Source organism: Qipengyuania sp. 902 (assembly GCF_051195295.1).
Taxonomy (GTDB): Bacteria; Pseudomonadota; Alphaproteobacteria; order Sphingomonadales; family Sphingomonadaceae; genus Qipengyuania.
Genome location: NZ_JBNJLJ010000002.1, coordinates 1 through 57058 on the forward strand (window position 1 = coordinate 1; position 57058 = coordinate 57058).

Genomic DNA, 57058 nt, shown 5'->3' on the forward strand with positions numbered 1-57058 from the left:
TCTCGGACCAGACGCTACGCCCGTCGTTCTACATCACCCTCACCACAAGCAACCATCCCGCGAAGCGGGTTCGTGCAGCGCCCCGGTTCCGGACGTTTCTGAGCGCGGTAAGTTAGAGGCGTGACCGGAATAGAAACAGCTCTGCTGATCGGCGCGCTTGTAGGTGCGGTGGTTGGCTTGGTGCCTCGGGCCAAAATCGGCTGCGGGGCCCTTGTCATTATCCCGCTTGCGATGCTCGTCTACACCGCCATCCAGTTAAACGACGCAAACCGCCGTCCAGACGCCCTTGATGCGCTCCTTTACGTGTTCAATCCCCTCTGGCCGAGCCTCGGAGCGCTCTTGGGTTTCGGACTTGTGAGGCTTCTGCGAACGCTGGCCCTCCGCAAAGATCGGAACGGCAGCTAACCACCCAATTTCAGACGAAGAGTTGAAAGGTGTACTGCGAGAAAGCTGACCTCCAGTCCGTCACAATGCTAACTTGAAAGGTTGGACATCGCAGTCCGGGATGCGGCGGGAAAACGTAGGCTGTCGGGGCAGGTTGGACAGCGGCAAGTGCCTGTTTCTAAGGGAACAGGGCATTCCGGCCAGGGGTACCAAGCTTTCCGCGCGCTGCGGTGTAACCTTTCACATCCTTTCGGTGAACATCGGGCAAAGCGATATTGAGCCGCGAAATCCAAAAGGGCTCACTCCACAGTCGACCGTTCGCGCACCAATTCGGCCGCTGGGCATTGCTCTGCTCCCCAAAATTGCCAGTCGGTTGTTCGGGGACACCGTTGTGCGCAACGCCGGGCCCGGTCTTCGCGCCATCCTCCTGCGTCTCGCCGAAAACATGTCGGGCGTTGACGAGGCAAACGTCTGACTTCGCGAAAATCCTTGTCATCCGAGCTTAGGGGTGGGATTGCCTCGGCCGGATGATCGGGATGCCTTCATACCATGCGATCGCGGCCATGGTCGTCACGCTCTGGATGTTCGTCGCTTTCGCCCGCGGGCGGATGTCGGTCGAGATCATCTCGCTCCTGACCATCGCGGTGATCGCGGTCGGCCTGTACTTCTTCCCCCTTCCCGAGACCCAGCCGACCGACGGCCTGGCGCTCGCGTTTTCGGGCTTTGGTCACTACGCACTGATCACGATCTGCGCCCTGATGATCATGGGGCGCGGGCTGGTGGTGACCGGCGCCCTGGAGCCCGCCGCGCGCTTCCTCGAGCGATTGTTCAAGGTCAATCTCCAGCTCGGCCTGCTGTTTTCGCTGGTCGTGACATTCCTGCTGTCGATGGGCGTCAACAACACACCGGTCCTTGTCTTGCTGATGCCGATCTTCGTGCAATTGGCCATGCGCGGCGCAATGGCGGCATCGAAGACCCTGATCCCGCTCAACGCCGCGTCGCTCATGGGGGGCATGGCGACCACGATCGGGACCTCGACCAACATTCTCGTGGTGTCGATCGCAGTCGATCTTGGCATGCCGGAGATGGGCGTTTTTCACTTCACGCCGATCGTGCTGATAGCCTCACTGGTCGCGCTGCCCTTCGTGTGGATCGTGATGCCTCGCTTGCTGGGTGACAACCGCGTTGAGTCGGTCCATTCGCATCGCTTGTTCGAGACCCGGTTGCGGGTGACCGAGGACTCCGTCCTGAATGGCCGCGAACTGTCCGAAGTGTCCTCGCGCCTACCTGCCGGCATCGAGTTTCACGATGTCCCGGTAGGCTTGCTTCGCCCACAGCACCGCTTGCGGATGACCGGCACGCATGAGGCGATCGAGGAAGCGATGGCTACCTTGCGCGGCGATGCGGCCCCCAGCTGGGTGATCGACCGCATCCGCCGCCGTTCGAACGAAACCGGGATCGACATCGCAGTTGTCGAAATGATCGTCACAGCGGATTCGCGCCTGATCGGCCGAACCTTGCCGAGTTCCGGCATTGCCGATCTTTACGGGGTTGCCGTTATCGGCACCCACCGGCCGGACCGCATCGTCGGCGAGAAGGAACAGTTTTCCGAGGGTGGCGATCATCGCTTCGCTGAAGGCGACGTGCTGCTGGTCATGGGTCTGCCCGACGACATGGAACACTTCGCCCGGTCGGACAGCCTGCTGCAGCTCGAGGGCATGCGCGAGTTGCCGCGGCGTTCGAAGGCGACCCTCGCCGCAGCGATCATGGGCGGCTCGCTGGCGCTGGCGTCGGTCGGCCTCATTCCAATTGCGATCGCTGCGCTGGCCGGGGCGATCTTGATGTTCGTCACCGGCTGCGTGAAGTTCGACCGCGTCGGGCGGGGCCTGTCGGGCAGCGTAATCGTGCTGATCGCCGCCAGTATCGCCTTGGGCCGGATCATCCTCGACAGCGGGGCCGCCGACTGGATCGGCACGGTCATGGCCGTAGGGCTCGACTACCTCTCGTCCGCTGCGGCGCTGGCGGCAATCATGCTGGCGATGACCTTCCTCACGAACTTCGCGTCCAATGCCACGGCCGCCACGGTCGGCACACCCATTGCCTTTGCCATCGCGACTAAGCTGGGTCTTCCAGCAGAGCCGCTGGTTCTGGCCGTGCTGTTCGGCTGCAACCTGTGTTACGCGACGCCGATCGCCTACCAGACCAACATGCTCATCATGGCCGAGGGATCTTACGAGTTTAAGGACTACGTCCGCACAGGCGTCCCGCTGGTCCTGATCATGGTCGCCGCCTTGTCGATACTACTGGTCATGACATACGGTCTGTAGGCTGACTGCGGCCGCTCAGGCCGGCTGCCGACATTTGAATTGAGGGAGAAAACCGTGCGCAAATTCACTCCAGTATCAATGGCGGCGTTGGCTATCGCCGTCGCAAGTCCGGCGCAGGCCGACGATCTTCGAGCCGATTTGCAGGCCGATATGCCGGAGCTGATGGAGCTTTACCGCGACTTGCACGCGAAACCCGAACTCAGCTTCGAGGAACATGAAACGGCGGCAAAGCTTGCCAGCCGAATGAAGGAGCTCGGTTTCGAAGTCACCGAAGGCGTCGGCCGGACCGGCGTGGTTTCAGTCATGCGGAACGGCGAGGGTCCGACCGTGATGCTGCGCGCCGATATGGACGGGTTGCCCGTGGTCGAACAGACCGGACTGCCCTACGCCAGCACCGTCACCGCGACTCCTGCAAGCGGCGTCACCACCGGCGTGATGCACGCCTGCGGTCACGACACGCACATGGCCGGCTTCATCGGCGCCGCGCAGTTGCTGGCAGAGCGGAAGGACGAGTGGCAGGGCACGCTGGTGATGATCCTGCAGCCGGCGGAAGAGCTGGGGCTGGGCGCGCTGGCGATGATCGAGGACGGGCTCTACACCCGTTTTCCCAAGCCGGACTACGCGCTTGCCTTCCACGATGCCGCCGCGCCCGCGCCTGCCGGGACGATCGGCTACACACCCGGCTTCGCTCTCGCCAATGTCGACAGCGTCGACATCACGGTGAAGGGCATCGGCGGCCACGGCGCTTACCCGCACACGACCGTCGATCCGGTCGTGCTCGCCAGCGCGATCGTGATGAAGTTGCAGACGGTGGTGAGCCGCAATTCCTCGCCGCTCGATCCAGCCGTCATCACCGTGGGCAGCTTCCACGCAGGCGCCAAGCACAACATCATTTCGGACGAGGCCAAGCTGCAGCTTACCGTGCGCAGCTATTCCGACGAGAGCCGCAAGCTGTTGCTCGACGGCATCCGCCGGGTGGCTCGCGGCGAGGCGATCACCGCCGGGCTGCCGGAAAACCTGATGCCGGAAATCGCAGTCGAGGAAACCTATACGCCCGCGACCTTCAACGATGTCGACTTCAGCAACGAGATGGCAGCTGCCTTCAAGGCGCGCTTCGGCGAGGAGCGGGTGATGGAATGGCCGCCGGTGATGGGCGGCGAGGATTTCAGCCAATTCCGCCGCGCCGATCCGGAGAATGTCGACAGCATGATCTTCTGGATCAGCGGCACCCCGCAGCCGATGCTCGATGCGCTGGAGCAGGACGGCACGCCGCTGCCTTCGCTGCATTCGCCCTTCTGGGCGCCCGATGCGGAGAAGGTGATCGCCACCGGCGCCGAAGCGTTGGCCAGTGCGGCGCTCGACCTGATGCCGCGTAACGGCGGTTGAACCGACAGCTTCGCAAAAAGTGTGGCCGCCGGAGCGTTTGGGGTCGCTCCGACGGCCGTATTCTCCTCCCCAGGAGAATCGATTGTCAGGTTAGTGGCTGTCAGCCATCCGACGGCACATAGGTGCCCAGCCGGTGATGCAGTGCGTTGATCTTCGCCAGTTCCTCGCGATCCTCGATCTGCCGGGCATAGGCCGTGAGCGCAGTGCGCAGCAGGCGGAAGTCGGCGGTCGAGAACAGGGCGCGGGCGCGGCCGGGTTCGGTTTTGGGGGTGTCTTCGGTCACGGTCGTCATCCTCTCACTCCTCAGGCAGCGGCAAACTGGTTCATCGTGTTGTCCTTGCCGCCGGCCTTCAGGGCTGCCTCGCCGGCAAAGTATTCCTTGTGGTCGTCCCCGATGTCGGATCCGGCCATGTTCTGGTGCTTGACGCAAGCGATGCCCTGGCGGATTTCCTCGCGCTGCACGTTCTTGACGTATCCGAGCATCGCCTGTTCCCCGAAGTATTCCTTCGCGAGGTTGTCGGTGCTCAGCGCCGCCGTGTGGTAGGTCGGCAGGGTGATGAGGTGGTGGAAGATGCCCGCGCGCTTCGCAGCATCGGCCTGGAAGGTGCGGATTTTTTCGTCGGCTTCGGCGGCCAGTTCGGTGCCGTCGTAATCGACGCTCATCAGCCTGTCGCGGTCGAACGCGCTTACGTCCTTTCCGGCTTCTGCCCATGCATCATAGACTTGCTGGCGGAAGTTCAGCGTCCAGTTGAAGCTAGGCGAGTTGTTGTAGACCAGCTTCGCGTTCGGGATCACCTCACGCACCCGGTCGACCATGCCGGCGATCTGCTCGACATGCGGCTTTTCGGTTTCGATCCACAGCAGGTCGGCGCCATGCTGAAGCGCGGTGATGCAGTCGAGAACGCAGCGATCCTCGCCGGTGCCCGGGCGGAACTGGTAGAGGTTGCTCGGCAGGCGCTTCGGAGCAAGCAGCTTGCCGTCACGGCTGATGAAGACCTGGCCGTTGGTGATGTCGGCCGGATCGACTTCGTCGCAATCGAGGAAGCTGTTGTACTGGTCACCCAGATCACCCGGCTCGGTCGAATAAGCGATCTGCTTGGTCAGGCCGGCGCCGAGCGAGTCGGTGCGCGCCACGATGATCCCGTCTTCGACGCCGAGTTCGAGGAAGGCGTAACGAATCGCGCGGATCTTCTGGAGGAAGTCCTCGTGCGGTACGGTGACCTTGCCGTCCTGGTGGCCGCACTGCTTTTCGTCCGATACCTGGTTTTCGATCTGCAGCGCGCAGGCACCGGCCTCGATCATCTTCTTGGCGAGCAGATAGGTCGCTTCGGCATTGCCGAAACCGGCGTCAATGTCGGCAATGATCGGCACGACATGGGTTTCGTGGTCGTCGATCGCCTTCTGCAGGCGCTGGGCTTCTACCTCGTCGCCGTTTTCCCGAGCCGTATCGAGATCGCGGAACATGCCGCCGAGTTCACGGGCATCGGCCTGCTTGAGGAAGGTGTAGAGTTCTTCGATCAGCGCGGGCACGCTGGTCTTCTCGTGCATCGACTGGTCGGGCAAGGGGCCGAAATCGCTGCGCAGCGCGGCAACCATCCAGCCCGAGAGATAGAGATAACGGCGCTTGGTGCTGCCGAAATGCTTCTTGATCGAGATCATCTTCTGCTGGGCGATGAAACCGTGCCAGGTGCCGAGCGACTGCGTGTAATTCGCCGGATCGCGGTCATAGGCTTCCATGTCTTCGCGCATGATCTTCGCGGTGTATTTCGCGATGTCGAGACCGGTACGGAAGCGGTTCTGCACGACCATGCGCGCAGCGCTCTCGGCGTCGATCGCGCCCCAGGGTGCACCGTTGGCAGCGATGGTTTCGTTCAGTTCCTTGATCCGGGCCTGGTAGGTCACGGGGGTCCTCCTAAAAATGCGTCTGGCGGGATCGCCTTGAGCACTAGGTGGAGGAGCGACGCGGCCAGCGATAGGGAAATTTACAAACTTTCTTGTCTAAATCGCTCCTCTAGGGCATTTCGCTGTGTAAACATGTAAAGAAAGTGACATGACATGGCCGACGAAGCACTTTTCGCAGGACCCGCCATTCGCCGCCTGCGCAAGCGCGAAGGCCTGACTCAGGCCGCCACGGCGGCCCGGCTCGACATCTCGCCAAGCTATCTGAACCTCATCGAGCGCAACCAGCGACCGGTCAGCGCGCGCGTGGTTATGCAGCTGGTGGATCAGTTCGATTTCGATCCGCGCAATTTGCGCGAGGACGAGACGATCGGTGGTCTCGAGGGCCTGTCGCGCCGCTTCGCGGACGAGCGATTTTCCGATCTCGGAATCGACCGTGACGAGTTGCAGGAGTTTCTCTCTGCTGCTCCGCACGCGGCGGCGGCATTCGCGCGGCTCTACGATAGTGCTGGATCGGCAATCGCCACCGACGATGGCCCCCTGGTGGCTTCGCGTCGCGAAATCGAGAAATGGCGCAATCATTTCGCCGATCTCGACCTCGCTGCGGAAGAGCTTGCGGACGAGATGCGCCTGTCGCGCGGCGATATCGGCCTCGCCCTGACCGAGCGGCTGCGGGAGCGGCACCAGCTGTCGGTGCGCATCCTGCCGCGCGATGTCATGCCCGACAGCCTTCGCAGGCTCGATCTCCATGCGCGGCAGGTTCAGCTGTCCGAGATGCTGAGCCATGCATCGCGCAATTTCCAGCTCGCGCTGCAGTTAGCCCGGCTCGAGTATTCGGAAAACATCGACTCCATCGCGAAGGGCGCCAAATTCGATGACGATGCGGCGCGTGCTTTTTTCTCGCGGCACCTGACCGGTTATTTCGCAGCCGCATTGTTGATGCCCTACAGCCGCTTCCTGCGGGCCTGCGAAGCAACCGGCTACGATCTGCCTGTCCTCGAACGGCGTTTTGGTGTCAGCTTCGAGCAACTTGCGCACCGCCTGACGACGTTACAGCGCGTCGGCCAGCGCGGCTTGCCCTTCTTCATGGTGCGGCTCGATCGGGCGGGGCAGTTCTCGAAAACCTTTACCGGAGCGAGCACCGCGCGGTTCATCAACTCCGACACGAGTTGTCCGTTGTGGCATGCCCACCGGGCTTTCGAACGCGCGGGCGAATTGCAGGTCCAGTTCGTGGCACTCGACGTAGCGGGCGAGCGGGAAGGGGGCTGGCTTACCTTTGCGCGCACTGTCGAAGGCAGCGGTGCACCGGGCGAAGCGCAATTTGTCGTCGCGCTGGGTGTCGAGGCCGTCCTCGCAGAGGAACTCGCACAGGCGCGCGCCATATCCCTTCGCTCGCAGGAAGCCCAGCGGATTGGGCCGGGATGTGCCGGCTGCCACCGGCGGCAATGCACGCAGCGCTCGCTGCCCCCCCGGGGCCGGGCGCTCTCCTTCGACACGGTCCGGCGCGGCGTCACCCCCTTCGAGTTTGCGAGCGATTAACCAACAAACTGTTCTCTACGCGGAACCGGATTTCGCGATGGAGCGTTCGGTCGCCAATAAAAGTCTATCAGGGAGCACAAGCTCATGACCGAAGAACGCATCACCGAAACGACAACCCCTTCGGGAAATACGCACACGACCCGCACAGTCGTCACCGACAACGAGCCTCGCAAAAGCGGCGGTGCCAGCTGGGGCCTGCTAATCCTGCTGGCTGTCGTGGCCATCGTAGGCGTGATCATCTTCACGCAGATGAGCGGTGCGGAAGTGGCGAAGGATAACGCAGTTGCGGATGCAGCCGGCGAGGTTGGCGAAGCTGCGGGCCAGGTGGGCGATGCAGCTCAAAATGCAGGCGACGCCGTTTCTGACGTCGTCCAGCAGTAACCGGTCGACGATATCCCAAAAGGCGGCGCGGATCGCTCGCGCCGCCTTTTTCGTGTGAGTTCGGGATTGTGTAAAGTTTACCGACGGTTCATTCCTCGCTGCTAGTCAAATATTCCGACACCAGCAATTTCGCGAGCGCGACCGGATGATCCGCGTCTTCAAGCATTACTTTCCCTACAACGTGGTGCTGCTGTGCCTCGTGGATCTGCTGCTGCTCGCGGCGGCGGGGGAAGCTGGCTGGCGCCTGCGTGTGAGCCAGATCGGATCGAGCAATGGTCCGCTGTGGGACAGGCTGCCGGAACTCGGAGGGTTCGCCCTCGTCGTCTGGCTCGCGATCATCGCCGTCGGCGGCTACAGCCCCGAAGCGCTGCGTTCCATCCGATTTGGCACCGCGCGTCTTTTGGTGGCGGTGAGCCTCGGCGTGCTGGGCATCTCGCTCATCAATTTCTTCCTGCCGGGCACCGCTATCTGGCGCTCGGTCCTGCTCTACGCGATGGCTATCGCAATGGTCGCGCTTGTAGCCAATCGGCTGCTCGCGACCCGCATGCTCGGCTCCGAAACCTTCCGCCGTCGGATATTGGTGCTTGGAGCGGGCGAAAGAGCTGCACGCCTTCAGCGGCTTGCGAAAGCTGAGGGTTCCGGCTTCACTCCCCTCAATTTCATCGACATGGGCGACTGCCCACCGGTCGTCCATGGGGCAGTAGAGCGTTCGGTCATCGGGGATCTAGGCCGTTTCGTCGAACGGATCGGGGCGGGGGAAGTGGTTCTCGCGCTGCAGGAGCGACGCAACGCACTCCCGCTCAAGGACCTGCTTCGAGTGAAGACCAAGGGCGTGCCGATCAACGATTTTTCCAGCTTCCTGGAACGCGAGACCGGCCGCGTCGATCTCGACACGCTTAACCCGAGCTGGCTCATCTTCTCTGACGGTTTTTCGGCGGGGCGCCGCATCTCCGCCGCAGGCAAACGCGTCTTCGATATAATAAGCAGCTTGCTGATCCTGATCGTCGGACTGCCGCTGATCGTGATTTTCGGTGCGGCGGTGAAGCTGGACAGCAAGGGTCCGATCTTCTTCCGCCAGCGCCGTGTAGGCCTTTACGGTCAGGAATTCCAGATCGTGAAGCTACGTTCGATGCGCACGGACGCAGAAGCGGGGGGCGCGAAATGGGCGGAAGAGGACGACCCGCGGATCACGCGCGTAGGCCGCCTAATCCGCAAGCTCAGGATCGACGAGCTGCCTCAGCTATGGTCGGTCCTGAAAGGCCACATGAGTTTCGTCGGGCCGCGCCCCGAAGTGCCGGCATTCGTAGCGCAGCTCGAACGCGAACTGCCATATTATGCAGAACGGCACGAGGTGAAGCCCGGCATCACGGGGTGGGCGCAGATCAACTTCCCTTATGGTGCAAGCATCGAGGATGCCCGGCAAAAGCTGGAATATGATCTGTATTACGCCAAGAATTACACACCCTTCCTCGACCTGCTGATCCTGTTGCAGACGGCGCGGGTGATCCTCTGGCCGCATGGCGCGCGCTGATGGCTTGGGCGAGCACCGCTTCTTACGTCACTTACACGATCGGTGCGATCGTGTGCGCGATCTGCGCCGTCTGGGTGGCTACCAAAGGCGACACGAGCCGCAACGACCGGACGCCGGCCATCGTGGCTTTGGCGTTGACGGCGAACTGGTGTTTCGCGGCAGCAAGTTTCGAGCCCGGGCGCGCGATCGTCGAACTGACCGAGATCGCGCGCAATTTCGCATGGCTCTTCGTATTGTTCCGCCATTTTGCAAACGACGGCCGCGACGAGACGCTGCGCATCGTCAGGCCGGCGCTGATTGCACTATGCTTCGTCGAGGCGTTACAACTCGTCCTTTTGCTGATCGCGCATCGCTATGCGGTGACGCCCCAGCTTGTCTCACTCACCTTCGAGACTGCCACGATGTTCCGCGTCCTCGTTGCGGTGGGCGCGTTGGTGCTGGTTCACAATCTCTACGTCGGCGCGGCCGCCGCGTCCCGCCAATTGCTGCGGTGGAATGCGGCCGCGCTAGCCGGGCTCTGGGCCTTCGATCTCAACTACTACACAATCGCCTATATTCTCGGGTCGGTGCCGGTCGAACTTTCCGCCTTGCGCGGCCTCGCGGCGGGGATTGTCGCCATACCGTTTGCTCTGGGCTTCGCCCGCGCCGCTTCCGGCTTGGAATTCCGCCCGTCGCGGGCAGTGGCGTTCCGCTTCCTCTCCTTGCTGGTCATCGGCGCATACCTGATGCTGATGCTCGGCCTTACCCGCTGGCTCGACATGCTGACAGGCGACCTCGCCCGGCTCGTTCAGGTTGGCGTTGTGATTGCGGCAGGCGCGCTGGCGCTGATCTGGCTACCCTCGGCACAGCTCAGGGGATGGCTACGCGTGACGGCAGTCAAGCACCTCTTCAAACATCGCTACGACTATCGCAACGAGTGGATCCGGTTCACGAACACTATCGGGCGCACGGGGTTCGACGAGACCAGCTTGCCGGAGCGGGCGATCAAGGCGCTGGCCGATATCACCGACAGCCCTTCCGGGATGCTGTTCCTGACCGATGACGACGGCGCTCTGGAACTGGCAGCGGACTGGCGCTGGCGCGAGGACGAAATGCCGCCACCGACGCTTCCTTCCGCGCTGGCAGGCTTGCTGGAGCAGAAGGAACTTATCGTCGATTTCGACGAGGTGCGCGCAGGCGTCGATCACTATGGAGAGTGCGATCTTATCCCGGACTGGCTGCGTGATGACCAGACGGCCTGGGCCGCGGTGCCACTGTTGCACTTCGATCGCCTGGTCGGGCTCGCCATTCTCGCGCGGCCCTTGGTCACCCGCAAGCTCGACTGGGAGGACTTCGATCTCCTGACCGTGGTGAGCCGTCAGTTGGCGAGCTATCTGGCGGAGCAGGCCGGGCAGGCGGCGTTGATCGAGGCGAGTCGGTTCGACGAATTCAACCGCCGCATGGCTTTCGTGATGCATGATATCAAGAACCTGTCGAGCCAGATGTCGCTGCTCCTCCGCAATGCAGAAAAGCACGCGGACAAGCCGGAATTCCGTGCCGACATGCTGGTCACGCTGCGCAACAGCGCGGACAAACTGAACACGCTGCTCGCGCGGCTCGGGCGTTACGGGACGAAAGACAAAGGCGCGCTTTCGCCGTTCGATCTTGCTTCCACCGCGCGCCGTGTCGTCGATCGCTTGTCGGCCATTCACTCCGTTTCCCTGCTGAGGTCCGAAAGCGCACTTGTGCTGGGTGACGAAGAGGGGCTCGAACAGGCACTCGTCCATCTCGTTCAGAACGCGATCGATGCCAGCGGCACCGAGAGTTCGGTCGTACTCGAAGTCTATACCGACGGGGTCAGCGGCAAGCTGCACGTAATCGACCACGGCCGCGGCATGTCTGCGACATTCCTTCGCAACGGCCTATTCAAGCCTTTCGTATCTTCCAAGGAGGGTGGTTTCGGCATCGGCGCGTTCGAGGCGCGCGAGACTATCCGCGGAATGGGCGGACGGCTCGATGCAGAATCCCGCGAAGGCATAGGCTCGCGTTTCACCGTCACACTGCCGTTGCAGGCGACCAAACATCTGGTCGGGCAAGCACCCGACAAACCGAAATACGAGGACGCATGATGTCAGGCTCCAAGCCCAAGCTGCTGATTGTCGAGGACGACGAGGGGCTGCAGGCCCAGCTCAAATGGGCCTATGACGATTACGAGGTCGTGATCGCCGGAACGCGCGAAGCCGCTCTGGCCGCCATGCGAGCGGAGGAGCCGGAAGTCGTCACGCTGGACCTGGGACTCCCGCCCGATCCGGACGGCACCACCGAAGGCTTCGCCGTGCTCGATGCGATCATGGCGATGAAGCCCGACACGAAGGTGATCGTCGCTTCCGGTCATGGCGCTCGGGAAAGCGCGCTTCAGGCAGTCGAGCGCGGGGCTTATGATTTCTACCAGAAGTCGGTCGATATCGATACGCTCGGCCTGATCGTCGATCGGGCGCTGCGCCTGCATCGGATCGAGCAGGAGAACCGGCGCCTGTCGGAGAAGGTCGGCGAGGACCGGACCGTGCTGGGCTCGCTGGTGACTGCTGCGCCGGAGATGGCCAAGGTCGCCCGTACGATCGAGCGCGTTGCTCCGACGAACGTCTCCGTCATGCTGCTCGGCGCTAGCGGCACGGGGAAAGAGCTACTGGCCAAGGGTGTGCACGAGACGAGCGATCGCAAGTCGCGCGCATTCATTGCCATCAACTGTGCGGCAATCCCCGAAAACCTGCTCGAAAGCGAATTGTTCGGTCACGAGAAAGGGGCCTTCACCGGGGCAGTCAAGACGACCGAGGGGAAGATCGAACTCGCCGATGGCGGGACGCTGTTCCTCGACGAGGTCGGCGATATTCCGCTGCCTCTGCAGGTAAAGTTGCTGCGCTTCCTGCAGGAACGCACGATCGAGCGCATTGGCGGTCGCAAACCGATCCCGGTCGATACGCGGATCGTGTGTGCAACCCATCAGGATCTCGAGGCGATGATCGGGGAGGGCACCTTTCGCGAGGATTTGTTCTATCGCCTTGCCGAAATCGTCGTCAAAGTTCCGACCTTGGCAGAGCGGCCGGGCGATGCCGTGCTGCTGGCGAAGACATTCCTTGCTCGGTTCGCTGCGGAAATGAACCCGCAGGTCAAGGGGTTTGCGCCAGATGCGCTGGCGGCGATCGACAGCTGGAATTGGCCGGGGAACGTCCGCGAACTGGAAAATCGTGTGAAACGCGCCGTCATCATGGCCGATGGCAAGCTGGTGGGCGCGGAAGATCTCGATCTCGGTAATATCGATGAAGGCGAGAGCGATCTCGCGCTGAACCTGAAATCGGCCCGCGAACAGGCCGATCGTCGGATGATTCGCCAGGCCTTGGCGCGCAGCGAGGGTAACATTTCAAATACGGCGAAATTGCTCGGCATCAGCCGGCCGACCTTGTACGACCTCCTGAAGCAGTATGATCTTCAGGCGTGACATCCTTCGGCCTGTTGCCGCCGTCTTCTTCTGTTCCCTCGGCTTGGCGGGATGCGAGAGTGGTCCGGACCGTCTAGACCCTGTCGAGCAGGCGAGATACGAGATATCGCGTGGCTTTCCCGAAGATGCGCGGATTATCCTCGAACGCCAGCTGGCGGAGGGAACGGAACGTGCCGATGCCGCCGCATTGCTCGGCGAAGCTGCGCTCCAGTCGGGAGACCTGGAAAGCGCGGCGCGGTGGCTAGAACCCGGATCGTTCTCTGACGATACGGCAGCGCTCGGGTGGCGAATGCTCGGCAGGCTGGAGATGGCACGCGGGGATCTAGCCGCGGCCGGGAAGGCGTTCGACCGATCCCATGCGGTCGCACCGGACAACCCGGAGCTCTGGGTAGACATCGGTCGCCTGCGCTTTCTGGGCGGCGAGCAGGTCGAGGCTGTGCAAGCTGCCGACAGGGCTCTGGCACTCGCACCTGAAAACAAGGCCGCCCTGCGGTTCCGCGGCCAGCTGATCCGCGAGGCATCGGGGATGGTGCCCGCGCTCGAATGGTTCGAGCGCGCTCTCGAGTTGCACCCGGACGACCTCGACCTGCGGCTCGAATATGCTGCTACTCTCGGCGATTCGGGGCGGGCGGCCGATGCGCTTGCTGTTCTGCGCGAAGGCGGCGAGGGGGCTGTCCTATCCGAAACCGGGCTCTACCTCCAGGCGGTGATCGCGGCGCGTGGCGGCAAGTTCCTCTTGGCGCGTGAATTGCTGCAACGCTCCGGCCTGGAAACCGAGGGTGTGCCTGCCGCGCTGATGCTGTCGGCGATCATCGATTTGCAAAACGCCAATCCGGCAAGCGCGGCACAGACCCTCGATCGCCTGTTGCTCGACCAGCCCAACAATGTCCGCGCGGTGGAATTGCTGGCGGCGGCGCTTTTGCAAAGTGGGAGCGAGCGGGAACTGGTCTATCGGTTTTCCGACCGCGCGCTGGGTCCTGCAGGCTCACCACACTTGCGCCTTTTGGTCGGACGGGCTCACGAGGCTCTCGAGCAGCGAGCAAAGGCGGCGCAGTTCATCGACCTTGCGGCACTCGGTCCGGACGGACTTGCGCCTCTCCCGAGCGACACGCCTACCGAAACGCTCACCGCTACCGGTGGCGGTGGCGCGCAGACGCGGGATTTCGTGCGCTCGGTATTGTTCGGTCAGGCGCGCAGATCGGCAGTGGGGATTGCAGAAGATTTCGTCAGGCGATTTCCGGGGTCGGCCGACGGCTATGCGATCCTCGGCGACGCCGAGCTTGCCAGCGGTGACCGCCGCGCGGCGAGAGACGCCTACGTGCGAGCCGCCGACATCAGGCAGCCCTGGCCGCTTACGCTGAGGCTGGCAGGAAGCCAGGCGACACCCGAGGCAGCTGCCGATCTGCTGGCGGAGTATCTGCAGGCCAATCCGATGAACGGACATGCGGCGGCGCTGCTGGCCGATGCCTATGCTGCGCAAGGCAAGTGGAAGCAGGCAGCGGCGCTGCTGGACCACGCCATCGCGCACGGCCAATCCCGCGTGCCGTGGGTGCTAGCATCCAGAGGGATCGCCGCCGGTCAGCTGGGCGATGCGGATACGGCGCTGGACTTTGCGTTTCGCGCCCACGAACTGCAACCGCTCAATCCGCGCGCGATTGCCGCGCTGATCGCGACCTTGCCGCCGGAGCAGAATGCAGCGCGTGCCGATCTGCAGGCGAAGCTGAACTCGCTCCTCGCGTCCTGAGGCCTCGACAAGGCGGAGCACGCGCGGCAGGGGCAGCGCATGGCGCTGCGCACGATCCTGGCCGACCCGATGCTGCGCATGCTAGCGCTCGCCACCGCGCTTGCGGCGATCGTGCCGGTGACCGGTGGCGGCAGGGACGTTGCGCAGATCTTCGCGAATTGCGCCGTATTCCTGCTGTTCCTGCTGAACGGCCTGCGCATCGCGCGAAGCGAGATCGTGCGCGGCATCGCCCACTGGCGCTATCAGGCGGTGCTGGTGGTGTGGGTGTTCGGCGCGATGGCACTGGGCGGACTGGCGCTGTCGCTTGTCGGGGAGGCTTACCTGCCTGCCTTGATCGCCCTCGGCTTCCTCTATCTCGGCGTGTTGCCGTCCACCGTGCAATCGGCGACGTCCTATACGGCGCTGGCGGGCGGAGCGGTGGCCTTGGCGGTGGTCAGCGCGGCTCTTCTGAACATTCTCGGCGTGTTCGTGTCCGTGCCGCTGTTCCTTGCTCTCGGCGGCAGCGGCGAGGGGGCGGTGGGCAGCGAGGTGTTGGTCAAAATCCTCGGCATCCTCGTCCTGCCTTTCGCCCTAGGGCAGATATTCCAGAAACCCGCGGCGCCGCTGATCGAGAGCATCAAAGGCAAGATCGCCTGGGTTGATCGCTTCGTGATCGCCATTGCCGTTTACGTCGCTTTCTCTGGCGCGGTCGAGCAGGGCATCTGGAGCCGTGTCGATGGCGCGGGCTGGCTCATCCTGCTGGCATTCGTGGCGCTTTTTCTCGTGTTTGCCCATAGCGGAGCATACTTGGTCGCCAAGCTGGCAGGCTTCGAGCGTGAGGATCGCATCGCGTTCCTGTTTTCCGGCGCGCAGAAAAGCGCCGCCGTCGGCGCGCCGCTCGCCACGATCCTGTTCCCGCCCGAGGCGGCGGGATTCATCGTCCTGCCCCTGCTGCTCTATCATCTGTTCCAGCTGGTGCTGGCAGCGCCGCTCGCTAGTCGGCTGAGTGCATCGCGTCTTCCGGATGGCGACGGTTGTAGCGCACAGACCACCAGAAGCTGACGCCGATCAGCAAAGCGCCGATCAGGCCAGTGATCGTTTCGGGAATGTGATAGCGTGCCGACAGCAGCATGATGATGCCGAGCACGATGATCGCCCAGAAGGCGCCGTGTTCGAGATAGCGATATTGCGCCAACGTGCCCTGCCGCACGAGGTGGATGGTCATCGAGCGGACGAACATCGCGCCCACCGACAAGCCCAGCGCGATGATGATCATGTTGTTCGAGAGCGCGAAGGCCCCGATTACGCCGTCGAAACTGAAGCTCGCATCGAGAACTTCGAGATAGAGGAACCCGCCAAGGCCCGAACGCACGATCTCACCCGCAGCCTTCTTGCGCGCCTCGCGCTGCTCGATGATCGCACCCAGCGCATGAACGGCGATATAGGTTACGAGACCGAGGATGGCGGCGGTGAGGAAGGTGATCTTGTCGGCATCGGGCAAGGCAGTCGAAACGAAATAGACGAGCGTCAGGACCAGGCCGATCTCCACCGCCGGCACATTCGAGAACTTGTTGATCGCCCGCTCCAGAACCCCGATCCAGTGCACATCCTTGTCGTGATCGAAGAAGAAGGCGAGGCCGACCATGGCGAGGAACGCGCCCCCGAAACCGGCGATACCGATATGGGCGCCCTCCACGATCCGCTCATATTCTTCCGGATCGTTCAGCGAGAGGCTGACCGCTTCGACCGGGCCGACATTCGCCGCAATCGCCACGATGGCGATGGGGAAGATGATGCGCATACCGAACACCGCGATGAGAATACCGATGGTCAGGAACCGCTGTTGCCACACCGGGTCCATCTCGCGCAGGACCGTGGCGTTCACCACGGCATTATCGAAACTGAGGGATACTTCGAGGATCGACAGGACGATCACGATCCACAGAACCGACAGCATACCGGTAATCGTGCCGGTGCTGGCATAGCCGTACCATGCCCCCAGTCCGAGGCAGACAGCCGTAAAGCCGAGCGAGAACGCGTAATAGCGAAGCAGGGTTTCCATCGAGGTTTCCGGTAATCAGCTCTTGGGCTGGTATGTCTGGTCGGGACCGGGGAAGCTGCGCTCGCGCACTTCCTCGGCATATTGCGCGACGGTCTTTTCGATCACGTCGGCGATGGCTTCGTATTTCTTCACGAAGCGGGGCACACGTTCGAACATGCCGAGCATGTCTTCGGTCACGAGCACCTGCCCGTCGCACTGGGCCGAAGCGCCGATGCCGATGGTGGGGCAGGAAACGGCCTTGGTGGCCTCGATCGCGATGGGTTCCACAACGCCTTCGATGACGATGGCGAAGGCACCTGCCTCGTCCAGCGCTTTCGCGTCGGTCACGATCTTGTCGGCTTCCGCATCGCTGCGCCCGCGCGCCATATAGCCGCCGAGCACGTTCACCGCCTGTGGGGTGAGGCCTACATGCCCCATCACCGGGATGCCGCGCTGGTTGAGGAAAGCGACGATCTCGGCCATCTGCTCTCCGCCCTCGAGCTTCACCGCGGCCGCGCCGGACTGCTTGAGGAGATAGGCCGCGCTTTCGAAGGCCTGCTCCTTCGACGCCTCGTACGAACCGAAAGGCATGTCGACCACGACCACCGCGTGATAGCTCCCACGCACGACGGCGGCCGCGTGGTTCGCCATCATGTCGAGCGTTACCGGGATCGTGGACGGCAGCCCATAAATCACCTGCGCCAGCGAGTCGCCTACCAGCAGGATATCGCAATGCGCATCGAGCAATTGCGCCTGGCGGGCGGTGTAGGCCGTCAGCATGACCAGCGGCTCCTCCACCTTGCCATCGCGCTTGTGCGCGCGGATCTTCGGCACGGTAAGGCGCTTCATCGGCTGGGGCGTCGGATTGGCGCGGCTAGTCGATGTGTCGAGCTGGAAAGTCGTGGACATGGTGCAGCCCCTAGCAAGCCGTGAAAGGAAGGCAAAGCGGCGCTTGGAATCGGCAGCGATTGCGTGTCTAAGGGCGCCGACGGGAAAGTGCGGCTGAGGGGCCGCTCTTCAGAGAGGAATTCGACGACAATGGTCGCCACCACCACTTCGACCGGCGAAGGCTGGTCTTCGCGTACAGCCTTCATCCTTGCCGCAGTCGGGGCCGCAGTCGGCCTCGGCAATATCTGGCGCTTCCCGACCCTTGCCGGGGAGAGCGGCGGCGGGGCCTTCGTGTTCTTCTACATCGCCTGCGTCTTCCTGCTCGGCCTGCCGCTGGTGCTGTCGGAAATCTTCATCGGGCGCGTGGGGCAGACCGATGCGGTCGGTTCGATCCGCAAGGTTGCTGCGCAATCGCAATCCTCACCCGGCTGGGCGGTGTTCGGGGCGATCGGCGCGATCGCCGCGTTCCTCATCGTCTCGTTCTACTCGGTCGTCGCCGGCTGGGTGCTGTATTATGCCGGCGTGATGGGCGGCGACCTCGTCGACGCCATCATGGCGGGCGAGCCGTTCCGCGGTGCGCTTGCCGGAGAGGATCAGGCACAGATCCAGCAGCGGCTGGGCGATATGTTCGCCAGCCCCGGGCTGCTGCTTGCCATGCACCTCGCGTTCATGGGCGTAACGCTGTTCATCGTCGCGCGCGGGGTCAGCTCGGGGATCGAGAAGGCAGCGACCTATCTGATGCCGATGTTCTTCGTCCTGCTCGTCGGGCTGGTTATCTATGGCGCGATCGAAGGCGATATTGCCGAGACTGCGGCGTTCCTGTTCACGCCCGACTGGTCGAAGCTGACGCCGCAAGTGATGAACTCGGCTCTCGGGCAGGCGCTGTTCTCGCTCTCGCTCGGTGTCGCGGGACTGATCACCTATGGCTCCTACATCAAGGAAGGCAGCGGCCTCGGCTCGACATCGGCCCTGATTGCAGTGGCCGATACCGCGGTTGCGCTGCTTGCCGGCTTCATGATCTTCCCGATCGTCTTTGCCGTCGGTCTCGACCCGGCAGCCGGCCCGACGCTGGTCTTCCAGACCTTGCCCTTCGCTTTCCAGACGATGCCTGCCGGGGCGCTGTTCGGCTTCCTGTTCTTCGTCCTGATCCTTGTCGCCGCAGTGACAAGCTCGATCTCTTTGCTCGAGGTGCCGACCGCTTGGGGCATTGGAGAGCGCGGCTGGAGCCGGCACAAGTCGGCGCTGATCTTCGGCGGCGGCGCGTTCCTGATCGGGATCGCCTGCCTGCTGGGCTACAACGTCTGGTCGGACGTCCGCCCGCTCGGCTTCTGGTCGCTGTTCGCGGAAACCGACATCCTCGACACGGTGGACGGGTTTACCGGCAAGGTCATGTTGCCGGTCGGTGCGCTGCTGACCTCGATCTTCATCGGCTGGAAAGCGGATACCAACCTGCTGCGGACGACGACGGGACTTTCGCCGATCGCATTCGGTATCTGGCGCTTCCTGATTGCCTGGCTGTGCCCGATCGCGGTGGCGATCATTCTGGTGACGGGGCTGTTCCCCAGCATTCTCGGCGCCTGATCACAATTGCGCTTTTCGGGCGCGATATTTACGAGTAATCGAGGCGTTCCGGCTGGCGGAGCGGGGGTGTCCCGCGGCGGGCCGGTGGAGCCAGCTGGCCACATATGATCCTCGACAGGGTGAAGCCGCTCGACGCGATACTCGCGGCGGCCGAGAAGAAGTCACTGCATCGATCGCTCGGTGCATGGCAATTGATGCTGTTCGGCATCGGATGCATCATCGGGACCGGAATATTCGTGCTCACCGCCGCCGGCGCGCAGAAGGCAGGGCCGGGCCTGATGCTGGCGTTCGTCATAGCCGGTGCCGTGTGCATCGTGGCCGCGCTTTGCTATGCGGAGATCGCCGCGATGATCCCGGTCGCAGGGTCGGCCTATACCTACAGTTATGCGACGATGGGTGAGCTGCTCGCCTGGACCGTGGGCTGGGCGCTGATCCTGGAATACGCCATCGCCGCATCGGCAGTGTCGGTCGGATGGTCGGGGTATTTCTCCGGCACCATCCTGAACGAGTTCCTCGGCATCACGCTTCCGCAATGGCTTTCCGCAGGTCCGCTCGCATTGGGCGGGGAACCGGGCGGCTTCATCAACCTGCCTGCTTTGGTAATTGCCCTGCTGGTAACGTGGCTTTTGATGATCGGTACGAGCGAGAGCGCCAAGGTGAATGCGGCACTGGTCGCGATCAAGGTCACCGCCCTCACCGCATTCATCGGCCTCACCCTGACGAGCGCCTATTTCGATCCGGACAAATTCAATCCGTTGTTGCCGGCCGGGGTGTTCGGCGGTTTCGGGACGGGTGTGGGCGCGGTCGGCGCAGCTGCGACGATCTTCTTCGCCTATGTCGGGTTCGACGCGGTTTCGACTGCTGCGGAAGAAACGAAGAACCCGCAGCGCAACGTACCGATCGGGCTGGTCGGTTCGCTGGTCTTCTGCACGATCTTCTACATTCTCGTCGCCGCCGGAGCGATCGGGACGATCGGCGGTCAACCGATCATGGGGCCCGGCGGCGTGCCGTTTCCCGCAGGCTCGGAAGAGCTGGCCCGGCAGTGCGCGCTTCCCGCTTATTCGGGTGCTCTCGTTTGCTCGGACGAGGCGCTGGCGCATGTGCTGCGGCAGATCGGATTTTCGGGTATCGGCAACTTGCTCGGCATTGCAGCCTTTCTCGCGCTCCCTTCGGTGATCCTCGTGCTGCTGTTCGCGCAGACGCGCATTTTCTTCGTGATGAGCCGCGACGGGCTTCTCCCGGCAGGCTTGTCGAAAGTGCATCCGCGCTGGAAGACGCCTTACGTCGTCACGCTCCTGACCGGTGCGATCGTGGCCGTTGGTGCCGCTTTCTTTCCGGTCGGGCAGCTGGCCGATATTGCCAATGCCGGAACGCTCTATGCCTTTGCGATGGTGGCGGTGGCAGTGATGGTTCTGCGGCGGACGGCTCCGGATCGGCCGCGCGACTTCCGGACACCCATGCTATGGTTCGTCGGCCCTGCCACTATCTTCGGTTGTGCGTTTCTCTTCCTCAACCTGCCGCTGGAAGCCATGCTCGTGCTGCCATTGTGGTCGGCGATAGGCCTGCTGGTCTATTTCGGATACAGCCGCAGGATGAGCCATCTGGCCCAAGGGATAGTAGAGGTTGTCGACGATATCGCGGGCGAGGAGACGATGATCCCGATCAATCCTGCGCCACGCAACGAATGAAAAACGGAAAAGGGCCGCTCCCGTAAGGAGCGGCCCTTTGCGACTCGTTTTTGTTATTATCGGCCGATCTTAAAGGTCGACCTTCTTGGCATGCTGTTCTTCGGCTTCGTCGTGGACGGTCATGCCGAGCGCCATCTTGGCAGTGTTGAGCATCCCGAGATCGCCGTTCCAGATTTCTGCGGTGCCGAGGTCCATACGCAGGAACAGGATGTCCGGATCGTCCTTGCCGCCGTCGTACCAGGCTTCGACGAAGTTGTTCCAGAAATGGTCGAAGCGCTCCTTGCTGGTTTCGACTGCAAGCGCACCGCCGAAGCGCGCAAACATTTCATGGCCCTTTCCGGTGAAGGTGGCGGTGGCGTTGCCGAGTTTGGCGAAATCGCTGTGCTTGTGCGTGAAGAACCACACCGAGCTGTTCGCATCCTTGTCGAGCTGCGCGGTCATCGGCACGGCAGTGTCGGGCTGTCCGTCGAGTTCGAGGAAGACGAAAGGCGAATCGGCCATCGCCTTCCAGAATTTGGTCTTGAGTTCGTCGGCATTGCCTTCGGCATATTTCATGTGGGGTCCTTTCGGTCGTTTGCCTGTGCAACGTGCGGCAAAGGCGATGCGTTCCGGGGCATGGCGGCAAGGCCGAACTAGCCGATTGCGAATCGGTCCGTGTTGGAACATATTAGGAACAAATGAGTCGTTCCGTCATGCCTTCCGCCACCACCTCCCTGCCGCTGGCCTCGCTCGTCGATGCCGGTACCATCGCGGCACGAAACAGTTCGCGTTGGCGGCCGGGCCTGGCGGCAGCGGGCAAGCCGGCGCTGCATAGCGAGGTATTCGCCTCGCCGAACGAAGCGGCCGGAGCGGGGGCGGCGCTGGCGCTGGCGCTCGACGATTGGCGGAACCTGCCTCGCGGCGAAGGTCGCGCCGGAGGTCGCGGCGATACTCACGCCGGGACACACGGCGAACCTGACGCCCGGCCTATCCTGTGGGTGCAGACGCGCGATGCGGCGCGGCTTTCCGGGCGTCCTTACCGGGCAGGCCTGCCGAAAGAGATGCGCGACCGGTTGATCCATGTGCTTGCCGATACCGCGCAGGGTGCACTCTTTGCGCTGGAAGAGGGCGTGCGCTGCCGGGACATCGCCTGGGTGATGGGCGAGATCGCGGGCAATCCGAAAGCGCTCGATTTCACAGCCTCCCGCCGCCTGACGCTGGCGAGCGAGAAATACGGCGTGCCGCTGTTCCTCGTCCGGCTCGATGCGGCGCGCGACCTGTCCTCCGCCCGGATGCGCTGGGATGTGAGCTCTGCCGCCTCCGACGCGCCCCGGTGGAACGCGCAAGCCCCCGGTACGCCGGTCTGGCGGGCCGAGCTGTTCCGGGCGCGCGGGCATGCGCCGGGCGAGTGGCTGCTGCACGAGCAGGGCGGGGCACTGAAAGCCCGGCGCGAACGGCAGGCGGACAATGACACCGGCGCGCTCAACTGGACTGCGGGGCTTCAGCGGCGGCGGCTGTCGCAGCAGGCATGAGCGCGCGTTCCGGCGACCTAGGGTCGTCCCGCCGCATTCTCGCGATCTGGCTACCCGCTTTCGCAATCGACCGCTGGCGGATCGTCACGCAGAAGGCCGGGGGCACGCTCGATAGCGGGCCGCTGGTGCTGATTGCCGACACGGCGCACGGCCCGCGGATCGAGGCTGCCAATCGCCTCGCGATGGATGCCGGTGCGCGCCGGGGCATGATGTTGGCCGATGCCCGCACGCTGTGCCCTGAGATCGCGACCGCCTCCAGCGATCCGGCGGGCGATCTGGCGTTCCTCGAACGGCTTGCCGTCCGGGCCCAGCGCTGGGGCCCGTGGTCGGCGATGGACGAACCCGACGGCCTGCTCGTGGACGTGACTGCCGTCGCGCACCTGTTCGGCGGGGAGGACGCACTGCTTGAAGATGTGCGTGCGGGGTTCGCCCGGCGCGATCTCGCCATCCGCACGGCCATTGCACCCACCGCAGGCGCGGCGTGGGCGCTGGCCCATTTCGGCCGGGCCGGAGCGATCGTGGACCGCGAGCTGGAGCAAATGCTGGCCGACCTGCCCGTCGCGGCGCTGCGGCTTGGCAGCGATGTACTCACCGTGCTGCGCCGCCTCGGCCTCAAACGGATCGGCGACATCACGACCATCGGGCGCGACGCGCTCCAGCGCCGGTTCCGCAAGCGCAAGGTGCCCGAGGCCAACCCGCTGCTGCGCCTCGACCAGCTGCTCGGGCGGATTCCGGAACCGCTCCTTCCGGTAATCGAGCAACACGCGCCGCTTACCCAGCGGCGCCTGATGGAGCCGATCCGTCACCGCACTCTGCTCGATCAGGTGGTGAACGATCTTGCCGATGACATGGCACAGCTTCTCGAGAGCAAGGGGCTGGGCGCGCGGCGATTGGAGCTGGGGCTGTGGCGGGTCGATGGAGAGGTTGCAGTGCGCAGGCTGGAGATGTCCGCCGCCACGCGCGATCCCGCCCATATCTGCCGCCTGTTCGCCGCGCGGCTCGACGATATCGAGGCGGGCTTCGGCATCGAGCTGCTGCGTCTGCGCGCCAGCTGGACGGAGCCGCTCGCGCTGGCGCAAGGTGATATCGAGGCGCAGACGGAAAGTCCCGGCACCTCGCTTGCCACTTGTATCGACCGGTTGACCGTGAGGCTTGGCCCCAAGGCGGTCAGTCGCCCGGTGCCCTTCGCCAGCCACATCCCGGAGCGCGCGCAGCGCTGGAAGCCGCCGCTGGAGCGCGAGCCACCGACGCAAGGGGTGCTGGAATTCCACGCTCGCCCGCTGAAGATGCTCGACACGCCGGAGCGGATCGCCGTGCTCTATGCTTCGCCCGACGGGTACCCTCAGCGCTTTCGCTGGCGCGGCGGGGTGCACGAAGTCGCGCGGGTCGAAGGGCCGGAGCGGATCGCACCCGAATGGTGGCGCGAGCGCGGTTCGGTCCGCCTACGCGATTACTACCGGATCGAGGACGAGCGAGGGCGGCGCTACTGGATCTATCGCCAAGGCATCGCCGGAGACGGGCGGGGCGGACCACCGGACTGGTTCCTGCAGGGGCTGTGCGCCTAACTCTCGGACACGAGAAACGCGCGGCGCGAGCGCTTCTGGCCGAGGGGTATGTTGCTGAAATTCGCCACCGGGCCGGTTTCGACTTCGACGGTCTGCGTTGTGGCGTCCACGGCTGCTTGCGGAATGCTGCGTTCGAACACCAGCCCGCAGCTACCGTCGCGGCTCCATACCACCTTGCACCAGTGTTCCTGATCGCCCCAGACAAGCAACCCCGAAACCCCGCTGGCAGGCAGGTCGTCAGCCTCAAAACATGCGCCGTCGAGCGACAGATCGCTGAGCCGACCATACCGTTCGCCGCCGAGCAGGCGAAGCGACGCCGGGCAATCGACGGCATGGCGCCGACTGATGCGTCGTTCGGATTGGCTTGCGACCTGTTTTTTCTGGAATAGCGCCACGCGGTGCCCCCTTACCGGACGTCATCGGGGGGCTCTGGTTACCGTGACCTTTTCTGACACGGTAAATAAACTTTAGGGATACCCGCCCGGCACCTTGCCGGACGGGTATCGCATTCAGGGGCGATCGAAGAAGTCCACACGCCCATCGTCGAGATCGTAATAAGCACCGACGACTTTCAGTGCCCCGACCCGCTGCGGCTCGAGCAGGATGGGGTCGGTATGCTGTCGAAGCTGCCGTACGACGCGGCTGACGTTGGCGCGCACCGAATTATCGAGCAGATCGCCGTCCTTATCGCGTACCGACAGGACCGCCGGGATAATCGGTTCGATCATCGGACCGATGGAACCTGGGAATGTCGCATTGTCCGTAACGACTTCGGTCGCTGCTTTCACGGCACCGCGGCTCTCATGTCCCATCACGACCACCAGGGGGACATTCAGCACCGCCACGGCATATTCGATCGACCCGAGCGCGACCGTATCTACGGTATTCCCGGCATTGCGAATGATAAAGAGTTCGCCCAGTCCGCGACCGAACAGGAGTTCAGGCGGCACCCGGCTATCCGAACACGTCACATAGGCGGCAAAAGGCTGTTGCCCAGCGGCGAGATCGAGCCGTCGTTGGGAACTGGTTAGGACGCTCGTACGACCGCCGGTCAGGAACTGTTCGTTGCCTCGTCGCAACAGTTCGAGTGCCTGATCGGGGGTGAGGTCGGAAGCGGGCGGCGCAGGTTCGGGCATTGCCGGATTATCCTGCGCTAAGGCCGAATTACCGCTCAGCAAGGCGGCGGCACTGGCAGCCCCCGTTGCACCAAGCATGGATCGACGAGATATCATAACCACTCTCCGTTGGCGCCCGAAGTCAGAGTGGGTCGGGCGCTGGTTTGCTTTATCGCCAAGGGCGATCGCTCAACGTCCGACATCACGAGCGCATATGCGCCCGCCAGAGGGGCCCGGTCCGTGCAATTTTTACGCTGTTCTGGCCTGGGGGTTCCCACGGTCGCAGCATTTTGCTGTTGGAAAAACCTGCGTAAGAACATATAAAGAACGAATGGCGTCGCAAACCATCCTTCAGAAGCTTGAGATTCTCGCCGATGCAGCGAAATACGATGCGTCCTGCGCGTCGTCCGGTACGGCGAAGAAGAACAGTCTGGGCGGCAAGGGGATCGGCTCGACGGAGGGGATGGGCATCTGCCACGCCTATGCGCCCGATGGCCGCTGCATCAGCCTGCTCAAGATCCTCCTGACCAATCACTGCGTGTTCGACTGCCATTACTGCGTCAATCGCAAGAGCTCGAACGTGGCGCGCGCGCGTTTCACGCCGCAGGAAGTGGTCGACCTGACGCTCGCCTTCTACCGGCGTAATTATATCGAAGGGTTGTTCCTGTCCTCAGGGATCGTGAAAAGCTCGAACCACACGATGGAGCAGATCGTGGAAGTCGCCCGCATCCTGCGGGAAGAACACGATTTTCGGGGCTACATCCACCTCAAGACCATTCCCGAAGCCGATGCCGAGATTGTCCATCAGGCGGGGCTCTATGCCGACCGTGTGTCGATCAATGTCGAACTGCCGACCGACGGTGGCCTCATCCGCCTCGCGCCCGACAAGGATGCGCGCCAGATCGAAGGCGCGATGGGCAAGGTGAAGGCCGACCTCGTCGAGGCAAAGGATGCCCGCAAACGCTTCCGCCACGCGCCGCGTTTCGCGCCTGCGGGCCAATCGACGCAGATGATCGTCGGCGCGGATGCCGCGAGTGATGCCGATATCGTGGGTAAGGCGAGTCGGCTCTACGACAATTTCCGCCTGCGCCGGGTCTATTACAGCGCTTTCTCGCCGATCCCCGATGCCAGCGCGGTGTTGCCACTGAAACGCCCGCCGCTGATCCGCGAGCATCGGCTTTATCAATCGGACTGGCTGATGCGTTTCTATGGCTACAAGCCGACCGAGGTGATGCAGGCGACCGAGGCGGACGGGAACTTGCCGCTCGACATCGATCCCAAGCTCGCGTGGGCGCTCAAGTTTCGCGAGCAGTTCCCGCTCGATGTGAACCGTGCCAGTCGCGAGCAATTGCTGCGCGTGCCCGGTCTCGGCGTGAAGGCGGTCAACAAGATCATCGCCAGTCGCCGCCATCGCAATCTGCGGCTCGACGATGTGGCGTTGCTGACGCAATCGATCACCAAGGTGCGGCCGTTCATCTGTACGGTAGACTGGCGCCCGATCACGCTGACCGACCGTGCGGACCTGCGCAGCCTGCTCGCGCCGAAGACCGAGCAGCTGGAGCTGTTCGCGGCATGAGGTCCTCGCGCAGCCTCTCGGGCGTGAAGCTCGGAACTTATTACGTGGTGCACATGCCGGAGCCGGACGATTTCGACTTCTGGCGCGAGCGGGCGCGCGGGCTGATCCAGTGCGATGTCCCGCCCGACCGAATCGCCTGGGTCGAGCTGGGCGGCAGCGGCGACCTGTTCGCGCATGGGAAGCGCCGCATGCCGGTGCCGCCGAAGGATGCCCCGCCGGTGCGCGCCAACCGCCGCTTCATCAGCCTGGCGCGCAATGCTACGCTTCATTCCGATCCCGAGCGCTTTGCGCTGCTCTACCGCCTGCTGTGGCGATTGCAGGCCAATCCGCGGATCATGGAGGACAAGGCGGACCTCGATGTCCGCAAGCTGGAAGAACTCGACAAGAATGTGCGCCGCGACAGCCACAAGATGCACGCTTTCGTCCGCTTTCGTCTGGTCGAAGATGAGGAGGGCGCCGAGCATTACGTCGCCTGGTTCGAGCCCGACCACCACATTCTGCGCGCCAACGCTGGGTTCTTCATGCGCCGCTTTTCGAACATGCGCTGGTCGATCCTGACGCCGCGCGGCTCGCTCCACTGGGATGGCGAGACGATGGCGGAAGGTCCGCCCGCCGATCGCAGCGACGCGCCGAGCGGCGATCCGACCGAGGATCTGTGGCGCAGCTATTACGCGTCCATCTTCAACCCTGCGCGTTTGAAGATCGGGGCAATGCTGAAGGAAATGCCCAAGAAATACTGGAAGAACATGTCCGAAGCCGCGCTCATTCCCGAGTTGGTGGCGGGCGCGCAGAAGCGGGAAAGTGCGATGGTCGAGAAGGGAACGCTGGAATTCGAGGAGCGGCCTGAAACGCTCGCAGCGATCGACAAGGCGATCCATGCCTGCCGCAAGTGCCCGATCGGCCAGCTCGACAACCATGCGGTGATGGGCGAGGGACCGCAGGATGCTGCGTTGATGATCGTCGGCGAACAGCCGGGCGATCAGGAGGACCAGCAGGGGCGGCCCTTCGTGGGGCCGGCGGGCCAGCTGCTCGATACGCATCTGGAGAAGGTCGGGATCGACCGCCGCGCGGCTTACGTCACCAATACGGTCAAGCACTTCAAATATGTCCAGCGGGGCAAGCGGCGCATCCACCAGCCGCCGGGCGCGAAGGAGATCGACACCTGCCGCTGGTGGATCGAGAGCGAGCGCGCGATCGTGCAACCCAAGCTAATCCTCGCGATGGGGGCAAGTGCAGCGCGCGGCATGCTGGGCAAGACTGTCAGCATCACCAAGGTCCGCGGCGAACCGATTGCGCTCGAAGACGGCAGCGAGCTGTGGGTGACGGCGCATCCATCCTACCTCCTGCGGCTCGATGGGTCCGCGCGCGAGGAGCAGGCGCGCCTGTTCGATGCCGATCTTGCCGCAGTGAAGGAACGGCTCGAGGAACTGGCAGGGTGACGGTGTGCCGGAGAACGACCACCAGATCCCCAAGCGCAGGATCGATGTCGATCCCGATCTCGTAAGGGCGCCGCAGCGCGCACCTTTCGTCGAACTGGGGCTCGTTTCCTGCTTCAGCTTCCTACGCGGAGCCTCCGATGCGGTCGATCTGGTCGAGCGGGCCTATGGGCTCGGCTACGATGCGATCGGCATTGCCGATGCCAATACCATGGCCGGGGTGGTGCGCATCCATAGCGAGGCGAAAACCCTTAAGTTGAAGCCGCTTATCGGCTGCAGGATAGAAACGGTCGAAGGTTTCGCCTTCCTCGCCTATCCCAAGGATCGCGCCGCTTACGGGCGTCTGTGCCAGCTGATCTCGCAGGGGCGCATGGCCACGCTGGAGGGTGAGTGGCAGGCCAAGGGTGAGTGCCACATCTCGCTGGCCATGCTCGCTGCGCAGAGCGAGGATGTGCAGCTGATCCTCGTACCACCGTCCGATCTTGGGCAGCACTTCACTATTGCGATCCCGAGCAATGTCGTGCCGTTTCGCCAGGCGGATACAGGGGAGGCAGTCGAAACCCGGTGGACGCAGGTCGAGGGTGACTTGGCCAACCTTCTCTTGCACCTGACCAGCCAACTCCCGACGATGCGACATATCGCCGCGAGCTATCTCTACACCGCCAGCGATATCGAACGGATCGAGCGGCTCGATGATCTCGCGCGGACCAACGGCCTGTGCATCCTCGCCAGCAACGACGTGCATTACGCCACGCCCGACAAGCGGCCCCTGCAGGATGTGATGACCGCCATCCGCCACAAGACCACAGTGGCCGAGGCCGGGCACCTGCTGTTCGGCAATGCCGAGCGGTACCTCAAGTCGCCTGCCGCCATGGTCCGCATGTTCGCCCGCTGGCCACATGCCATCGCCGCCACGCGCGAAGTGGCCGATGCCTGCGATTTCAGCCTCGACACGCTGAAATACGAATATCCCGAAGAGCTTTATCCCGGCGGCGTCGACCCGCAGGGCTATCTCGAAAGCGAAACCTGGAAGGGGGCCGCCTGGCGCTATCCTGAAGGCATTCCCGATAGCCTGCGCGAGACTTTGCACAAGGAACTCGCGCTGATCGGAAAGATGCAGCTTGCGCGTTATTTCCTGACCATCAAGGACATCGTCGATTTCGCGCGCAACAAGGTCGATCCGCCGATCCTGTGTCAGGGACGTGGCAGCGCAGCCAATTCGGCCGTCTGCTACTGCCTCGGCATCACCAGCGTCGATCCTGAAAAGCACCAGCTGCTGTTCGACCGCTTCATCTCCGAAGACCGCAAGGAGCCGCCCGACATCGATGTCGATTTCGAGCATGAGCGGCGCGAGGAAGTGATCCAGTATCTCTATCGCAAATACGGCCGCCACCGGGCCGGCCTGTGCGCCACGGTGATCCACTATCGCCCGCGCATGGCGATCCGCGAGGTGGGCAAGGCGATGGGCCTTTCCGAGGATGTCACCGCCGTGCTGGCGCGCACCGTCTGGGGCGGATGGGGACGCACGATCGACGAGGGGCATGTCGAGAACGAAACCGGCCTCGACCTCACCGATCCGCATTTGCGCCGCGTGCTCAAGCTGACTGAGCAGATGATCGGCATGCCGCGCCATCTCAGCCAGCATGTCGGCGGTTTCATCCTGACCGACGGCCCGCTGACCGAGATGGTCCCGATCGGGAACGGCGCCATGCCCGATCGCAGCTTCATCGAGTGGGACAAGGACGACATCGACGATCTCGGCATCCTCAAGGTCGACGTGCTTGCGCTCGGCATGTTAACTTGCATCCGCAAGGGGCTGAAACTGCTGGAAGATCATCATGGCAAGAGCTACGAGCTCGCGACCATCCCGCGTGAGGATCCGGCGGTCTACGACATGCTGTGCACGGGCGATTCGCTCGGCGTGTTCCAGGTCGAAAGCCGAGCGCAGATGAACATGCTCCCGCGGCTCCGACCGCGCGAATTCTACGATCTCGTCGTGCAGGTCGCCATCGTCCGGCCCGGGCCGATCCAGGGCGACATGGTTCACCCCTATCTCAAGCAGCGCCGCCGGGCTCGCCAGGGCAAGACCGATTTCTACCTGCCGTCGCCCGCGCCGGAGCACGGTCCGCCCGACGAACTCTCGTCGATCCTGGAGCGGACATACGGCGTTCCGATCTTCCAGGAACAGGCAATGAAGATCGCCATCGATGCGGCGAAGTTCAGCTCGAAGGAGGCGAACCGGCTGCGCAAGGCCATGGCGACCTTCCGCAGCCGCGGCATGGTGAACGAGCATCAGGATATGATGGTCGGCCGCATGATCGAACGCGGCTACGATCCCGAATTTTCCGCACGGTGCTTCGAGCAGATCAAGGGCTTCGGTGAATACGGCTTCCCGGAAAGCCACGCCGCCAGCTTCGCCCACCTCGTCTATGTGTCGAGCTGGATGAAGTGCCATTACCCGGCGGCCTTCGCCTGCGCGCTGCTCAATTCGCAGCCGATGGGCTTTTATGCCCCGGCGCAGATCGTGCGCGATGCGCGCGAACATGGCGTCACGGTGCTGCCCGCCGACGTCAATCTGTCCGACTGGGACTGCACGCTGGAAGAGTGCCAAGGGGAGATCGCCTTGCGCCTCGGCCTCAGGCAGGTCGACGGCTTGCGCGAGGCCGTGGCGGCACGGCTGATCGGGGAGCGCGAGGAACGGGGGCCCTATGCCGACGTCACGGCGCTGCGGGACCGTGCCCGCATCGGCCCTTCGCATGTCGAGCGGCTTGCCAGCGCCGATTGCTTCGGTTCGATCGCGCTGTCGCGACGCCAGGCGCTGTGGGATGCGCGCAGCCTGATTCCCGAGCCCGACCTGCCGCTTTTCGCCGCCGCGGCGGAGCGGGAGGAAGGTGCCGAAACGTCGGCCACGCAGCTGCCTTACATGCCGCTGAGCGAGGAAGTCGTGGCGGATTACCAGACCACGCGGCTCAGCCTGAAGGCGCATCCGATGTCGTTCCTGCGCGATGATTTGGATGCGCGCGGCTTCGTGCGCGCGTGCGACCTGCGCGAGCGCAAGTTTCGCTCCACCGTCAACGTGGCAGGCGTGGTGCTGATCCGCCAGCAACCGGGCAGCGCCAAGGGAGTGTGCTTCATCACGCTGGAGGATGAGACCGGCGTCGTGAACCTCGTCATCTGGCCTGATCTCAAGGCCCGCCAGCGCAAGGTGGTAATGGGTGCGCGGCTGATGGAAGTGCGGGGGCGCGTGGAATATGACGACGAGGTCGTACATGTCATTGCCCAGCACATGACCGATGCGACGCAGGATCTCCACCGCCTGTCGGACGACCTGCTGGTCGCGCCGATCGCGCGGGCGGACCATGTGAACAGCCCGCTCCCGTCGCATTGCAAGGCGGGATGGGAGAACCCGGCCGGGAGCGCCGATGCTCCGGCTTCCGAAACCACGGCGAAACCGCCGCCGAAGGACGACTGGCAGGACCCGCCGCCGGGCAATCGCGAGTGCGGATGGGGCGGGGGGCATCCGCGCGATGTGCGCGTGATCCCGAAATCGCGCGACTTCCATTGATGCGGGAGCGAACCGCGCCGCAAGCGGTTTGGTCCGGTATGCAGGTCGGCAGCACCAATCGATGAAAATTGACATATCCCGCCGCATCGGCCGCTTTCGTGCCGACCGTCGCGTAGTAATCCTGCTAGTGCTAATCGGCTTGGGGCTTGCCGGCCGGGTGTGGCTGGCCGAGCATCCCGAGCATAACCCCTGGGCACCGCTCGACCTGCGTGACCCCGTGGGGTGGGCGACGGAAGCGAAGCTCCTCGCACTGCGAAACGATCCCGCACAATGTCGCGCCGCGCTGGAGCGGAGTGAGATTGCCTTCACTTCGCTCGATCCCGCAGGAGAGGGAGCCTGCAGGCGCGAGGACCGGACGCGGCTCGATGGGTACCCTCTATCGCCATCGACACCCGCCATGACCTGTCCGACGACTGTCGCGCTTTATTTGTGGGAACGCGACATACTCGAACCATTGGCGCGGGAGCTATTCGATAGCGAAATCGAACAAATCGAACATCTTGGAGCATACTCCTGCCGTCGTCTCTACGGTCGTGACGAGGGTCCCTGGAGCGAACATGCCACGGCCAATGCCATCGATATCGCCGGCATCCGGCTATCCGACGGGACGCAAATCAGCGTGCTTGACGATTGGGATGCGGACGGCCCGAAAGCGGAATTCCTACGCCGTGCCCGCGATGGAGCCTGCGACGGCTTCACAACCGTCTTGAGCCCGGCCTACAACGCCGCCCATGCGGATCACTTTCACCTCGACATGAGTGCTCGCTGGCGGGGCGTGTGCCGTTGATCAACGCGGCGACGCACAGTCTACAACGCGCGTCATTGAATGGTCATCGTTTTGTTCGAGGCTTTCGCAGGGAGCCTTGGTCAGCAACACGCCATAGCGGTCCGTCGACATGAGAATCGTGTCGTCATCGACCTTCTCCAGCCGCGGATCGGAGTGCAAAACCTTCATCACGTCCCAGCGCAATGGCATGTCGGGATTGAAGGGCTCTTCGGTCAGCGGTTCGCAGTCGGTTGCGCTGGGCGGCAGCGCGGCACCACCGATCTTCTCGACGACTCCCGCCTCCGTGTACCGATAGGCGATCTGGTATTGCGGGCAGCGTGAATAGCCAACCTCGATCCCGTCGAAGACGATGCGTCCGGGCACCTCGGACAATCCGATCCCGGCATGACCACCTTGCTCGAGATAATGGGTGATCCCGACCATGCGCCATTCGCCAAGCAATTCCTGCGGTGGCAGCAAATTGGCAAGTCGCCGCTGAGCCGGCCGCTCTAGCAGCAACTGCGTTTCTCCGGCAGTGAGCAACAATCGGCCATCCGGCAATCGTTCCACGCTCGGATTGCGGTCGAAGAAAGTGAAAAGCTGACGATCCCGCTCTTCCCTCTCGGGTCCGCAGCCGATCTCGGTCTGAAAGCGTTGGCCGGGCGACGACACGAAGCGCCCGTCGCGCACGGCTCCCGACGCACCCGAGTAGTTGCATTCGATCTGCAGGCTCACGCCTTTGTCACCGAAGTCGGCGAAAGCGGCCCGTGTCGAACCCGACAGGCGGTGCGGTTCATGGCCGTCGAAATTGACGATGTCCCACTCGCCGAGGATGTCCTGGCTGCTGGCAACCGGTTCAACTTGCACAGTGGCGCGGCTTGGGTCGACCGGGGCAGCCGTCACCGGTGCAGGCTCTCCCAACTGCTGCACAGCAGGCACGCACGCGAAAAGTGTCGCGGTGGCGCAGGTGGCACCAAGCGCGCAGATGAAGCGCTCGAGCGGGGAGGATTGCTGCATCCTCTCAGATTCGCACGCCGTGCCTTGTCGCAGGCTGAACGGTCAGGCTTCGAGGGAGTATCCCGCACTGCGGACCGTTCGTATCGGATCCTTGGCACCGTCGATCTCGATGGCCTTGCGCAGGCGGCGGATGTGAACGTCGACGGTCCGCAGCTCGATTTCGCTTTCGGTACCCCATACGCCGTCGAGCAACTGGCCGCGGCTGAATACCCGGCCCGGGCTTTCCATGAAAAACTTGAGCAGCCGGTATTCGGTCGGGCCCAGCTGTACACCCTGACCGCGGCGAGTGACCTTGTGCGCGACCGGGTCGAGCACGATGTCGCCCACCGCGATCGTCTCACCGGCGAGCACGGGCCGAATACGCCGCATCACGGCCGCAACGCGCGCCAGAAGCTCGCGCGGGCTGAAGGGTTTGGTGAGGTAGTCGTCGGCACCGGTGTCGAGGCCCCTGACCCGATCGTCCTCGGTCTCGCGCGCGGTGAGCATGATGATCGGGACATGCGCCGTTTCCTTGTCACGGCGCAGGCGACGGCAGACTTCGATCCCGCTGGTTCCTTCAATCATCCAGTCTAAGATTACGAGGTCGGGCGTTTCTTCCGATGCCATGAGCAGCGCCTCATCGCCATCGGCGGTGGTGCGCACATCGTAGCCTTCATTGGCAAAACGATATTCGAGCAGTTCGGAGAGGGCCGGATCGTCCTCTACCAGCAATAGCTTGGCCGCGTTCAAATCCTTGCCTTCCCGCGATGATTCCTTGTCGGGCATGGCAGTATGACCTTCGCGCTACAGAATTGTGTCAGTCGTCTTCGTCGGGCGGATATGTTCCGACGGCGGCGAAATGGACCATCTCCGCGACATTGGTCGCGTGGTCGCCGATACGTTCGAGGTTGCGCGCCACGAAAAGCAGCTGCGCAGCGCTCGAGATCGTCGAAGGGTTCTCGACCATGTGGCTGACTAGATTGCGGAAAATCGAATTGTAGAAGGCGTCCACCTTCTCGTCCGCGGCAATGACCTCGCGCGCCAGTTCGGCATCGCGGGCGGCATAGGCCGTGAGCACGTCATGCACCATCTCGCTGGCAACTTCGGCCATTGCGGGCAGAAGAGTGAGCGGCTCGAACTGCTTGCGGTTTGAACCGATTTCCTTGCTCGCCTTCGCGATGTTCTTGGAATAGTCGCCGATCCGCTCGACCACGCCGGCAATTTTCAGCGCGGCAATGACTTCGCGAAGGTCGTCCGCCATCGGCGCCCGCAGCGCTATGATGCGCACGGCAAGCTTATCGACCTCGCTTTCGAGCACGTCGATCTTCTTGTCGGCCTTGACGATCCTGTCGGAAAGTTCGTCGTCGCCTTTCACCAGCGCATCGATTGCCTGCTGGATCGCCGCCTCGGCGAGGCCGCCCATTTCCGCGATCAGGCCGCGCAGGCGCGTGATGTCTTCGTCGAAGGCCTTGACGGTATGTTCTTGAATGGAATCCATGCTCTTATCCGTACCGTCCGGTGATGTAATCCTGGGTCCGCTGCTCCAGCGGATTGGTGAATATGTCAGAAGTACGACCGTACTCCACCATCTTTCCCAAGTGGAAGAAAGCCGTACGCTGGCTGACGCGGGCGGCCTGCTGCATCGAGTGGGTTACGATCACGATGGCATAACGGCCATTGAGTTCCGCGATCAGCTCTTCGATCTTCGCCGTCGCAATGGGGTCGAGCGCCGAACACGGCTCGTCCATCAGGATGACTTCCGGATCGACCGCGATGGCGCGCGCAATGCACAGGCGCTGCTGCTGGCCGCCGGAAAGCGCTGTGCCGCTGTCTTGCAGACGGTCTTTTACCTCTTCCCACAGACCCGCACGCTTCAGCGAGCGTTCGACGATGGCATCGAGTTCGTCCTTGCCCTCGGCAAGACCGTGAATCTTGGGGCCGTAAGCGATGTTCTCGTAGATCGACTTGGGGAAGGGATTAGGCTTCTGGAACACCATCCCGACCCGGGCGCGAAGTTGCACCACGTCCATCTTGGAACGGTAGATGTCTTCGCCGTCCAGAGTGATCTCGCCCTCGACCCGTGCCGAAGGAATGGTGTCGTTCATCCGGTTCAGCGTGCGAAGGAAGGTCGACTTGCCGCAGCCCGACGGGCCGATAAAGGCCGTCACATACTTGGTCGGAATTTCAATCGACACCTCGTCGATCGCCTTCTTGTCGCCGTAGAACACGGAGACGTCGCGCGCGCTCATCTTGGCGTCGGTCGCTTCAAGGTTTTCGTGTACTACGGTCACCAGCTTTTCTCGAATTTGTTGCGCAGGTAGATTGCGAGTCCGTTCATCAGGAGCAGGAACAGCAATAGCACGATAATCGCCGCGCTGGTGCGCTCCACGAAGCCGCGGTCGATTTCATCGGACCACAGGAAGATCTGCATCGGCAAAACAGTTGCAGGCGAAGTGAACCCATCGGGCGGTGTCGCCACGAAAGCGCGCATGCCGATCATCAGTAGCGGAGCGGTCTCACCGAGGGCGCGAGCCATGCCGATGATCGTGCCGGTAAGGATGCCGGGCAGGGCGAGCGGCAGGACGTGATGGAACACGACTTGTACCGGCGAGGCGCCGACGGCCAGCGCGCCGTCGCGGATGCTCGGCGGGACGGCCTTGATCGCATTCCGGCCCGCGATGACGATCACCGGCATGGTCATCAGGGCCAGCGTCATGCCGCCGATCAACGGCGCGGAGCGCAGGTTCGGGAAGATCGTCAGGAAAACAGCGAGGCCGAGCAGGCCGAAGATGATCGACGGGACCGCCGCGAGATTGTTGATCGACAGCTCGATGATGTCGGTCCATTTGTTCTTCGGCGCGTATTCCTCGAGATAGAGCGCTGCCAGCACGCCGATCGGGAAGGCGAGCAAAAGGGTAACGATCATCGTCAGCATCGAGCCCTTGAGCGCGCCCCAGATCCCGACTTGCTGCGGATTGGTGGCGTCGGCGCGGGAGAGGAAGCCCGGGTCGAAATTCTTGCCGATCCGGCCTTGCTCGTAGAGCGAGTTCGCCAGCGCCTGCATCTCTGGCGAGCCTTCTCCTTCGTACCCGGAAGCCAGGTCGGCCGAGGCTGGCAGCGAAAAGGTCACTTGTTCGCGCAGGATGCCTGGATCGGCTGCAATCGCTGCCGCAACATCGCGCCACGCCTGACCGCCGAGTTGCTCGGCCGCCTCGTCGCCGAGCGCTTCGGTGGCGAAATATTGGACGACGTCGGGCAGTCCCTGCGCTTCGAGAGACTGGACTGCTCCCGATTGCGCCATGGTCGAGGCGTCGGCGGATATGCCTGCCTGTGTAAAATCGATGGGCACTTCCACTTCGACGCGCTGGAAGCCGCCGATGCCGTTGATCGTCATCGTGCCGAGCAGGAACACCAGCACTGCGACCGAGAACAGGATCGCGCCGAGGCCGATGGCCTTGAAGCGGCGTTCGGCGGCGTAGCGCTTCTTTAGCCGCGCTTCGAAGGCGGCGGTGCGCGTCGGGGCGCGCATGGTGGCGGCCTCTTCACTCATAAGCTTCGCGATACCGTTTGACGACGCGCAGGGCGACGAAGTTGAGGCCGAGGGTGACCATGAAGAGCACGAAACCGAGCGCGAAGGCGCTCAGCGTGGCCGGATGATCGAAACTGCCTTCGCCGGTAAGCATGGCGACGATCTGCACGGTCACCGTGGTCATCGATTCGAGCGGATTACCGCTGAGGTTTGCGGCGGTCGAGGCTGCCATCACCACGATCATTGTCTCGCCGATCGCGCGGCTGATGGCCAGCATGACGCCTGCCACGATGCCGGGTAGTGCTGCCGGCACCAGCACACGGCGGATGGTTTCATTGGTGGTCGCGCCCATCGCCAGGCTGCCGTCGCGCATGGATTGCGGGACCGCCGCGATGCTGTCGTCGGCCATCGAGCTGACGAAGGGAATGATCATCACGCCCATGACCAGGCCTGCCGCCAGCGCGCTTTCGCTGGACGGGTTGGAAGCGCCGAGATCGATGGCAAGGTCGCGGATCGCGGGCGCAATCGTAAGTGCCGCGAAATAGCCATAGACCACTGTCGGGACGCCAGCGAGGATCTCGAGGGCAGGCTTCACCCACGAACGGACCTTCGGATTCGCATATTGCGTGAGGTAGATCGCGCTCATCAGTCCAAGCGGGATCGCAACGATCATGGCGATGATCGCACCGATGAAGAGCGTGCCCCAGAACAGCGGGATGGCGCCATATCGCGAGGCGTCCGGATTGTCGGGATTGGCCATCGGGTCCGGGCCCCAATGGGTTCCGAACAGGAAATCGATCGGCGAAACCATGCCGAAGAAGCGCACGGTTTCGAAGATGAGGCTGGCGAGGATGCCGATGGTCGTCAGGATGGCGACCAGCGATGCGGCCAGCAGAATCGCCATCACGATCCGCTCCACCCGCGTGCGCGCGGCGAAGTCCGGCTTGAGGCGCAGGAATGCCCACGTGCCCGCAAGGAACGCGATCAGCAAGGTAACCACTATGCCGATCGTGTTGTAATAGGACAGCGCGTCCCGGAAGGGCTCGACCAGATCGCGCGCCTGCGGATTGAACACGGCAGGCGCCGCACCAGTCGCTACCGCGCGAGCCTCGTTGAGGATCGTCTGACGCTGGAATCCGAATGCGGGCAGATCGGCCGCGGCGGGGCTGGACAGCACCGCCTGGCTGATCAGACCTGGCGCGATCGCACTCCATAGAACGACGAAAGCGAGGACCGGCAGAACGATCCAAAGCGCGACATACCATGCGTGGTAGGTCGGCAGGCTCGACAGCCGCCCGTCAGCGCTTTCGCGGCGGAGCGTCCAGGCGCGCGCGCGGGCCGCCAACCATCCGGCGAGCCCGAGGCCTAGGGCCAGGAGAAGCAGGATGGTCGGTGACATACGCTAGTGTGCTTGCCTTACTTCAGCTGCGCGCCGTCGAGCGTGGTGTACTCGGTCGCCGCCGTGGTGTTGGCCGCCATAACGTCGTCAGGCGAGGCGACAAGCCCGATCTTCGACAGTTCCCCGCCTTTGCCCCACATGGTGGTCCACTGGGCAAGATATTCGCGCAGGCCCGGAATGGCGTCGAGGTGCGCCTTCTTCACATAGACGTAGAGCGGACGAGCACCGGGATAGTCGAAGTTGGCGATGTTCTCGTAGGTGGGCTCGACGCCGGTCATCGGCAGGCCCTGAACCTTGTCGGCGTTCTCTTCGAGATAGCTGTAGCCGAAGACGCCGACAGCCTTGGGGTTGCCTTCGATCTTCTGGACGATGAGGTTGTCCTGCTCGCCCTGGTCGACATAGGCACCGTCGGAACGTACTTCGGTGCACAGCTGGGCGTGACGATCTTCGTCGCTATCCTTGAGCGCCTTCATTTCGGCATTGGTGTCGCAACCGACTTCGAGAACCAGTTCCTTGAGCGCATCGCGCGTGCCCGAGGTGCTCGGCGGACCATAGACGAGGATCGGCTCGTTGGGGAGCGACGGGTCGACGTCAGACCAGGTCTCGTTGGTCTGCTCTTCGCCGTAGGGGTTGGCGGCAAGCGCTTCGTAAACATGCTGCGGGGTCAAATTCATCATGATGCCGCCCTGCGCCGACGCAAAAGCGATCCCGTCGAGGCCGACCTGGATTTCCGTGATCTCATTGACGCCATTGGCCTGGCAGTCGGCAAATTCGCTGGCCTTCATGCGGCGCGAAGCATGGGTCATGTCCGGCGTATCTGCGCCGACGCCCGAGCAGAACAGGTTCATGCCGCCGCCGGTGCCGGTCGATTCGATGATCGGGCTCTTGTAGTCGGGGTTCGAGCGCGCGAAGGCTTCGGAGACGGCCTTGGCGAAGGGGAACACCGTCGAGGAGCCGACCGCGCGGATCGAATCGCGCGAAGCGGAATCGCCCGCACCGCCGCCGCAAGCGGCGAGAGCGGCAGCCGAAACGGCGGCGAAGATGAAGGATTTGGTCTTGGTCATGATAGATCCCTTACGTGTTAACTAGCGGCGCATAAGCGCTTCGATGTTACAGGGTTGCGACAGAAGTCTGACCGCGGATCAGAAGTCCACCTGAGCGCGCACGCCGAAGGCGTTCACGGAATAGGACGTATCACCATCGGCGGTCGGGATGACGGCGTTGTCATATTCCAGCAGGCCGTAGTTGACGCCGAAAAGGACGTAGGCGGTCGGCTTCCAGATCAGCGAGGCGAGGTAGCCGTTCTGCGTCCCACCGAGGACGCCCGCGTCGTTGAGATCGAGATAATCGTAGCGCAGGTTGAACTGCACCGATCCGATGCCCCCCTTGCCGACAGGGCTAGACGGCTTCGTCCGATCGAACTTGCCGGCCTTGTAGCCCCGCGTATCGCCTGCCGTCAGGTAGTAGCCAAGTTCGGCATAGCCGCCGAAGAAGGTCGGGTCTTGCATGGCGCCGGGCATGTTGACGGTCTGCCAGAAACCTTCGGCCGCGGCATGAAACGAACCGGCGATCGCAGCGGCTTCCACGCCCAGTCCGAACTCGCTTTCAGCATCGAGATTGCCGGTGTTTACGAAACGCTCCGCGGTGAAATGCACCAGCGGGCGCTGGCGATAGCGCACGGTCGCGCCGACCTCGTCGATGTCGTTGTAATGGACCGAGCCGCCGAAGTGCAGCTGGGCATCGACCAGCTTGGGCATGATCACGAGACGACCGTCGACACCGCGGTTCTTGGTTTCCGTGTCGTCGAAATTGTCCGTGAAGACACCGGCCTGGGCGAGCACGATACCGGCTTCGTAGGCGACCGAAGCACCGATGCGACGCTCGAAGCCGAAGGCGTCGGTAAAGGCCGCGCGTTCGATGAAGGTCGTGTGCAGGCTGCTGGTCAGCTCTTCGAGCGACTGAAAATTATTATGATGGCCGATTGCGATTTCGAGGGGTCCGTCCCCGTAAGTGAGGATCGCATCCGCAACGTCGATTTCGTTGCCCGCGAAGTCTAACTCGAACTTGTAGCCGAAGCCGCCCGGGATATCGCCCGAGGCCCCGAGGCGCGCCCGGCGGACTTCATTGCCGAAGCCGTCGACCGCACCCGTGGAATTCGGTGCATTGGTGAAACCAGCGTCGTACATCAGGCGACCGCGCGGCTTGAAGCTCCACCCATCGCTCGTGACGAGTTTCTCGACGACCGGATCGGCCGCCGATTCGGCAGCTGCAGAAGTGGCAGCGATGACCTCGTCCTGCGCCGTGTTGACCTGTTTCGCCGCCGCGAGCTCGCTTTCGAGCTGGTCGATGCGGGCGTTCATCGCCTGGAGCTGCGCGCGCATGGCTGCCAGCTCGTCGGAAGACACCGTGACATCCTGCGCGAGTACGGGGGTGGCCATCGTGCAGCTGAGCGCTGCCGCTGCCACGGAGAGGTGAATCATGCGGTTCATTCGAGTTCCTTGGACGGGAATGTTTCGATCCGGCGACGCCCCTATGACCGGCAAATTACACTATTGTGACAGCCCATGGACCCGGTCGTGCTCGACAGTGGACAAGCTGTGGACCATCGGTGAAGTCTCGCTCGTTGAGAAGCGTCAGTCGCCCGACGCGTCGCTATTCAGCGGCAGCGTAACCGTGACGCGAGTGCCTTCGCCCACGGTGCTTTCCACGTCGAGCCGTCCGCGGTGGCGCTCGACGATGTGCTTGACGATGGCGAGGCCGAGGCCGGTTCCGCCCGAAGCGCGGCTACGACCGGGATCGGTGCGATAGAAGCGCCGCGTGAGGTGCGGGATGTGCTCGGCAGCGATGCCATCACCCCTGTCCGTGACCGTCAGTCGCACCCGATTGTCGCCGCGCGGATGCAAGCGGATCGTCACAGGCTGGTCGGCGTGGCCATATTTGAGCGCATTGTCGACGAGGTTGCGGACGAGCTGCTCGAGCTGCTGGGCATCGCCGCGGATGAAGAACTGGCCACTCGTCGCGATGTCGAGGCGATCGAGCCGTTCGCTACCGGCGCCGTCCCGCGCGGCCGATTCCACCAGACCCGAAAGCTCGATGCGCGCGCTTGGCAAATCGTGCTTTTCCGCCTCGATCCGCGACAGGGACATGAGGTCGCTGACTAGATTTTGCAGACGCTTCGCCTCGCGCTGGATCGTATCGAGGAATCGCTCGGCGGTCTTCGTCTCCAGATTGCCCGCATCCTCGCTCAGTGTTTCGACGTAACCGATAATGGCCGCGAGGGGCGTGCGAAGTTCATGGCTGGCATTCGCGACGAAGTCCGTGTGTGCGCGGGAGATGTCGGCCTCGGCGGTCTTGTTGACGAATTCCACGACTGCCAACTGATCGTCGAGCTTCTTGCGATTGATCCGCCAGATGTCGTTGCGGCGGGACAGGCCGCGTACGATTGCGCTTCCGTCTGCATCGCGATCGAGCAAACGCACCGCCTCCGGCTGGCGTAAAGCCATGCGGGCATCCTGGCCAAGAATGTGCGAACCGAGCAGGCCTCGCGCGGCGAGATTGGCGATGGTCACCCGGTCGCGTTCGGTAATGATGATGGGCGTTTCGGAATGTTCGAACAGCTCTCCCATGGATTCCCGAGAAAAGCCTTTGCCATTCGTTTCGGGCTGAGGGGCAGGGGGCTCGGAATACACCAGCCAGAGCGACCCGGCCCACAAGAGAAGGATCGTGACCACGTACAGCAGGTCCGCACCGGCGAAGGCGAGTATGATGCACGTCGCGAGCGCAAGCAAAAGTCCCGGAAGTGGAAGGCGGGGCGCATCCATCGACAGGCCGCTTAGCGGCGCAACCACGCGCGTGCCAACCACATTCGCAAAGTTGTCACATGAAAGGGAGTGGTGGTGACCCCTACGGGACTCGAACCCGTGTTTCAGCCGTGAAAGGGCCGCGTCCTAGACCGCTAGACGAAGGGGCCACATGCCGGAGCGAAACCATTCGGATCGCCGGAATGCAAAACGCCACCGTGGTGACCCCTACGGGACTCGAACCCGTGTTTCAGCCGTGAAAGGGCCGCGTCCTAGACCGCTAGACGAAGGGGCCACATCGGTGGCGTGGCGGCGCACTTAGGCGGGGTGGAGCGGGGCGTCAACCCTCCAATGCGGTGCTTCCGGTCGATGCGCGTATCAATCTGCCCAGGCGGCATCCTCGAGGTGCAATTCCGCTTGCGGTCTGCTCCCCCAGTCGTCGATCTTCGCGCGACCGGCGAGCCAGAGCTTGCGCCCTTGAGAGCCGTGCAGCAGCGCTTGGCCCATGTCGCTATCTGCGGCGCGAAAAGCGATGCCCTTGAAGCTGTGGCCATCGTCTCCGGATGCGATAATCCGCACGTGGTCTGCACCGACGATATCGCACTTGACCAGCCGCACCGGTCCCACGGCGACGCGCGGTCCGGGCCAACCCACGCCGTAAGGTCCACCTTCATCGAGTGACGCTATCAGATCCGGCACCAGTCCGCCGGGAGCCACCGCGATGTCGAGCAGCATTTCCCGACTGGCCGAGGCCCCCGCAACCTGCGCTTCGAGCGTCGCGTCAAGCCAGTCCGAGAGATCCTCGATCCGGGCTGCATCCACGGTCAGGCCGGCGGCCATGGCATGACCGCCGCCGGCGAGAAGCAGGCCCTCGTCCTTCGCCCTGATGATGGCTGCACCGAGATCGACGCCGGCGATCGAGCGGCCCGATCCCTTGCCCTGGCCCGTTTCCGCGTCGAGCGCGATGACGAGCGAGGGTTTCCCGGTCTTCTCCTTTATGCGCCCGGCCACGATGCCAATAACGCCAGGGTGCCAGCCTTCACCGGCAAGCAGGTGGACAGCCCGATTGTGCTGCCCGGCAAGCTGCTGTTCGGCCTCTTCCTGCACGGCTGCCTCGATCGCCCGACGTTCGTCATTGAGCGCCGAAAGCTGGGCCGCGATGTCACGCGCTTCGTCCGGATCCCGCGTCGTGAGCAAACGCACGCCAAGGGTCGATTCGCCGACCCGTCCGCCTGCATTGATACGCGGGCCGAGTGCAAATCCGAGGTCGGAGCAGGCGGGGGCACGCTTCAGCCGGCTCGCGTCGATCAGCGCCGCCATGCCGATATTTTCACGCTTCGCCATGACCTTAAGGCCCTGCGACACAAAGGCGCGATTGAGGCCATGGAGCGCGGCGACATCGGCCACCGTGCCCAGTGCCACAAGATCCAGCAACGACAGCACATTGGGCTCGGGCCGATCGGCGAAGTAGTCCCGTTCGCGCAAAGTGCGGACGAGCGCGACGCCCAGCAGGAACGCGACGCCAACTGCTGCCAAGTGTCCGTGGCTCGCAGCATCGTCGGCTTCGTCCAGCCGGTTGGGATTGACCAGCGCGACCGTCTTCGGCAGCTCGGCCGCACATTTGTGATGATCGACGACGATCACATCCACGCCCGCGTCATGCGCCATGGCGAGCGCATCATGCGCCATCGCGCCGCAATCGACCGTGACGACCAGGCTGCTACCACTTTCGCCCAGTTTCACCAGAGCCTCGCCCGAAGGACCATATCCTTCCAGTAGCCGGTCGGGGATGTAATAGTCGGCCTCGAGGCCGAGCTCGCGCAGCAGCAGGATCAGCAGTGCGGAACTGGTTGCGCCATCGACATCGTAGTCCCCGTAGATCGTGATCCGCTCATGCGCGAGGACTGCCTGGGCAAGACGGTCTGCCGCCGTCTTCATGTCCTGGAAGATCGAGGGGTCCGGCAGGAAATTGCGCAGCGTCGGCTGACGATGCCGATCGATATCCTCTGGCGCCACGCCGCGCGCGATCATCAGCTGGTCGACGATGTCGCGTCCGGACCCGGCGCCTGCGCCTAGCTCCATATTGCCGCCTCGCCAGCGCCACGCGCGCCCGGTGAGGGATTGCGAGACGCCGAATACGTGTGAGAGAGCCTGCGATGTCATGCGATGGGTTTAGACCAGCAGGTGCAGTCAGGGAACGGCGGATTGTTGACAATCGACAGCCGCCAGCGAAGGAGCGTGATATGCCGTCTCCACAGCTTCTCATCATATGGCATAGCCGTACGGGCACGGCCGAGGCGCTTGCTGCCGCTGCCGCAGAGGGTGCTGGCGATGTCGGTCTGCTGAAGCCCGCCTGCGATGTCGAACCACAGGATTTGCTCGATGCATCGGGCTATCTCTTCGCCTGCCCGGAAAATCTCGCGTCGATGAGCGGGCAGATGAAAGAAATGTTCGACCGCTGCTACTATCCGGTACTCGGAAAGATCGAGGGGCGGCCCTATGCCAGCATCATAGCTGCCGGCAGCGATGGCGAAGGCGCGCAGCGGCAGCTCGACCGTATCGCAAAGGGTTGGCGGCTGAAGCGGGTTGCCGATCCCTTCATCGTTGTTACCGAAGCCCAGTCGCAGGCGGAAATCGAGGCCCGGAAGGAAGTCCATCGGGGTGACATCGATGATGCAAAGACGCTTGGCGAGGCTCTCGCCCAAGGGATCGAGCTTGGGATTTTCTAAACCAAAGCAACCGGATCGGACCTAATTGCCTCTATATAACTCGACAACGCTCGGCTAGATATCAAATTGAGAGTACGGGACTGGAGGGCGCGGCCATAGCGGGCAGGGATGGATCGATTGCGCATGCTGAAGCGCAAGGGCGCGCTGCCGGCGTTGTGCTGTTAGTTGACGCCGGATGTCGACCGAGTGGGGCGGATGTTCGTGATTTGCTTGCCAAGCTCCATCGAACCTCCATCAGTTTCGATCCCGCGCCCGAAGCTGACGCATCCACCGGGCCGGATGAAGAACGGTGGCTCGAGGTTCTCAAAGATGGCCTCACTTTCGATCTTCTCGGTCTGGCGCCCGGTCCGGGTATACAGGCGCTCGAGCCCCGGCATCGGTTTGGATTTTCTGCCGCTTCTGAGGACATCGCGCTCGAGGCTATTGGCCTTTTCCCTGGACCGCATCTGGCAGAAGGCGCCCATACCCTGCCGATCGTCCGCACCATCCTCGCCCTCGGTGCGCAACTCGCGAGCGCCATCGAAGGCGCGCGACGCATCGTCTGGACGCCGCGTCCCCACCTACCATTCCGGGCGGTCAACCGGATAGGCACGCCGACTTACGACCGCGCAATGCAACGGCATCATTTGCTGCCGTGTCAGTTGTTGAGCTTTCCCTGCTTTGGACGCTTGTTCGACAAGCTCGGGCCTTTAGCGCATCGGCTTCGACGATTTCCGTCGCAATGGACTCCTGCTGCCATCTCGCGAAGAGGCGGCGGTGCGCCTGGCCATGCCGCTCCATCGGGGTCCGCATCGCGACTATAACGAGATGGTCATCGAGAATGTCGGTTGGATCGAGCAATCCTTGTCCCGGCGTCGTAGCCGGAGCGACGATGCCCGCCACATCGACGCGCTCAACCGGCTCGGACGGCTTCAGGACAGGCTTCGGCTCAACTTGCTCGACCGGCGCCGCGGGCCGCGTCTTAGCAGCAAGGATCCCCGCAGTTCGCCTCCCGACTTCGCCGATCTAGATGCGTTGGTCGAGGACCATTGGCGAAAAGCCTAGGCCGTCGCTTCGGCAAGCGCGCTTTTTGCAGCATCGTACTCGCGCTCCAGCCGCGCAACCGTGTCTTCCACCGGTGCGCTTTCCCTGACCGTACCGATGCCCTGGCCCGACCCCCAGATGTCCTTCCACGCCTTGGCCTTGGTATTGCCCCCACTGCCGAAGTTCATCTTGCTAGGATCGCTTTCCGGCAAATTGTCCGGATCGAGGCCCGAAGCTTCGATGCTCGAACGCAGGTAGTTGCCGTGCACGCCGGTGAACAGGTTGGTATAGACGATCCCACTCGCATCGCCCTCGACGATGCCCTTCTTGTAATTCTCGTCCGCATTGGCTTCGGTGGCTGCGATCCAGGGCGAGCCGATATAGGCGAAGTCCGCGCCCAGCGCCTGCGCGGCCAGAATCGAGCGGCCGTGAGCGATCGAGCCCGATAGCGCGACCAGCCCGTCGAACCAGCTGCGGATTTCTTGCATCAGCGCAAAGGGGCTGAGCGTGCCCGCATGGCCGCCCGCACCGGCAGCGACCGGGATGAGGCCGCTCGCGCCCTTTTCGATCGCCTTCCTCGCGAAGCGATCGTTGATGACATCGTGCATCGTGATGCCACCCCATTTGTCGACCGCCTGGAAGACCTCTTCGCGCGCGCCGAGCGAGGTGATGACCATCGGCACCTGCCATTTGGCGCAGGTCTGCATGTCGGCATCGAGTCGGTCGTTCGACTTGTGGACGATCTGGTTGACGGCGTAAGGCGCAGCCGGGCGGTCCGGATTGTCGCGATTGTGCGCGGCCAGTTCCTCGGTGATCTGGTGCAGCCATTCGTCAACCTGGCTCTGCGGCCGAGCGTTAAGCGCCGGGAATGCGCCGACGATGCCCGCCTTGCATTGCGCGATGACCAGTTCCGGCCCCGAGACGATGAACAGCGGCGAGCCGATGACGGGGATGCGGAGCTTGTCGAACGGGGCGGGCAGGGGCATGCGGCAGGTCCTCTCAGGTCAGTTGCAGGTTGCGACCTATGGCGCGCAAGGGAGCTTGTCGAGATTGACGTTACGTAAGGATCAGGCGGCGGGCAGCACTTGCTCGATGCCATAGATCCGCGCGGCGGTGCCTGCGAACAGCGCCTGCTTCTCATCCGCGCTGTGGCCCTGTGCCAACCGCTTGAAGGCGTTCCATAGGACCGGATAGCTCGCGCCCCAGCGGTCGACGGGATAGTTGCTCTCGAACATGCCGCGATCCGGCCCGAAGGCCTCGATGCAAGTCTCGATATAGGGTCGCCAGAGGGCGGCCAGATGCTCCGACCCGTAGCCCCTGGCCGGGCCGTCTTCGGGAAGACCGCAGAATGCCATCGCGAGGCCGCCCAGCTTGACCGCGACATTCGGGCACTCGGCCAGCGCGTGGATGGACTTGCGCCAGATGTCGAAGCGCTCGTGCAGTTTGCCGCGATAGCACGCGATGTTGAGCGGCGTGCCGCAGTGGTCGAGCACGATCTGCTGGTCGGGAAACGCCTTCGCCAGCTCCAGCACATCGCCCAGTTGCGGCTCCAGCAGCCAGGCATCGAAGGTCAGGCCGTAGTCGGCATAGGCTGCGAAGCCGGCGCGGAAAGCATCCGAACCGTAGAGCCCTTCCGGTGCATGGAAGGGCGGGCCGAGCACATCGGGATCGGCATCCCAGGCGGCCGCGTGGCGGATCCCCCGAAACCGCCCGTTGCCCGCTGCGATCAGCGCCTCGATTACCGGCTTTACCGCATCGCCCCGGGTCAGATCCGCATGGCCGACGATTGCCGCACAGGGGCGGTATTCGCCATAGAGCCCGCTCGCCCCCTGTGCTGCAACGCCGTTGACGAACTCGACCTCGCCGACCGGCTTCAAGGCCTCGTCCCGGCTCGCATCGTAGAAGGCGCCACATTCCATGAACACCGTAGCCACGACCTTGTGGCCCGAGTGAGTGTCTGCGAACAGCTCGTCGAACGTGTAATAATCCGCGCCCGCAATCGCTTCGATAAAGTCGTGCCGCGGTTCGGGAAATGACGGCACCAATGGTCGCAAATCCCAGAGGTGATGGTGCGGGTCGATGATCGGCAGATCGGGCTCGAGGATTTCTTCGGTCGCGGTCATAACAGGCTCTCTCCTCTACGCGCCGGCGCTGTAGGACCCATGTTGGAAGGCCCCTGTGCCAGTCCCGTCACATGGACCACATGGACCACTGTCCTGGCAAGAAAAAGCAGGGGTGCAAGCGCCGCGGGCTGGAAAAGGCGTAGACGGAGCGAGTGCTAGCGATCTGCATGGCTCCGCTCTAGGTCATGCTGGTCGAGTAGGAAACTTGCACGTCAAAGTAGCGGTCGTCACCCCCCTTGCGGGCGCGCCGATTTATCGAAGGCTCACCTCGTTGCGTATATGCTCGAGTATGGAGGGATAAAGCGGACTTTCGAATTTCAGGCCGACCATGTCGTCGGTTCGCCATCTGATCACCGCTCCCAGCGGGCCGATTGAGCCGATCTTGATAGTGACGCGCGAACCGGGTCTCGCAAGACTTCGATCCTCAACCCGGCACCCGTGGGTGGACAGATCGAAGATCTTCGCTTCGCGGCTGCCGCCCTGGCCATAGACCCGGCCCACGATCGTCACCCCGTGCCTGGCCTCGATGCGCTCCGCTTGCTTGCGGGTTTCCGCCGGCGGAAGGGGAGGGCGATCATCGATTTGCGGCGCAGTTGCCATCACTGCGTCGGGTCGTTCCGGGGTTTCGGGATGCAGCTCGTCGTAAAGGTTTGCCGCCGCCGCCCAGAAGGCTTCCTCGTTGCCGAGATTGATTGCACCTCTCCCATCGGGCCAAAGGGCCCAGATGTTGCCATCCTTCGCGGACAGCGTAGGAGTGTTGGTGCCGGTCATCGATATGCGTACCCGAGCGGGCTCTTTGGCCCGTCGAGAATGTTAATAGCCGGAAAACCTTACTCTTTCATTTCAATTCTGCTGGGAAAATCGGGCTCATCCGACAGCCGAGTTCGCTGCGCTCAACACCGCCCTCACGCTCGCGGTCGCGACGTCTTCGTCGATCCCGCAGCCCCAGATAGTGCGGCCGTCCGCGTCGCGGCATTCGAGATAGGCGGCGGCGCGGCTGTCACGGCCGGTGGTTAGCGCGTGTTCTGTGTAGTCCACCACTTCCAGTGACAGGCCGAAGGCGTCTTCGATGGTCGAGAGCACGCTGGAGATCAGGCCGTTACCCCGGCCCGAGACAGATTGCTCCGTGCCTTCGACGGCGATGGTGCCGCTGAACAAGCGCGTGCCGTCCGTCGCGCGGCGTTCTTCGTAATTGACCAGCTGGAAATGCTTGTCCTCGGTCTGCACGTGATAGGCTTGCTGGAAAGCGCGCCAGATGTCTGCGGCGTTGAGCTCGCGGCCCAGTTCGTCGGCCATGCGCTGGACATGCGGGCTGAAATCGGCCTGCATTCTTTTGGGCAGCTTGAGGCCCTGGTGCTGCTCAAGCACCCAGGCGAACCCGCCCTTGCCGCTCTGCGAGTTGACGCGGATCACCGCTTCGTAACTGCGGCCGAGGTCGGCGGGATCGATGGGCAGGTAAGGCACGCGCCATTGCGGCGAGTTCTGGCTTTCGTGCGCAGCGAAACCCTTCTTGATCGCGTCTTGGTGGCTGCCGGAAAAGGCGGTGTAGACCAGCTCGCCGCCATAGGGGTGGCGCTGGTGGACGGGTAGCTCGTTGCAATACTCGACCGTCTCGATCACCCGGTCGATGTCGGAGAAATCGATCTGTGGATCGATTCCTTGCGTGTACATGTTGAGCGCCATGGTCACGAGGCAGCAATTGCCCGTGCGCTCGCCATTGCCGAACAGGCAGCCTTCTACCCGGTCCGCGCCCGCCATCAGCGCCAGCTCCGCCGCCGCGACCCCGGTGCCGCGATCGTTATGCGTGTGCAGGCTGATCACCGCGCTGTCGCGGTTGGGCAGATTGCGGATGAAATACTCGACCTGGTCGGCGTAGATATTGGGCGTTGCCGCCTCGACCGTGGCGGGCAGGTTGAGGATGATCGGATGCTCGGGCGTGGGTGCCAGGACTTTCATCACGGCCTCGCAAACCTCCAGGCTGAAATCGAGCTCGGCGGTGGAGAAGGTTTCGGGCGAGTACTGGAAATGCCATTCGGTGTCGGGCTGCTTGCCCGCCTCGTCGCGCATGACCTTCGCGCCCTTCACGGCGATGTCGCGCACCTGATCCTTGCTCATCCCGAACACGACCTCGCGCCAGGCGGGGCTGACGGCGTTGTAGAGGTGGACGATGGCCTGTCTCGCGCCGGTGAGGCTGGCGAAGCTGGTGCGGATCAGGTCTTCGCGGCTTTGCGTCAGGACCTGCACAATGACGTCGTCGGGCACGCGGCCCGATTGCACGAGGCCGGAGATGAAGTCGAACTCGGTCGCGCCCGCGCTGGGAAAGCCGACCTCGATTTCCTTCACGCCGATCTCGACCAGCAGGTCGAAGAAACGGTTTTTCTTGTGGGCGTCCATCGGGTCGACGATCGCCTGATTGCCGTCGCGCAGATCGGTGCTGAGCCAGCGGGGCGGCGCGGTGATCCTGCGGCTCGGCCAGTGGCGGTCGGCCAGCGGAACCTGGGGGAAAGCGGCATATTTGGCGCTCGGGTCGGAGAGCATGGGCATCGGGAAAGTCTCGGATTGTGCGAAGCGGGAAGAGGTCGGTCGGTCCCTTGGGCGCTCAGCGCACCCGGTCCGGCACGCCAGCTATCACGCCCAAGGGCGCGTAAGTCGCAGAAGCAGGCCGAGTGCAGTTTGCATGCTCCAAGCTATGCTGGGGTGGAACGGGGTTGTAAAGCAAAACAGTCTTGGGCATCCCATGAAATTATATTTCACGGATGGGAGAGCTGGGGCATGGCCGACGGGCATTCGCTATACGAGACGATGGGATTGGTGCGGATCGTTTCCACCGATCCGGAGGGCCGCGCCAGCCTTGAGTACATGGCGAAACCGGAGCAGTGTCATTCGGGCGGCGTGGTGCAGGGCGGCTTCATCAGCGGGTGGATCGATGCCGCTATGGCCCATGCGGCGATGGCGAAGAACGGCAGCGGAATCGTGCCGATGACGCTGGAATTCAAGGTCAGCTATTTCGCCCCGACGCGACCCGGGCTGGTGGTGGCGGAGGCCTGGGTCGAGCGGCACGGTCGGCAGACCAGTTTCTACGAAGGTCACCTGCTTGACGGCAGAGGCACCGTGCTGGCCAAAGCGACCAGCACCATCCTGCTCGCCGATATCGAACGCGTGATGGCGGCATCTAAAAGGGCGCGGGAGAGCGACGGATGAATGTGATCGAACCCTTCGTCCTCGACATTGCGGAGGATACGCTGGTGGATCTGGCGGAGCGGCTCGACCGGACGCGCTGGCCGGAGGAAGAGACGGTCGAGGACTGGTCGCAAGGGACGAAGCTGACGGCGCTCAAGGAACTCGTAGCGTACTGGCGGATCGAATACGACTGGCGGCGCTGCGAGGCACGGCTCAATTCCATCGGACAGTTCACGACCGAGATCGATGGGCTGTCGATCCACTTCCTCCATCGCCGCAGTCCGCGGGAAGGCGCAATCCCGCTTGTCATCACGCATGGCTGGCCGGGTTCGGTGGTGGAATTCCTTGGCGTGATAGACGAGCTGGCGGAGCCTGCGGACCCCGACCAACCGGCCTTCCACGTCGTCGCGCCATCGCTGCCGGGCTACGGCTTCTCCGGCAAGCCTGCGGGCACGGGTTGGGGCGTGGAGAGAATTGCGCGCGCCTGGGCCGAGCTGATGCAGCGGCTCGGCTATGCCGGATGGGTCGCGCAAGGCGGTGACTGGGGCGCGGCTGTAACGACCGCGATCGGCCAGCTTGCACCGGAAGGGTGCAGGGGCATCCACCTCAACATGCCGATCGGGCGGCCCGGCCCGGAGGACATGCATAGCACCGACCCGAAGGTGCAGCGCGCGCTGCTCAAGCTGGGGTTCTACCGCGACTGGGACTCCGGCTATTCCAAGCAGCAAAGCACGCGCCCGCAGACGATCGGATACTCGCTGGTCGATTCCCCGGTCGGACTGGCGGCCTGGGTCCTCGAGAAGGTGTTCTACTGGACCGATAACGACGGCTCGCCCTGGGATGCGCTGTCGATGGACCAGGTGTTGGACGACATCATGCTCTACTGGCTACCCGCGACGGGCGCGTCGGCGGCGCGGCTCTATTGGGAGAGCTTCGGATCGTTCGGGGAAGGGACGGTCGCGATCCCGGCGGGTGCGAGCGCTTTTCCGGAGGAAATCCTGCCGGCCCCGCGCGAATGGGTGGAGCGCAGCCTGACCAACCTCGTCTATTGGAACGAACTCGAGAAGGGCGGACACTTTGCGGCGTGGGAGCAGCCGGAGTTGTTCGTCGGCGAATTGCGGAGCTGTTTCGGCCAGATGCTCTAGCGCCAGCGCAACCGGTTCGGGGTCAATTGGTCCACTGATGTTACGCCCATCAGCCGCATGCCGCGCTCGATCTCTTCTTTGAGGATCAGCAGCGCGCGCTCGACGCCCTCCTGTCCGGCAGCTGCCAGAGCATAGAGATAGAGCCGTCCACCGCTCGCGGCCGTGGCTCCAGCCGCGACGCTTTTCAGCGCATGCGTTCCGCGCCGGACGCCGCCGTCGAGGATGATCTCGATCTCGCCGCCGACCGCATCGACGATCTCGCGTAGCTGGTCGAACGGGGCGCGGCTGCCGTCTAGCTGGCGCCCCCCGTGGTTCGATATCCAGATCGCATCAGCGCCGATCTCCACCGCGCGGCGGGCATCGGCTGCGCTCATCACGCCTTTCAGCGCGAAGGTCCCGCCCCAGTCCTGCCGGATGCGCGCGGCGGTGTCCCAATCCATGCCGGTGTCGAGCATGGTGTTGAAATAGTCCTGGATGCTGACCGCCTTGCCGCTGCCCTCCTGCACGTGCCCGTCGAGATTGGGCAGGCGGAACTTCGGCCCCAAGACATAGTCCAGCGTCCAGCGCGGGCGCGTGGCATAGCTCCAGACTGCGGATGGGGTGTAGCGGGGCGGTGTGGTGAAGCCCGAGCGCAGGCAACGCTCGCGTTTGCCGGAGACGATCGTGTCCACTGTCAGAGCCAGCGCATCGAAGCCTGCCTGCTGGCAGCGCTCGATCATGCTGGCGTTGAGTCCCTTGTCCTTGTGGACGTAGAGCTGGAACAGCTTCGGGCCCCCGGTAAGCCCGGCGATCTCCTCGATCGAATGGGTCGCCAGGCTGGATATGCCGAACCACACGCCGAACTTGTCCGCCGCCTTTGCCACCGCCCGCTCGCCATCGCGGTGGAAGGCGCGCTGCAGCGCTGTCGGGCTGAGCATAAGCGGCAGGGCGCTTTTGCGGCCCATGATGGTGCAACTGGTGTCGATCGCGCCCACGCCCGCCAACACGTCGGGCACCAAATCGACATCGTCGAAGGCGCTGGTGTTGCGCGCCTTGGTCAACTCGTCGTCTGCAGCCCCGTCGATGTAATCGAAAACCGGCCAGGGCAGCCGCGCCTTGGCCAGTTTCCGGAAATCGTCGATATTGTGGCAGTCGGACAAGCGCATGCCGTGCCTCGTGGCGGCTCGCAATGCGCTTGTCGAGAGGGCTTACTGCAGTTCGAAGGCCGCGCTGATGTCGAGATCGACCTCGCTTCCGACCATCGGCGCACCGTAGCTTACACCCCACTGCGTGCGGTCGATCGTCGCCCGGCCGTGGAAACCGACCGTTTGTGCCTCACTCATCGGGTTCTGGCCTGCGCCGGTGAACTGCACCGCCATGGTGACGGGGCCGGTATTGCCGTTCATCGTAAGCTGGCCGGTGACCACGGCAGTGGTGTCGCTGGTCTGTCGCACGGAAGTCGAAACGAAGCGCGCCGGTTCTGGCTCGGGTCCGAAGAAGTCGGGCTCTGCACCGTCCTCACCGGGGCGCAGGAGATGATCGCGCAGCCCCTCGCTGGGCACGGCGACGCTGGTGATCGGAATGGTGATGTCGAACTCGGTCGCAGCGATATCGGCCGGATCGAGCGTCATCGTGCCTTCGATATCGCCGAACAGGCCGAAATAGTCATTAAAACCAAAATGGCTGACGCTCCACTGGACCAGCGTATGCGACGGATCGAGAGCGTAGCTGCCCGCGGCAACACGGCTGATGTCCATTGCGCCCGGAATCTGCGGCTGCTCCTGCGCCGAGATGGAAGTCATGGCCAGCGTTCCGCTGGCGGCGAGCGCGAGAGCGAGGATCGGCTTATTCATGGTCGGTCTCCTGAGGGTTCGTACACAAAAACCGCCGGACGCTGCGCCGTTCCGTCAATCGCCGACACAAAAAGGCGATCACACTATCCGAGCGCTTCGCGTTCCCGAGGAATGAGCCGGCGAGGTATCGCAATCGGTTCGAGCGTTTTCGGATCGAAAAGCGGGTTGCGTCGCCGGTCGCCGGAAAAAATGTCTCTGACCAGTCGCTTGAAGAAACTACGCAGCAGGGCTGCCATCGACATCGGTTTCAGATCGGCGGTTTCGCCCGGTGCGTCGGCAAGATGCAGGTGCCCTCGCGGCTCACCGAGCGCTGCGCGCCCAACCTCGTCGCAATTGGCGAGAAGGATCGTGGTGTAGGGGAGCTTGCCGTTGGCATAGGTGTTGAACATCGGCGTGTCGCAGCAACTGGCGTACCAACGCAAAGTCGGTTTGACCGTCATGTGGACCCCTGCCAGCTTGTCTTTGCCCGATGCGAAGCGCAATCGCGCGCAGCGTGTCTGGTAGAGCGCCGTGCCACCCGCTCGCTCCAGAATGCGCTCCTCCGCGCCGAGCAGCTTCGGGACCGCTTGGCAGTCGGTGCAATGACAATAGACGTAATCGCCCTGTTTCGGGCCGACGTCGGCGATAGACCCGGTCACGGTGCCGCAGGCGCAAGAAAAGGACATGTCGGTCATCCCGCCAAGCTTCCCGCGCGCTCTGCGAAAGTCACCGGGTTTTCGACTAGTTGCGTTCCTTGTCGACCAGCTTGTTGGCACCGATCCACGGCATCATGGCGCGAAGCTGCGCTCCGGTCTTCTCGATCGGATGCGCGGCAGCGGCTTTGCGGCTTGCCTTGAGTTCGGGCTGGCCGGCCTGGTTGTCGAGCACGAAATCCTTCACGAAGCGACCGGACTGGATGTCCTTGAGCACGCGAGCCATTTCGGCCTTGGTCTCGTCGGTGATGATACGCGGTCCGGTCTTGATGTCGCCGTATTCGGCAGTGTTCGAGATCGAATAGCGCATGTTGGCGATGCCGCCTTCATAGAGCAGATCAACGATCAGCTTGGTTTCGTGGAGGCATTCGAAATAGGCCATTTCGGGCGCGTATCCGGCGTCCACCAGCGTTTCGAAACCGGCCTGGATGAGGTGGGTGATGCCGCCGCATAGCACGGCCTGTTCGCCGAAAAGGTCGGTCTCGCACTCTTCCTTGAAATCCGTCTCGATGATGCCCGAACGGCCGCCGCCGACGGCGCTGGCATAGGAGAGAGCGAGCTGTTTGGCGAAGCCGTTGCCGCCCGACTGGCTGCTCTCTTGGTGGACCGCGATGAGGCAAGGCACGCCGCCGCCCTTGATGTACTCGCCGCGCACGGTGTGGCCGGGGCCCTTGGGGGCGATCATGATGACATCGACATCGCCCGGCGGGTCGATCAGGCCGAAATGGATATTGAGGCCGTGTGCGAAAGCGAGAGCGGTGCCGGGGCGCATCTTGCCCGCAATTTCGTTCGCATAGATCGCAGCCTGGTGCTCGTCGGGCGCGAGGATCATGAGCACGTCGGCCCATTCGGCAGCTTCCGAAACGGTCTTGACGGTGAAGCCCGCGCCTTCCGCCTTCTTCGCCGTGGCCGATCCCTCGCGCAGCGCGATGACGACTTCGCCGACCCCGCTGTCACGCAGGTTCTGGGCATGGGCATGGCCCTGGCTGCCATAGCCGACAATGGCGACCTTCTTGTCCTTGATGAGCTGCTGGTCGCAATCGGCATCGTAATAGACTTGCACGTGTCCTGGTCCTTTTGTTCTCTCGTCACCCCCGCGCACGCGGGGGTCCCGTTTCCTGTCATGTCGCCCGGTCCCGCAAGCGAGCGGGATCCCCGCCTTTGCGGGGATGACGAGCGGTGGTGTCCTTCAGTGTCTCTCCGCTCCGCGCATCATACCGACGATTCCCGAGCGACCGACCTCGACCAGGCCGAGTTCGCGCATCAGCGCGATGAAGCTGTCGATCTTGTCCGGCGCGCCGGTCAGCTCGAAAACGAAACTGCTGGTAGTGGTATCGACGACATTGGCGCGAAACAGTTCGGCGATGCGCAGTGCCTCGACCCGGTTATCGCCCTTGCCGGCAACCTTGACCAGCGCCAGTTCGCGTTCGACATGCGCGCCGCTTTCGGTGAGGTCGATGACCTTGTGCACGGGCACCAGCCGCTCCAGCTGCGCGCGGATCTGGTCGATCACAGGCTCCGGGCCGCGCGTCACGATGGTGATGCGGCTGATCGCGTGGTCTTCCGAGATATCGGCCACGGTCAGGCTGTCGATATTGTAGCCGCGCGCCGTGAACATGCCGGTGATCTTGGCGAGGATGCCGGGCTCGTTGTCGACGATCACGTTGAGGACGTGCCGCTCGGACGCTTGCTCTGCGATTTTCACGTCGAACGTCCTTCCCAAACGGGTTCGAACATCCGCCCGGCGCCATCGTATTCACGGAGGAAATCTCGACCACGCCGAATGGCTTCGAAATTATCGGTCTGGCGGCTGAGGTCCAAGGTCTCCAGCAAGAGCACCCAATTGCCGTCGTCCTGCTTCTGGGCGACATCCATACCGAGAAAACGCTGCCCGCTATCCTCGATCCAGTCGAGCATTTGCTCGGCGTGCTGACGATCGAACCAGACGCGGCGTTCGGCCTGCTGTGCGAACTCCGACGGTATTTTTACGTGCATACCCATCACACCAAAGCCTTCGCTTCGTCGTCCATCGTGCCGCCGACCTGGTCGCCATAGAGCAGCATGTCGGTATGCGCCGCGCCGCTGGGGATCATCGGAAAGCAGTTTGCTTCCTTGGCCACCATGCAATCGATGATCACCGGCCCGTCATGCGCGAGCATGGCTTCGATCCCGACGTCGAGCTGGCTTTCGTCCTCGATGCGAATGCCTTTCCAGCCATAGGCTTCGGCCAGCT

General features: G+C 63.4%; 51 protein-coding genes and 2 tRNA genes (1 of these 53 cut by a window edge). 22 read left to right on the forward strand and 31 right to left on the reverse strand.

The features are described 5' to 3' along the window. Positions 1 to 538 precede the first annotated feature (538 nt). The 3 genes from ACSH0F_RS05065 (at position 539) to ACSH0F_RS05075 (ending at position 4097) form a co-directional block, all read left to right on the forward strand. Positions 539 to 859, forward strand: coding sequence for a hypothetical protein (locus tag ACSH0F_RS05065; protein WP_435200581.1), 321 nt, complete (start codon positions 539 to 541; stop codon positions 857 to 859). Between the two features lie 61 nt (positions 860 to 920). Next, positions 921 to 2711, forward strand: a complete 1791-nt coding sequence (locus ACSH0F_RS05070) for an SLC13 family permease (protein WP_435200583.1) — start codon at positions 921 to 923, stop codon at positions 2709 to 2711. Positions 2712 to 2789: 78 nt separating this feature from the next. After that, entirely contained in the window at positions 2790 to 4097 is a 1308-nt protein-coding gene (locus tag ACSH0F_RS05075; RefSeq protein WP_435202154.1) for an amidohydrolase, read from the forward strand. A 100-nt stretch (positions 4098 to 4197) separates the two neighbouring features. On the opposite strand, the gene ACSH0F_RS05080 is transcribed toward ACSH0F_RS05075, so the two are convergent. Further along, the gene (locus tag ACSH0F_RS05080; RefSeq protein ID WP_435200585.1) at positions 4198 to 4389 is read right to left on the reverse strand and encodes a hypothetical protein; all 192 of its coding nucleotides are present in this window, start codon (positions 4387 to 4389) and stop codon (positions 4198 to 4200) included. Positions 4390 to 4400: 11 nt separating this feature from the next. Continuing rightward, positions 4401 to 5999 carry an isocitrate lyase gene (locus ACSH0F_RS05085; RefSeq protein WP_435200587.1) on the reverse strand — a complete coding sequence of 533 codons (1599 nt, stop codon included), beginning with the start codon at positions 5997 to 5999 and terminating at the stop codon, positions 4401 to 4403. A gap of 153 nt (positions 6000 to 6152) precedes the next feature. On the opposite strand from ACSH0F_RS05085, the gene ACSH0F_RS05090 reads away from it, so the two are divergent. The 7 genes from ACSH0F_RS05090 (at position 6153) to ACSH0F_RS05120 (ending at position 15707) form a co-directional block, all read left to right on the forward strand. Then, positions 6153 to 7535 (forward strand): helix-turn-helix domain-containing protein, encoded by a 1383-nt coding sequence (locus ACSH0F_RS05090; RefSeq protein WP_435200589.1) that lies wholly within the window; start codon positions 6153 to 6155, stop codon positions 7533 to 7535. Positions 7536 to 7619: 84 nt separating this feature from the next. Next, a complete protein-coding gene (locus tag ACSH0F_RS05095) occupies positions 7620 to 7916 on the forward strand; it encodes a hypothetical protein (protein ID WP_435200591.1) in 297 nt (98 codons plus the stop codon). A 145-nt stretch (positions 7917 to 8061) separates the two neighbouring features. Beyond that, entirely contained in the window at positions 8062 to 9447 is a 1386-nt protein-coding gene (locus ACSH0F_RS05100; protein WP_435200593.1) for a TIGR03013 family XrtA/PEP-CTERM system glycosyltransferase, read from the forward strand. Then, positions 9447 to 11555, forward strand: a complete 2109-nt coding sequence (gene prsK / locus ACSH0F_RS05105; protein ID WP_435200595.1) for an XrtA/PEP-CTERM system histidine kinase PrsK — start codon at positions 9447 to 9449, stop codon at positions 11553 to 11555. Before ACSH0F_RS05100 ends, prsK begins: the two co-directional genes overlap by 1 nt. Beyond that, on the forward strand, positions 11555 to 12922 hold the full coding sequence (prsR, locus tag ACSH0F_RS05110; protein ID WP_435202156.1) for a PEP-CTERM-box response regulator transcription factor: 1368 nt from the start codon (positions 11555 to 11557) through the stop codon (positions 12920 to 12922). The genes prsK and prsR overlap by 1 nt, the downstream gene beginning before the upstream one ends. Further along, on the forward strand, positions 12906 to 14666 hold the full coding sequence (locus tag ACSH0F_RS05115) for a tetratricopeptide repeat protein (RefSeq protein WP_435200597.1): 1761 nt from the start codon (positions 12906 to 12908) through the stop codon (positions 14664 to 14666). The genes prsR and ACSH0F_RS05115 overlap by 17 nt, the downstream gene beginning before the upstream one ends. A gap of 39 nt (positions 14667 to 14705) precedes the next feature. After that, the gene (locus ACSH0F_RS05120; protein WP_435200599.1) at positions 14706 to 15707 is read left to right on the forward strand and encodes a bile acid:sodium symporter; all 1002 of its coding nucleotides are present in this window, start codon (positions 14706 to 14708) and stop codon (positions 15705 to 15707) included. On the opposite strand, the gene ACSH0F_RS05125 is transcribed toward ACSH0F_RS05120, so the two are convergent. Together ACSH0F_RS05125 and panB are read right to left on the reverse strand one after the other, a co-directional pair. Next, complete coding sequence (locus tag ACSH0F_RS05125) at positions 15640 to 16707, reverse strand: DUF475 domain-containing protein (protein ID WP_435200601.1); 1068 nt, start codon at positions 16705 to 16707, stop codon at positions 15640 to 15642. The two genes, ACSH0F_RS05120 and ACSH0F_RS05125, sit on opposite strands and share 68 nt — an antisense overlap. Positions 16708 to 16722: 15 nt before the next feature. Continuing rightward, positions 16723 to 17595, reverse strand: a complete 873-nt coding sequence (gene panB, locus ACSH0F_RS05130) for a 3-methyl-2-oxobutanoate hydroxymethyltransferase (protein WP_435200603.1) — start codon at positions 17593 to 17595, stop codon at positions 16723 to 16725. Between the two features lie 129 nt (positions 17596 to 17724). Here panB and ACSH0F_RS05135 point away from each other — a divergent pair, with 129 nt between their 5' ends. Both ACSH0F_RS05135 and ACSH0F_RS05140 read left to right on the forward strand, forming a co-directional pair. After that, positions 17725 to 19155, forward strand: a complete 1431-nt coding sequence (locus ACSH0F_RS05135) for a sodium-dependent transporter (RefSeq protein ID WP_435200605.1) — start codon at positions 17725 to 17727, stop codon at positions 19153 to 19155. Positions 19156 to 19259: 104 nt separating this feature from the next. Continuing rightward, positions 19260 to 20843, forward strand: coding sequence for an amino acid permease (locus tag ACSH0F_RS05140; protein ID WP_435200607.1), 1584 nt, complete (start codon positions 19260 to 19262; stop codon positions 20841 to 20843). Between the two features lie 69 nt (positions 20844 to 20912). Here ACSH0F_RS05140 and ACSH0F_RS05145 read toward each other — a convergent pair whose 3' ends face one another. Next, entirely contained in the window at positions 20913 to 21398 is a 486-nt protein-coding gene (locus ACSH0F_RS05145) for a pyridoxamine 5'-phosphate oxidase family protein (RefSeq protein ID WP_435200609.1), read from the reverse strand. Between the two features lie 122 nt (positions 21399 to 21520). Between ACSH0F_RS05145 and ACSH0F_RS05150 the strand changes: the two genes are divergently transcribed. Together ACSH0F_RS05150 and ACSH0F_RS05155 are read left to right on the forward strand one after the other, a co-directional pair. Then, a complete protein-coding gene (locus tag ACSH0F_RS05150) occupies positions 21521 to 22354 on the forward strand; it encodes a hypothetical protein (RefSeq protein ID WP_435200611.1) in 834 nt (277 codons plus the stop codon). Beyond that, positions 22351 to 23919: a Y-family DNA polymerase gene (locus ACSH0F_RS05155; RefSeq protein ID WP_435200613.1), complete on the forward strand. Its 1569-nt coding sequence runs from the start codon at positions 22351 to 22353 to the stop codon at positions 23917 to 23919. Before ACSH0F_RS05150 ends, ACSH0F_RS05155 begins: the two co-directional genes overlap by 4 nt. On the opposite strand, the gene ACSH0F_RS05160 is transcribed toward ACSH0F_RS05155, so the two are convergent. Together ACSH0F_RS05160 and ACSH0F_RS05165 are read right to left on the reverse strand one after the other, a co-directional pair. Further along, a complete protein-coding gene (locus ACSH0F_RS05160; protein ID WP_435200615.1) occupies positions 23916 to 24314 on the reverse strand; it encodes a PilZ domain-containing protein in 399 nt (132 codons plus the stop codon). The two genes, ACSH0F_RS05155 and ACSH0F_RS05160, sit on opposite strands and share 4 nt — an antisense overlap. A gap of 114 nt (positions 24315 to 24428) precedes the next feature. Beyond that, complete coding sequence (locus ACSH0F_RS05165) at positions 24429 to 25055, reverse strand: carbonic anhydrase (RefSeq protein ID WP_435200617.1); 627 nt, start codon at positions 25053 to 25055, stop codon at positions 24429 to 24431. Positions 25056 to 25365: 310 nt separating this feature from the next. Between ACSH0F_RS05165 and ACSH0F_RS05170 the strand changes: the two genes are divergently transcribed. The 4 genes from ACSH0F_RS05170 (at position 25366) to ACSH0F_RS05185 (ending at position 32398) form a co-directional block, all read left to right on the forward strand. Beyond that, on the forward strand, positions 25366 to 26610 hold the full coding sequence (locus ACSH0F_RS05170) for a putative DNA modification/repair radical SAM protein (protein WP_435200619.1): 1245 nt from the start codon (positions 25366 to 25368) through the stop codon (positions 26608 to 26610). Next, positions 26607 to 28049 (forward strand): UdgX family uracil-DNA binding protein, encoded by a 1443-nt coding sequence (locus tag ACSH0F_RS05175; RefSeq protein ID WP_435200621.1) that lies wholly within the window; start codon positions 26607 to 26609, stop codon positions 28047 to 28049. The genes ACSH0F_RS05170 and ACSH0F_RS05175 overlap by 4 nt, the downstream gene beginning before the upstream one ends. A 4-nt stretch (positions 28050 to 28053) precedes the next feature. After that, entirely contained in the window at positions 28054 to 31611 is a 3558-nt protein-coding gene (locus ACSH0F_RS05180; protein ID WP_435200623.1) for an error-prone DNA polymerase, read from the forward strand. Between the two features lie 61 nt (positions 31612 to 31672). Continuing rightward, positions 31673 to 32398, forward strand: coding sequence for an extensin-like domain-containing protein (locus ACSH0F_RS05185; RefSeq protein WP_435200625.1), 726 nt, complete (start codon positions 31673 to 31675; stop codon positions 32396 to 32398). Here ACSH0F_RS05185 and ACSH0F_RS05190 read toward each other — a convergent pair whose 3' ends face one another. The 12 genes from ACSH0F_RS05190 to recJ form a co-directional block, all read right to left on the reverse strand. After that, positions 32399 to 33394 (reverse strand): hypothetical protein, encoded by a 996-nt coding sequence (locus ACSH0F_RS05190; RefSeq protein WP_435200627.1) that lies wholly within the window; start codon positions 33392 to 33394, stop codon positions 32399 to 32401. Positions 33395 to 33436: 42 nt separating this feature from the next. Then, positions 33437 to 34123, reverse strand: coding sequence for a phosphate regulon transcriptional regulator PhoB (gene phoB, locus ACSH0F_RS05195; RefSeq protein WP_435202158.1), 687 nt, complete (start codon positions 34121 to 34123; stop codon positions 33437 to 33439). Positions 34124 to 34190: 67 nt separating this feature from the next. Beyond that, complete coding sequence (gene phoU / locus ACSH0F_RS05200; protein WP_278326954.1) at positions 34191 to 34871, reverse strand: phosphate signaling complex protein PhoU; 681 nt, start codon at positions 34869 to 34871, stop codon at positions 34191 to 34193. 4 nt (positions 34872 to 34875) lie between these two features. After that, positions 34876 to 35622 carry a phosphate ABC transporter ATP-binding protein PstB gene (gene pstB, locus ACSH0F_RS05205; protein WP_278327901.1) on the reverse strand — a complete coding sequence of 249 codons (747 nt, stop codon included), beginning with the start codon at positions 35620 to 35622 and terminating at the stop codon, positions 34876 to 34878. Positions 35623 to 35660: 38 nt separating this feature from the next. Next, positions 35661 to 36923: a phosphate ABC transporter permease PstA gene (gene pstA / locus ACSH0F_RS05210; RefSeq protein ID WP_435200629.1), complete on the reverse strand. Its 1263-nt coding sequence runs from the start codon at positions 36921 to 36923 to the stop codon at positions 35661 to 35663. After that, complete coding sequence (gene pstC, locus ACSH0F_RS05215) at positions 36916 to 38301, reverse strand: phosphate ABC transporter permease subunit PstC (RefSeq protein WP_435200631.1); 1386 nt, start codon at positions 38299 to 38301, stop codon at positions 36916 to 36918. Before pstC ends, pstA begins: the two co-directional genes overlap by 8 nt. A 17-nt stretch (positions 38302 to 38318) precedes the next feature. Further along, a complete protein-coding gene (locus ACSH0F_RS05220) occupies positions 38319 to 39365 on the reverse strand; it encodes a substrate-binding domain-containing protein (protein ID WP_435200633.1) in 1047 nt (348 codons plus the stop codon). 78 nt (positions 39366 to 39443) lie between these two features. Further along, positions 39444 to 40790: an OprO/OprP family phosphate-selective porin gene (locus ACSH0F_RS05225; protein WP_435200635.1), complete on the reverse strand. Its 1347-nt coding sequence runs from the start codon at positions 40788 to 40790 to the stop codon at positions 39444 to 39446. A 144-nt stretch (positions 40791 to 40934) separates the two neighbouring features. After that, entirely contained in the window at positions 40935 to 41927 is a 993-nt protein-coding gene (locus ACSH0F_RS05230; protein WP_435200637.1) for a sensor histidine kinase, read from the reverse strand. Positions 41928 to 42195: 268 nt separating this feature from the next. Beyond that, positions 42196 to 42271, reverse strand: a tRNA-Glu gene (locus ACSH0F_RS05235). Between the two features lie 49 nt (positions 42272 to 42320). Continuing rightward, positions 42321 to 42396, reverse strand: a tRNA-Glu gene (locus ACSH0F_RS05240). Between the two features lie 83 nt (positions 42397 to 42479). Then, positions 42480 to 44264: a single-stranded-DNA-specific exonuclease RecJ gene (gene recJ, locus ACSH0F_RS05245; protein ID WP_435200639.1), complete on the reverse strand. Its 1785-nt coding sequence runs from the start codon at positions 44262 to 44264 to the stop codon at positions 42480 to 42482. Positions 44265 to 44344: 80 nt separating this feature from the next. On the opposite strand from recJ, the gene ACSH0F_RS05250 reads away from it, so the two are divergent. Further along, positions 44345 to 44830, forward strand: coding sequence for a flavodoxin family protein (locus ACSH0F_RS05250; protein WP_435200641.1), 486 nt, complete (start codon positions 44345 to 44347; stop codon positions 44828 to 44830). A 161-nt stretch (positions 44831 to 44991) separates the two neighbouring features. Here the strand turns inward: ACSH0F_RS05250 and ACSH0F_RS05255 are convergent, their stop codons facing one another. Beyond that, complete coding sequence (locus tag ACSH0F_RS05255; RefSeq protein ID WP_435200643.1) at positions 44992 to 45336, reverse strand: hypothetical protein; 345 nt, start codon at positions 45334 to 45336, stop codon at positions 44992 to 44994. Between the two features lie 250 nt (positions 45337 to 45586). Between ACSH0F_RS05255 and ACSH0F_RS05260 the strand changes: the two genes are divergently transcribed. Further along, positions 45587 to 45874: an AHH domain-containing protein gene (locus tag ACSH0F_RS05260; protein ID WP_435200645.1), complete on the forward strand. Its 288-nt coding sequence runs from the start codon at positions 45587 to 45589 to the stop codon at positions 45872 to 45874. Here the strand turns inward: ACSH0F_RS05260 and ACSH0F_RS05265 are convergent. The 4 genes from ACSH0F_RS05265 to leuA form a co-directional block, all read right to left on the reverse strand. Further along, complete coding sequence (locus ACSH0F_RS05265) at positions 45871 to 46839, reverse strand: NAD(P)H-dependent flavin oxidoreductase (protein ID WP_435200647.1); 969 nt, start codon at positions 46837 to 46839, stop codon at positions 45871 to 45873. The genes ACSH0F_RS05260 and ACSH0F_RS05265 overlap by 4 nt on opposite strands. Before the next feature lie 81 nt (positions 46840 to 46920). Next, positions 46921 to 47976 (reverse strand): amidohydrolase family protein, encoded by a 1056-nt coding sequence (locus ACSH0F_RS05270; RefSeq protein ID WP_435200649.1) that lies wholly within the window; start codon positions 47974 to 47976, stop codon positions 46921 to 46923. Positions 47977 to 48228: 252 nt separating this feature from the next. Next, positions 48229 to 48747: a PilZ domain-containing protein gene (locus ACSH0F_RS05275; RefSeq protein ID WP_435200651.1), complete on the reverse strand. Its 519-nt coding sequence runs from the start codon at positions 48745 to 48747 to the stop codon at positions 48229 to 48231. A 96-nt stretch (positions 48748 to 48843) separates the two neighbouring features. Further along, positions 48844 to 50520, reverse strand: a complete 1677-nt coding sequence (gene leuA, locus ACSH0F_RS05280) for a 2-isopropylmalate synthase (protein ID WP_435200653.1) — start codon at positions 50518 to 50520, stop codon at positions 48844 to 48846. A 228-nt stretch (positions 50521 to 50748) separates the two neighbouring features. On the opposite strand from leuA, the gene ACSH0F_RS05285 reads away from it, so the two are divergent. Further along, positions 50749 to 51177: a PaaI family thioesterase gene (locus ACSH0F_RS05285; RefSeq protein WP_435200655.1), complete on the forward strand. Its 429-nt coding sequence runs from the start codon at positions 50749 to 50751 to the stop codon at positions 51175 to 51177. Further along, complete coding sequence (locus tag ACSH0F_RS05290) at positions 51174 to 52301, forward strand: epoxide hydrolase family protein (RefSeq protein ID WP_435200657.1); 1128 nt, start codon at positions 51174 to 51176, stop codon at positions 52299 to 52301. Before ACSH0F_RS05285 ends, ACSH0F_RS05290 begins: the two co-directional genes overlap by 4 nt. Here the strand turns inward: ACSH0F_RS05290 and ACSH0F_RS05295 are convergent. The 7 genes from ACSH0F_RS05295 to ilvB form a co-directional block, all read right to left on the reverse strand. Further along, positions 52298 to 53446 (reverse strand): alpha-hydroxy acid oxidase, encoded by a 1149-nt coding sequence (locus ACSH0F_RS05295; protein ID WP_435200659.1) that lies wholly within the window; start codon positions 53444 to 53446, stop codon positions 52298 to 52300. The genes ACSH0F_RS05290 and ACSH0F_RS05295 overlap by 4 nt on opposite strands. A gap of 42 nt (positions 53447 to 53488) precedes the next feature. Beyond that, entirely contained in the window at positions 53489 to 54133 is a 645-nt protein-coding gene (locus tag ACSH0F_RS05300; protein ID WP_435200661.1) for a YceI family protein, read from the reverse strand. Between the two features lie 83 nt (positions 54134 to 54216). Then, positions 54217 to 54807, reverse strand: coding sequence for a DUF6151 family protein (locus ACSH0F_RS05305; protein ID WP_435200663.1), 591 nt, complete (start codon positions 54805 to 54807; stop codon positions 54217 to 54219). Positions 54808 to 54853: 46 nt separating this feature from the next. Next, the gene (ilvC, locus tag ACSH0F_RS05310; RefSeq protein ID WP_435200665.1) at positions 54854 to 55888 is read right to left on the reverse strand and encodes a ketol-acid reductoisomerase; all 1035 of its coding nucleotides are present in this window, start codon (positions 55886 to 55888) and stop codon (positions 54854 to 54856) included. 126 nt (positions 55889 to 56014) lie between these two features. After that, positions 56015 to 56530, reverse strand: a complete 516-nt coding sequence (gene ilvN, locus ACSH0F_RS05315) for an acetolactate synthase small subunit (RefSeq protein ID WP_435200667.1) — start codon at positions 56528 to 56530, stop codon at positions 56015 to 56017. After that, on the reverse strand, positions 56527 to 56826 hold the full coding sequence (locus tag ACSH0F_RS05320; protein ID WP_435200669.1) for a hypothetical protein: 300 nt from the start codon (positions 56824 to 56826) through the stop codon (positions 56527 to 56529). The genes ilvN and ACSH0F_RS05320 overlap by 4 nt, the downstream gene beginning before the upstream one ends. Beyond that, positions 56826 to 57058: the final stretch of a biosynthetic-type acetolactate synthase large subunit gene (gene ilvB, locus ACSH0F_RS05325; RefSeq protein ID WP_435200671.1), read on the reverse strand. 1519 nt of this gene lie beyond the right edge of the window; only the last 233 of its 1752 coding nucleotides appear in the window; its start codon lies beyond the right edge, outside the window; the stop codon is at positions 56826 to 56828. Before ilvB ends, ACSH0F_RS05320 begins: the two co-directional genes overlap by 1 nt.

Excerpts from the sequence above, each read along its gene's own strand:
- ACSH0F_RS05070 (WP_435200583.1), top strand. The coding sequence starts at position 921 with ATGCCTTCATACCATGCGATCGCGGCCATGGTCGTCACGCTCTGGATG.
- ACSH0F_RS05075 (WP_435202154.1), top strand. The coding sequence starts at position 2,790 with ATGGCGGCGTTGGCTATCGCCGTCGCAAGTCCGGCGCAGGCCGACGAT.
- ACSH0F_RS05080 (WP_435200585.1), bottom strand. The coding sequence starts at position 4,389 with ATGACGACCGTGACCGAAGACACCCCCAAAACCGAACCCGGCCGCGCC.
- ACSH0F_RS05090 (WP_435200589.1), top strand. The coding sequence starts at position 6,153 with ATGGCCGACGAAGCACTTTTCGCAGGACCCGCCATTCGCCGCCTGCGC.
- ACSH0F_RS05095 (WP_435200591.1), top strand. The coding sequence starts at position 7,620 with ATGACCGAAGAACGCATCACCGAAACGACAACCCCTTCGGGAAATACG.
- ACSH0F_RS05100 (WP_435200593.1), top strand. The coding sequence starts at position 8,062 with ATGATCCGCGTCTTCAAGCATTACTTTCCCTACAACGTGGTGCTGCTG.
- prsK (WP_435200595.1), top strand. The coding sequence starts at position 9,447 with ATGGCTTGGGCGAGCACCGCTTCTTACGTCACTTACACGATCGGTGCG.
- prsR (WP_435202156.1), top strand. The coding sequence starts at position 11,555 with ATGTCAGGCTCCAAGCCCAAGCTGCTGATTGTCGAGGACGACGAGGGG.
- ACSH0F_RS05115 (WP_435200597.1), top strand. The coding sequence starts at position 12,906 with ATGATCTTCAGGCGTGACATCCTTCGGCCTGTTGCCGCCGTCTTCTTC.
- ACSH0F_RS05120 (WP_435200599.1), top strand. The coding sequence starts at position 14,706 with ATGGCGCTGCGCACGATCCTGGCCGACCCGATGCTGCGCATGCTAGCG.
- ACSH0F_RS05125 (WP_435200601.1), bottom strand. The coding sequence starts at position 16,707 with ATGGAAACCCTGCTTCGCTATTACGCGTTCTCGCTCGGCTTTACGGCT.
- panB (WP_435200603.1), bottom strand. The coding sequence starts at position 17,595 with ATGTCCACGACTTTCCAGCTCGACACATCGACTAGCCGCGCCAATCCG.
- ACSH0F_RS05135 (WP_435200605.1), top strand. The coding sequence starts at position 17,725 with ATGGTCGCCACCACCACTTCGACCGGCGAAGGCTGGTCTTCGCGTACA.
- ACSH0F_RS05140 (WP_435200607.1), top strand. The coding sequence starts at position 19,260 with ATGATCCTCGACAGGGTGAAGCCGCTCGACGCGATACTCGCGGCGGCC.
- ACSH0F_RS05145 (WP_435200609.1), bottom strand. The coding sequence starts at position 21,398 with ATGAAATATGCCGAAGGCAATGCCGACGAACTCAAGACCAAATTCTGG.
- ACSH0F_RS05150 (WP_435200611.1), top strand. The coding sequence starts at position 21,521 with ATGAGTCGTTCCGTCATGCCTTCCGCCACCACCTCCCTGCCGCTGGCC.
- ACSH0F_RS05155 (WP_435200613.1), top strand. The coding sequence starts at position 22,351 with ATGAGCGCGCGTTCCGGCGACCTAGGGTCGTCCCGCCGCATTCTCGCG.
- ACSH0F_RS05165 (WP_435200617.1), bottom strand. The coding sequence starts at position 25,055 with ATGCCCGAACCTGCGCCGCCCGCTTCCGACCTCACCCCCGATCAGGCA.
- ACSH0F_RS05170 (WP_435200619.1), top strand. The coding sequence starts at position 25,366 with ATGGCGTCGCAAACCATCCTTCAGAAGCTTGAGATTCTCGCCGATGCA.
- ACSH0F_RS05175 (WP_435200621.1), top strand. The coding sequence starts at position 26,607 with ATGAGGTCCTCGCGCAGCCTCTCGGGCGTGAAGCTCGGAACTTATTAC.
- ACSH0F_RS05185 (WP_435200625.1), top strand. The coding sequence starts at position 31,673 with ATGAAAATTGACATATCCCGCCGCATCGGCCGCTTTCGTGCCGACCGT.
- ACSH0F_RS05190 (WP_435200627.1), bottom strand. The coding sequence starts at position 33,394 with ATGCAGCAATCCTCCCCGCTCGAGCGCTTCATCTGCGCGCTTGGTGCC.
- phoU (WP_278326954.1), bottom strand. The coding sequence starts at position 34,871 with ATGGATTCCATTCAAGAACATACCGTCAAGGCCTTCGACGAAGACATC.
- pstB (WP_278327901.1), bottom strand. The coding sequence starts at position 35,622 with ATGAGCGCGCGCGACGTCTCCGTGTTCTACGGCGACAAGAAGGCGATC.
- pstA (WP_435200629.1), bottom strand. The coding sequence starts at position 36,923 with ATGAGTGAAGAGGCCGCCACCATGCGCGCCCCGACGCGCACCGCCGCC.
- pstC (WP_435200631.1), bottom strand. The coding sequence starts at position 38,301 with ATGTCACCGACCATCCTGCTTCTCCTGGCCCTAGGCCTCGGGCTCGCC.
- ACSH0F_RS05220 (WP_435200633.1), bottom strand. The coding sequence starts at position 39,365 with ATGACCAAGACCAAATCCTTCATCTTCGCCGCCGTTTCGGCTGCCGCT.
- ACSH0F_RS05225 (WP_435200635.1), bottom strand. The coding sequence starts at position 40,790 with ATGAACCGCATGATTCACCTCTCCGTGGCAGCGGCAGCGCTCAGCTGC.
- ACSH0F_RS05230 (WP_435200637.1), bottom strand. The coding sequence starts at position 41,927 with ATGGGAGAGCTGTTCGAACATTCCGAAACGCCCATCATCATTACCGAA.
- recJ (WP_435200639.1), bottom strand. The coding sequence starts at position 44,264 with ATGACATCGCAGGCTCTCTCACACGTATTCGGCGTCTCGCAATCCCTC.
- ACSH0F_RS05250 (WP_435200641.1), top strand. The coding sequence starts at position 44,345 with ATGCCGTCTCCACAGCTTCTCATCATATGGCATAGCCGTACGGGCACG.
- ACSH0F_RS05265 (WP_435200647.1), bottom strand. The coding sequence starts at position 46,839 with ATGCCCCTGCCCGCCCCGTTCGACAAGCTCCGCATCCCCGTCATCGGC.
- ACSH0F_RS05270 (WP_435200649.1), bottom strand. The coding sequence starts at position 47,976 with ATGACCGCGACCGAAGAAATCCTCGAGCCCGATCTGCCGATCATCGAC.
- ACSH0F_RS05275 (WP_435200651.1), bottom strand. The coding sequence starts at position 48,747 with ATGACCGGCACCAACACTCCTACGCTGTCCGCGAAGGATGGCAACATC.
- leuA (WP_435200653.1), bottom strand. The coding sequence starts at position 50,520 with ATGCCCATGCTCTCCGACCCGAGCGCCAAATATGCCGCTTTCCCCCAG.
- ACSH0F_RS05285 (WP_435200655.1), top strand. The coding sequence starts at position 50,749 with ATGGCCGACGGGCATTCGCTATACGAGACGATGGGATTGGTGCGGATC.
- ACSH0F_RS05290 (WP_435200657.1), top strand. The coding sequence starts at position 51,174 with ATGAATGTGATCGAACCCTTCGTCCTCGACATTGCGGAGGATACGCTG.
- ACSH0F_RS05295 (WP_435200659.1), bottom strand. The coding sequence starts at position 53,446 with ATGCGCTTGTCCGACTGCCACAATATCGACGATTTCCGGAAACTGGCC.
- ACSH0F_RS05300 (WP_435200661.1), bottom strand. The coding sequence starts at position 54,133 with ATGAATAAGCCGATCCTCGCTCTCGCGCTCGCCGCCAGCGGAACGCTG.
- ACSH0F_RS05305 (WP_435200663.1), bottom strand. The coding sequence starts at position 54,807 with ATGACCGACATGTCCTTTTCTTGCGCCTGCGGCACCGTGACCGGGTCT.
- ACSH0F_RS05320 (WP_435200669.1), bottom strand. The coding sequence starts at position 56,826 with ATGGGTATGCACGTAAAAATACCGTCGGAGTTCGCACAGCAGGCCGAA.